Genomic DNA, 57,055 nt, shown 5'->3' on the forward strand with positions numbered 1-57,055 from the left:
TTCACAAACTCTAGCAAGAAGTGAAGTATTAAATTCTACTAATACAACAAATACTAGCAATAATACTAATTTTAGTATAAGTAGTAAGACAAATTCTCCTAATTATGATATATCAAGTGAATTTAAAAACTCTATTTATACTCTAAAATACAAACAAGCAGATATAAGTAATACTTCTACTAATACAGCCTATGGTTATAGTGTAGATAAAGATGGTTATATGGGAGAAGATTTTAACAAAGCTGCAGGACTTCCTGAAGATTTTAAGATACATAAATCTACTTTGGATGAGATATATAACTTTAATGAAGCACAATATCAAGACATAAAAGAACAGCTAGGAATTTCTCGCTATTTTACCAATATCGATATGGCTGATACCATAAAACAATACTATAATCTTTTTTCTAATGCTTTAAGCCAAAGCTTTCCAAGTGATAAAACAAGTTTTAGTGAAGCAGATATAAATTCTATGCCTAGTGGTTATGGTGTAAGTGGAACGCAATGGATGGACTTTAATGATCCAAGCAATAGAATGAATATTACAGGTTTAAAAGATTTTTCAAATTCTTTAATTTCAAATGTTTATAAAACCCCTGAACAAGCAAAAGAAGCTGATGACCTTTGGGTTGATTCAGGATATATGATTGATGGATTATTGCCTAAAACTTTAGGTTTATCCTTAGAAGAAATCAAAAATGTTTCTAAAGGTGAAGATTGGCAATTTAATCCTGATATGTCAGTTTATCCACAAAATGAAGATGGAAGTTATTCTAAAGAAGCTTTGTTTATGAGTTTTTTAAAAGCTCAAAATGGACAACCTGTTGAGAGTCCAAAAACCACACTTAATCCAACAATAGAAGCTTACAATAGAGCTATGGCTAAAGAGAGTTTTTCAACTACTAGTGTAGATATAGGTGATATTATGACAGGCAAAGTAGATTTTGCAAGTCTATTTAAATATCTAGCTAGTAAAAATGGAAAATTAGAAGGGCAACTTTATATGTATGAAAATAACATTCCTAAAGAATCTGCTATGGGTAATTGGGCTTTAGATGCTGAAATTAAACAAGCCATTGCCAATGGCTGGAAAGCAAAACCTAGCACCATTAATTCCTACGCTGATTCTATAATGGATAGACTTAATAATCTTATAGGACAAACTAGGGTTTAAAGAAGTATTAATTTTTTAAGTTTGAAATAAATTGCTAATAACAAAATAAGATAAAATTAGTATAATTTTTTTACAAAAAAATTTGAAAGGAAATTATGAAAAAAATTATTTTGATTTTTATCTCTTTTTTTGCTTTAAATTTGAGTGCAAAAGATTTGGTTGTAGGAATGGAGCTTGGATATCCGCCTTTTGAAATGAGCGATAAAACAGGCAAAGCAAGTGGAATTAGTGTGGATTTTTTAGAAGCTTTTGCAAAGAAAAACGGCTATAAACTTGTAGTAAAAAATATCGCTTGGGATGGTTTAATACCTGCTTTAAAAACAGCCAAGATAGATCTTATTATGTCCTCTATGACAATTACCGATGAGAGAAAGAAAGTGGTGGATTTTAGCATTCCTTATGCTAAGGCAAATTTGGCTATTTTAACTCCTTTGAACTCTGATATTACAAATATCAAAGATTTAGATAAAAAGGGCAAAGTTTTGGCTTTAAAGCGTGGTTCTACAGGGCATTTATATGCGGTTAAAAATTTAAAAAATGCAACTATTAATTTATTTGATAAAGAAAATGCTGCTATTTTGGAAGTGATTCAAGGCAAGGCTGATGGATTTTTTTATGATCAACTTACGATTTATCGGACTTGGCAAAAGCATCAAGATACAACCAGAGCCATTTTAGCGCCTTTTCAAGAAAATCCTGAGTTTTGGGGTATAGCTGTAAGAAAAGGTGATGAAGCTTTAAAGGACAAGCTTGATAATTTCATTGATGAGAGTAGGAAAAATGGCTTTTTAGATTTTTTGGGCAATAAGTATTTAAAAGACATTAAAGAAGTTTTTAAGCAAAATAATATCACTTTTTTCTTGTAGGCTTTTAATAAAATATTGATAATTAATATTAATTTTATAAATTTTGATATACAATATCATTATCTAAATTTTAAATAAAAGGATTTAAGATAATGAAAAAAGTTGCATTTTTTTTGTTATTTTTGTTTTTATCTTGCACTGCACTAAACGCAGCTGGGGAGTATTGCAAATATGCTTATCAAGAAGATAGAGCTATACCTTTAATTTTAAATTATGGAATAAGATTGGGGGTAGTAGGTGCTGGGGTTGCGAATGCACCTGCACCGGGCGGAAGTGCTTACAATTCAAAAATTGACATGATGGCTGCAAGATACCACTAAGCTTAGTTTTTGGGTGTATTTTACAATGCTAGAATTTATTTTTACTCTTATTTTAGATTTTACTTTTTATTCTATCAAGACCCTAGAAAAAGTCTTTCTAGGGCGAACAGCCTTAGTAATTCTTTTTGTTGTTTTTATAGCTCTTTTTTGCGTTAAAGGCTTGTTTTTGTATATACTTTTAGCTTTAGAATTATTTTTGCTTTTGTATCTTTTTCTTGGAATTTTGTTTTTAAGATTTTATAAATCTTAGGTTACAAAGCTTTCCACAAGCCTTTGCACTAGCAAATTCCATCCATCCACTAATACAAAAATTAAGAGTTTAAAAGGTAAAGAGATCATAGTAGGAGGTAGCATCATCATACCCATAGCCATTAAAACAGAGCTTACAACCATATCTATGACTAAAAAGGGCAGGTAGATTAAAAACCCTATTTCAAAAGCGGTTTTAAGCTCTGAAATCATAAAAGCAGGAACTAAAACCGTAAGGGGAACATCATCTATGGTTTTGGGATTGGGTAGATTGCGTATGCGATAAAAAAGGGCTAAATCTTTTTCTCGAGTATTTTTAAGCATAAAATCTTTAAAAGGCTTTGCTCCTTTTATAAAAGCCTCTTCATAGCCTATTTTTTCTGCTAAATAAGGTTTTATACCTTCATTATAGGATTTTGTAGCTACAGGTTCCATGATAAAAAAAGTTAAAATTAAAGCCAAGGTTACTAAAATGGTATTAGGTGGCATACTTTGCGTCCCCATAGCTTGTCGTAAAAATGAAAATACCACAATAAGACGCAAGAAAGAAGTCATAACAAAAACTATACTTGGAGCGAGCGCAAGTATGGTTAAAACAATCACTATATTTAAAGTAGTAACAAGCTGATTAGGTGTATTGGGTGCACTTAAGCTTAAATTTACTGTAGGGATAGTTGCTTCAGCAGCAAATAAGCTCATGCTTAAAAGTAAAAATAATAATATTTTTTTCAAAATTTAAAAACCTTTTTTTGTTTTTTACTAAAGAAATTTAAATTTTATCTTTTGATGACTAAAAACTAGTTTAAGGGTATTAGGATTTTAACTTTAAACTGCTAAAATAGTCTTTTAGACTTCTTAATAACAAAGGTAAAAAATGAAAACTTCTATTTTGATTTTAGCGGCAGGATTAGGCACTAGAATGAAATCACAAAAGCCAAAGGTTTTGCAAGAGCTTTGTCAAAAAAGTATGATTTTACACATTTTAAAAAAGGCTTTTGCTTTAAGTGATGATGTAAGTGTAGTTTTATCGCATCAAAAAGAACGCGTTGAAAAAGAAATTTTAGAACACTTTCCAAAAACACAAATTTTAGAGCAAGACTTGCAAAATTATCCAGGAACTGCGGGAGCTTTAAGGGGGTTTGAGCCTAAAAATGAAAGAGTGTTGATTCTTTGTGGCGATATGCCTTTGGTTGAGCAAACAAGTTTGGAAGCTTTGTTGGGTAATAATGCAAAATTAAATCTAGCAGTTTTTAAAGCAAGGGATCCTAAAAGTTATGGCAGAGTGGTGATAAAAAACGATAGCGTTGAAAAAATTGTTGAATTTAAAGATGCAAATACACAAGAAAAAGAGATAAATACTTGCAATGCTGGGGTTTATGTGATTGACTCGAGGCTTTTAAAAGAGCTTTTACCTTTGATTGATAACAATAATGCGGCAAAAGAGTATTATTTAACCGACATTGTAAAACTAGCAAAAGAAAAAGATGTGATGATTAAAGCGGTTTTTGTAGATGAAGATGAATTTATAGGGATTAATGATAAATTTGAACTCAGTATAGCTGAAAATTTCATGCAAGAAAAAATTAAAAAATACTGGATGCAACAGGGTGTGATTTTTCATTTGCCGCAAAGTAGTTTTATAGGTACAGATGTTGAATTTGTAGGTGAATGCGAAGTATATGAAAATGTAAGGATAGAGGGTAAAAGTAAGATTATAAACTCTATCATTAAAAGCTCAAGCGTGATAGAAAATTCCATTGTAGAAAACAGTGATGTAGGGCCTTTGGCGCATTTGCGTCCAAATTGTGAGTTAAAAAACACTCATATAGGAAATTTTGTAGAATGCAAAAATGCAAAGTTAAATACCGTAAAAGCAGGGCATTTGAGTTATTTAGGAGATTGTGAGATAGATAGTGGAACCAATATAGGCTGTGGGACTATCACTTGTAATTATGATGGGGTAAAAAAGCATAAAACCATCATAGGAAAAAATGTTTTTGTGGGTTCTGATACGCAATTTATCGCACCTGTAAAAATCGAAGATGAAGTGATCATAGCAGCAGGAAGCACAGTAAGTGTCAATGTAGAAAAAGGCGCTTTATTTATCAATAGAGCAGGGCATAAGATGGTAAAAGATTATTATTACAAGAAATTTCAAAAATGAAAACCATACTTTTGGCTATTAGTGGCAGTATAGCTTTTTATAAATCTTACGAGCTTATTTCTTTGTTTAAAAAAGAAGGCTTTAGGGTAAAAGTTTTGCTTTCTAATGGTTTGTTAAAATTTGCTAGCAAAATGAGTTTTGAAGCCTTGGCTGATGAGATTTTATGCGAGGAAAATGAAAGTTGGCAAAACTCAAACAATCACATAGCTTTTAGCAAGGATGTAGATCTTGTTTTGTTTGCCCCTGCAAGTGTTAATTCTATCAATAAACTTGCTTTTGGTATAGCGGATAATCTTTTTATCCAAACCTTAATTGCAGCAAATAAACCTCTTATCATAGCTCCTGCGGCAAATACAAATATGTTTCATCATTTTAGCACGCAAAATTCTTTAAAGATGCTTAAAGAAAATAAAGCTTTGATTATAGAGCCTATTTGTAAAGTTTTAGCTTGTAAAGATGAAGGCGTAGGAGCCTTAGCTGAAGTTAAGGATATTTTTAATATCACCAAAAGAGAACTTTTAAAAGAAAAGTTTTGGTGTGATAAAAGCGTAGTTATCACAGGTGGTGGAACAAAAGAAAAGATCGATGATGTGCGTTGTGTGAGTAATTTTTCAAGTGGAAAAATGGCAAAAGCTATAGCTGACGCTTTTTATTTTTTAGGAGCTAGGGTAAAACTTTTAAGCTCTGTGGAATTTGATACTCCTTATGAGCTTTGCAAATTTGAAAGTTCTAAGGATCTAAAAGAGCTTTTGGATAAAAATTCAAGTCATGACTTTTTGATTATGACGGCTGCAGTGAGTGATTTTATCCCTCAAAGTGTAAAAGGAAAAATTAAAAAAAATGAGCATTTACAGGGTTTAAACTTGCATCTATCTTTAAATGAAGATTTGCTTAAAACTTGCAAATTTCAAGGCAAAAAGATAGGTTTTAAGATGGAATTTGATTCTCAAAATGCCTTAGAAAATGCGAAAAAATCTTTAAAAGATAAGCAACTTGATATGGTTTGCCTTAATATCATTGATCAAAAAAATTATTTTGGAAGCGATCAAAATGAACTTTATTTTATCACTTTCAACAATGAAAATAAAAGCACCTTGCAAAGCAAAGAAAAATTGGCATTTGAATTAGTAAAATGGTGTGAAAAATTATGAGTATGATTAATTCTACCTTGCCTATACAAATGAAAGTTTTGGCTAAATCAGGCTATGGACATTATACGCTTTTGTTAAATCACAAAAAGATTCAAACCAAAAGCATGATAGAGCTTGAAATTGGCGCTGAATATTTAGCCGAACTTTATATGCAAAATGGTGGAGTTATACAATTTAAACATCTTTCAAAGCGTCCTAATTTCAAACCTTTTGAAGAGGGATTGGCTTTGATAATCGCTATTTTAGAGGATAAAATTTCTTATAAAAAATTCATCATACAAAATCTTTTAGATTGTAAAGATATAGAGCGTTATCAGATATTAAAAGAAATGCTTTTTGCAAGTTTTGAAAATATTTATCATATTCCTTTTATCTTTGAAAATAAATCTTGCTTGTTTCAAATGCGTAAAAGAGCAAAATATTTAGAAATTTACTTATATTTTAGTGTTTTTGGAGCTTTGAAAATTTTGATAGATTCACAAGGTGTTAGCGTTTTTACACCTTTTGCCAAGGTACAAAAATTTTTAAACGAACATTTAGATTTTAATGTATCGCAAGAAAACAAGATTGAACCTTTGTTTGTTTTCAAAAGGCTTTTTGATTTTAAAGGATGAAAAATGAATGAATTAAAACACCTTGCTGTTGTTATGGATGGTAATAGGCGCTGGGCTAGGGCTAAGGGTTTTTTGGCAAAACTTGGATACTCCCAAGGAGTCAAAACTATGCAAAAATTGATGGAAGTTTGTATGGAAGAAAATATTTCAAATTTAAGCCTTTTTGCTTTTAGTACGGAAAATTGGAAGCGTCCTAAAGATGAAATTGATTTTATTTTTGAACTTTTAGATCGTTGTTTGGATGAAGCTTTAGAAAAATTTGAAAAAAATAATGTGCGTTTAAGAGCTATAGGTGATTTATCGCGTTTGGAAGATAAAGTAAGAGAAAAAATTACCTTAGTTGAAGAAAAAACAAAGCATTGTGACGCACTTTGTGTTAATTTGGCTATAAGTTATGGTGCAAGAGATGAAATTATAAGAGCTGCTAAGCGTGTGATCGAGAAAAAACTTGAGCTAAATGAAGAAAATTTAACGCAAAATTTAGATTTACCTTTAGATGTGGATTTGATGCTTCGCGTTGGAAATGCTAAAAGACTTTCAAATTTCTTACTTTGGCAGTGTTCATATGCTGAAATTTATTTTAGTGAAACTTTATTTCCATCTCTTACCAAGAGAGAATTTAAAAGGATTATTAAAGAATTTAGAAATAGAGAAAGAACTTTTGGAAAATGATACTTTTCATAATAATTCTAGGGGCTTGTTTAGGTTCTTTTTGCGCAAGTTTGGCAAGTAGGATAATTGAAAAAAAGCCTTTTTTTATCTCGCGCTCTTTTTGTTTTTCTTGTGATACAAAATTAAAATACTATGAAATTATTCCTGTTTTTTTTTATATTTTTTTAAAGGCAAAATGTCAAACTTGCAAATGTCATTTACCTATTTCTTTATTAATCAATGAAATTTTAGGCATAATTTTGCTTATTTTGGTTTATTTTTTAAGTCAAAATTTTTATGATTTTTTATTTTTATCTCTATTTTTATTTAATCTTTTCTTGCTTTCTTTAATTGATATTAAACTCAAAGCCGTACCACAAATCTTACTTTGGAGCGCTTTTTTATTTGCTTTTTTTTACGCCTTTAGGGAAAGTGAAATTTTACATTTTTTGATTTTTAAAGAGTTTAGCAGAGGTTTTTTACTAAATGCTTTTAGTTTTGGAGGATTTGTTTTTTTATTAAAAAGTTTAGTTTTTTTTCTAATGAATTTCCGAAAAAAAGATGAAATTTTGGAAAATTTGGGCGATGCTGATATTATCATTATGTCTTGTATAGGTGGAATTTTAGGTTTTGAGTATGGATTTTTAGTATTACTTATAGCTTCTATTTTAACTTTGCCTTTTTTTATTTTTTTTAAAATTAAAGCAATAAAAGAGCAAGAACTTGCTATGATACCCTTTTTAAATATCGCTTTTGTGGCAGTTTTATTTTATAAAAACTTAGGATTATTCTAATGAAGCTTAGTTTAAGATATGTTTTAAATCAATTTTTAAGTACGAATTTGTCTATATTTTTCGTACTTTTTGCTATTGTATCTATGGTGTTTTTTATTCAACTTGCAAAACTTACTTCAAGTATAGAGATTAGTTTTTTGGATCTTTTAAAGCTTTATGGATTTATGTTGCCTAGAATTTTAATTTTTACCTTGCCTATATCTTTTTTTATTTCTTTAACTTTGGCTTTGTTTAGGCTTTCTAAGGAAAATGAAAGCATAGTACTTTTTACTTTGGGATTTTCACCAATGATTTTGGCAAAATTTTTCCTTAAAATTGCAAGCTTGATTAGTGCTTTTATGCTTGTTGTGGCTTTGGTAATGATACCTATAGTATTTGAACTTCAGGATAACTTTGTAAACTATAAAAGCACTCAAGTGAAATTTAACTACAAAACAGGAGAATTTGGACAAAAATTTTTAGACTGGATGATTTTTATAGAAAAACAAGATAGTGATAAGTATGAAAACATAATTATGTATCGCCCTAAACATAAAACAGATGATAAAGAACAACTTATCATAGCCAAAGAAGCGCATGTGCAAAGAAAAGATGATAGCTTTGCTTTTAGCTTGAATCAAGGCAAAATGTATAATTTTGAGCAAGGTCAAAGTATTTTTAGTGGAGAATTTGACACTTTAGTAGTAAATACTCAGTTTAATACAGACAATCTTCAAACAAAGAAATTTTATGAATACTGGAATGATTTAAACGAAAATCCACAAAGAGCAAGAGAATTTGTGATTTATACAACTATAGCCTTGTTTCCACTTGCTAGTACGCTTTTTGCGCTTTGTTTTGGTTTGGTTACTTATCGTTATGAAAAAGGCTATGTGTATTTAGGTATGTTTGGAGTGATTGCTATATATTTTGGACTTTTAAGTTCTTTTTCTCAACCTCCAATTTTGGCTTGCCTTGGAATTTTTTCTTTAAGTTTATTTGTTTCGGCTTATTGTTTTAAGAAAATGATTTTGAGTCGTTATTGATGAAAATAAAAATTATATTTTCTTATGATGGCTCTGCTTTTTTAGGTTCTGCTACTCAGCCTCATAAAAAAGGTGTTCAAGATGCTTTAAGTGGTGCCTTATCGCATTTGGGTATTGTTTCACCTCTTTTGATGGCTTCTCGTACAGATAAAGGAGTACATGCAAGCTATGCTGTAGCTAGTGTGGAGTGTGGAGATCATTTTGTAAATTTAGAATATCTTCAAAAACAGCTTAATAAATTTTCCCATCCTTTTATCCATATCAAAAAAATTGAAAAAGTAAAAGATGATTTTGAAGTAAGATTTGATGTAAAAAGTAGAGAATACCGCTATATATTTTCTCACTCTTCTTATAGTCCTTTTATGGCTTCTTATGTACATTTTTATCCTAAATTTGACTTAGATAAGGCTAACGAGCTTTTGGGTTTTTTTGTGGGAAAAAAGGATTTAAAGTTTTTTTGCAAAAGTGGAGGAGATAATAAAACGACTTTAAGAGAAATTTTTATTGCTAGAGCTTATGCTTATAAAGATTTTAGCATTTTTCATTTTAAAGCTAATGGTTTTTTAAGAGGGCAAATTAGATTAAGTGTAGCAAGTGTTTTAAAGGTTTTAGAAGGAAAAATGAGTGAAAAAGAACTCAAAGAACAGATTGAGGCCAAAAAGCAATACAATCACTTTTTAGCACCGCCAAATGGGCTTTATTTAAGCCGTATATGTTATTAAAAACTTTCATAGAAATTAAAGGCCTTTTGGGTTAAAATTTTTCTTATTTCTTCTTGATGTTCTTTACCTTTGGTTTCTAGGGTAATTGAAATCATCGCATCGCCATAATCAAGCTTGGTAGAAAATCTATCATAGTCGATTTTTACTATATTGGCATTGGCTATTTTTAAGCTATCTGTAAGGTGTAATAATGCCCCAGGTTTATCTACTAAAGTAACATGAATTTGCATTTTTCTGTAAGATTTAAATAAACCTTTTTCTATGATGATATTTAGCATTTGTGCATCGATATTGCCTCCGCTTAAAACTACGCCAATTTTTTTATGATTTTGTGTATTTATTTTTTGATGAAGTAGGGTGGCTACACTCGCAGCTCCTGCGCCTTCAACTATGATTTTATGTTTTTCAAGTAAAAACAATACCGCATTAGCGATTTCTTCATCATCAACTTGGATAAAATCATCTACGCATTCTAAAATAATATTAAAATTAATAGGATTTGCATCACGCACAGCAATACCATCGGCTATAGTGCGTACGCTTTTTGCATTTTTGATTTTTTTAGCATGAAAACTTTCATACATTGCAGGAGCTCCTTTGGCTCCAACTCCGATGATTTTAATGTTTGGATTGATTTGTTTAGCTGCACTTGCGATACCACTTATAAGTCCTCCACCTCCAACAGGTGCGATAATCATATCAAGATCGCTTATTTCATCAAGCATTTCAAGCATCAAAGTTCCTTGTCCTGCCATTACAAATTCATCTTCAAAAGGATGGATAAAGCTAAGATTATTTTCTTTAGCATAAGAGGTTGCAAAGGCATAAGCTTCATCAAAATTGTCCCCTTTGAGTATCACCTCTGCTCCTAAGGCTTTTGTAGCAGAAACTTTTAAGAGCGGAGTGGATTCTGGCATTACAATAACTGCTTTAATGCCAAATTTTTTTGCACTAATGGCCACGCCTTGAGCATGGTTTCCTGCACTTGCGGCAATGACTCCATGTTGTTTTTGTTCAGTACTAAGATTGGCTATTTTATTATAAGCTCCACGAATTTTATAAGCACCTGTAATTTGTAAATTTTCATTTTTAAGATAAATTTCACTTTGACAAATATCACTTAAAAAAGAAGAGTATATGAAAGGAGTTTTGTTTACAAATCCTGAAATTTGTTGTTTTGCTTTGTAAATTTTATTAAGCTCTAACACTATTTTTCCTTTGTTTTAAAATACGGATATTCTAGCATAATGCAACGATTTTGTATAAAATTTATATCTAATTTTTTACATTCTTTTTTGGCTGTTTCATTGCTAATACCAAGTTGAAGCCATAGGTTTTTAATATTTTTTTCAACAAGCTTAGGAAGAATTTCTAGTGCCACTTCGCCTTTTCTAAAAAGTATAAGTGTATCGATTTTTTCTTCTATTTGATCTAAATTTCTATAAACTTTTTCATTTAAAATAAACTCTTCTTTAGGATAAATAGGAAAAATTTTATAATTTTTTCTTTGTAAAAATTCTGCTACCCTATAAGAAGCTTTTGTCTTATCTGGACTTAAAGCAAATATGGCAATATTTTTACTTGTATTTATAATATAAGAGATAGTTTCTTTTTCGTTCATTGTTAACCTTTATTTTGGTATTTTATCTTAAATGATTAAAAAATTAACTAAAGTGAATTCAAAAAATGAAAAAAGTGTTATAATATAGCAAATTCCGAAGTTTAATAAGGAGGGAAAAATGGAAGAATTTTATCCATATACTTTAACAATCCATCTTCTTTGTGCTATTTTGTTTATAGGTTATTTGTTTGTTGATGTATTTGTTTTGGGTGTAGTTAAAAAGAAAAATCCTAATTTTGACAAAAGTCTTTTTAGTGCTACTGGAGTTAAAATAATGCCTTTTGTGGTTCTTTTGCTTTTTTTAAGCGGAGGTGCTTTGGCAGGTTTTCATTTTAAACCTTTAAATTTACTTTTTGCTGTAAAAATTATTTTGGCTTTTGGAATTTTATCTTTAGTTGTTTTTTCTTTATTTTGTCATTTTATATTAAAGAAGAAAAACCCACTTGGTGCTTTTATCCACCCTTTTGTATTTGTGCTTTGTATCGCGATAGTAATACTGGCTAAATTAATGAATTATTTTTTTATACCTTGCTAAGAAATACTCCGCATTCAAGATGTGGAGTATTGACAAATTGATCAAACAGAGCAAACTCTTCCACTCTATGTGTTAGGCTTAATTCTTTTAAATTTTCTTTTAAAGTGATAGGATTGCAAGAAATATAAATAATATTTTCATATTTTTTTATTAAGTCAATTACGCTTTTATCAAGTCCTGCACGGGGTGGATCAACTAAAACATGAGAGAAATTAAAATCATCCAATCGAATATCTTTTAAACGAAAAAATTCTCTTTCTTTTTTGATAGCAAGACTTAATTCTTCGCTTGAAAGTCTTGCAAAGTGGATATTTGTTGTATTGTTAAGCTCGCAATTTTTTAAAGCAAAATTAATATTGCTTTTTGAAATTTCAGTGGCTAAAATTTTAAAAAAGAATGGTGCTAAAGCTAAAGTAAAATTTCCATATCCACAGTAAAGCTCAAGTAAATCCATTCTTTTTTGAGTGCTTAAAATTTCACATACCCAAGTAATCATTTTTTCATTTATAGCAGTATTAGGCTGAATAAAACAATCGTTGTTAAATTCATAAAATATTTTTCTATCTTGAATATTTAAAGTTTGTCTTAGATTTTCTGTTTTAAAAATAAGTTTTTTGCCTTTACTTCTTGCTATAAGGTTGATATGAAGAATATTGCTTAAATTTTCTAAATTTGACTTTATATCTTCTATATTTTTATGATAAAGTAAAGTTACGCTAAGTTCTTGCTTTGTGGTTAAAAACTCCACGCCAAAAAGTTTTTCTTTTAATTTATTATCTTGACGCAAGCATTCTAGAAGTTTTGGCATAAAAGCGCAAATTTTTTCATCAGCAAAATCTAAATATTCTATAATATACTTTTTTTTGCTTTTTGGATCAAACATTGCATAAAAAAGCGTATCATTTTCATGATAAAATGAAAGTTCAGCTCTTGTACGATAATGTTTATCTTTTGAGGCAAAAAGTTTAAATTCCTTTGTATAAAATTCTTTAAAATATTTTTTTATGAAAGAGTGTTTTTCATCTAAAGTAAGAAAATTTCCAAAATTTTCAAGACTCATGGAACTTTCTTTCCGATGAGTCTTAGTAAAAGCGTAATAAGTATGAAATTCAAAGGCAAGACAAGCCAAACACTAAGTCCTAAAGATACAGGAATATATCCAGCGATTAAAGAAATACCACAGATAAATAAAGCATAAGGAATTTGTGTTCTTACATGCTCCATATGATCGCATTTTGCGCTCATAGATGAAAGGATTACATTATCTGAAATTGGTGAGCAATGGTTTCCAAAAATCGCACCTGTTAAAACGCAGCTTATATTAATAACCATATAATGATGCATAGCATTTGCATCCATACCATTGATTTTGGCGATTTCATGAGCTAAAGGCACAGCCAAAGGCATTAAAATCCCCATAGTTCCATAGCTTGTTCCTATGGCAAAAGAAATGGCTGAAGCAAAAGCAAAAATAGTAGCAGGCAAAATAAACTCAGGCAATTTATCTGCAAGTAAACTAGTGATAAATAAAGAAGTTCCTAGATCTTTTACTATACTTGAAAGCGACCAAGCAAATAAAAGCAATACTATGGTAAAAATCATGGTTTTCCAGCCATATATCCAAGTTTCTACCGCTTCTTTAAGATTGAAAATTTTACGACGCACCCCGATAAAAATCGCTACAATAGCAGCAAACAAAGCAGCTTGGAATAACACCACAGAAGAATCAGCATTTCCAAAAGCAGCCCTAAAAGTTTCAAAAGACAAAGGATTGGCGCTTGCTTTTGCAAGTTCTTCGCCTTCTAAAGTGCTAAGTCCATTAAAATAAAATCCTAATATAGCTAAAATGATTAAAGTAAAAATAGGAACAATAGCATCAAAAGCACGAATTTTAATACCTTCTTTTGGCGCTAAAAACTGATCTTCTAATTCAGCAGTATCTAGTATGCCTGATTTAGGTAGAGGTGCAATTTGTCCTGTGGTTCTTGCACGCACTTCAGCCTTGTACATAGAACCAAACTCACGTCCCATGATTGCAGTCATGGCTACAAAAAAAAGCATGAAGATATTATAAAAACGATAAGGTATGGTTTCGACAAAAATTCCAAAAGCACTAATATCGCTAATGCCTATGTGTTCATAAGCGGTTTTAATTAAGGAAACTTCTAAGCCTATCCAAGTAGAAATTACAGCTATTCCTGCTACGGGAGCGGCAGTAGAATCGATAATAAAGGCAAATTTTTCACGAGAAATTTTAAATTTATCCGCCAAAGGACGCATAATTGGACCTACGATCAGTAAATTAGCATAATCATCAAAAAATATTAAAAGCCCTAAAAACCAAGTGTTAACTTGAGCTGATACAGCTGATTTGGCTCTTTTGGCAAATTTTAATGCTACAGCTTTTGCACCACCCATTTTTGTGATAAGTGCTACAAGACCACCTATACAAAGAATTTGCAAAATGATTCCTGCATTTACTGGATCTGAAGTTGAGCCTAAGATGTAAGAAATAATCTTTGAAAAAGATTCTACTGCGGTATTGTAATAATTTACAAAAGCTAAATGTTGTGCTTTAAAAATATTTACAGAAAGGCTAAGTAGAAAAGTTCCGCTTAAAACCCCAGCAAAGAGTGATAAAATAACATCTTTTGTGATAAAGGCTAAAGCAATAGCAACTAAAGGTGGTATAAGCGTAAAAGCTCCAAACAAATTAGCATTTGCAGCTGCTTCTGAGGAGTTTGCAAATGCAACTAAAGGTAAAAACAATAAAACTAAAAATTTATTCATTCATCTCTTTCTATATAAAATCCATTCCAAGTTTGTGTTACCGGCATAAGCTCGATTTCATTAACATTAATATGGCTTGGTAGGTTAATGATAGACATTACTACTTTGGCAATATCATTAGCACTGATAAATTGCGTATTTTCATACACTGCATCAGCTTTTTGGATATCTCCTTTAAAACGCACTTCACTAAATTCAGTTTTGCAAAGTCCTGGAGCAATGTTTGTTACTTTGATATTGCTTCCTCTAAGATCATTTCTTAAGGCCAATGAAAATTGTCCTACAAAGGCTTTGGTTCCACAATACACATTGCCTCCAAAATAAGGATTGCGTCCCGCAACTGAACCTAAGTTAAAAATATAAGCATTTTTTTGTTTACGAAGTATAGGAATAACAGCTTTTGCAACATATAAAAACCCTTTGATGTTTGTATCTACCATAGTGTTAATATCTTCAAGGTTTAATTTATCAAATTCATCTACCCCTAAAGCCAAGCCTGCATTATTAAAAAGCACATCAATTTCTTGAAATTCTTTAGGTAAATTTTCAATAGCCCCAAAGATTTCTTTTTGATTTCTTACATCTATGCAAAGGGTGTAAATCTTATCTTTATGAGCATTTTTTAGCTCTTCTAGACGCTCTTTGCGTCTAGCAAGGGCGATTACTTTGTAGCCTTCTTGTATAAAAGCTTCAACACAAGCTCTACCAAAACCTGAACTAGCTCCTGTAATAAATGCGGTTTTCATTCTAAACTATCTCCGTAAAATAGATTTTCATTTGCTTTTAAACCCAAGCTTTTTAGATAATCAGCATTTTCTTTTTTACCTGCTGATAGTGCAAAGTCAAGCGCATTAAAACCAAGATCATCAACAGCATTAAAATTTGCTCCTTTTGAAATAAGAAGTTTTAAAATTTCAACATTTCCATAGGCTGCAGCATGCATTAAAACATTTTTTGAAGTGTGCTCTAGAGCACAAAATGTAATAAAATAAGGCGTATTTGAACCTATGTTCGCACTTAATGCTAATTTTTCATTGTTATTAATATATTTTTGATTAAAATTTGCTCCATTATCAAGAAGTAGTTTTATGATATCAAGGCGATTAAACTCTATGGCATAAAAAAGTGGGGTTTTACCAAAGGCATTGGCTTGATTAACATTCGCTCCATTTTGGATTAAAAAATTTGTATTTTCATAATTTTCCAATGCGTAAAAAATAGCACTTTCATAACCTTCGTCAATCCTAGCACCAAAACGAATCAAAAGTTCTAAAATTTCTTTTTCTCTTTGATTTAGAAGCGCTGCTTGCAAGGCTATCGTAAGATCATCTTGGCTTGGATTATTTGAAAAAATAAAATCTTGTATATAAGATACTGAATAATTTTTATTTGACATGATTTTTGCTAAAGGACTAATGTCTTTGTAAATTTTTGTTTCACCAACAGCCCAATTTAAAAATTCGTTTAAGGCATTGCTAGTATAGTAAATATTACTACCTTTGTCAAAATTAAAATTACTTTCAAAATACTTTTCTAAAGGTTCTATAGCATTGTTATATTCTTTCCAAAAAGCTTTGTAAAGTCTAAAATTTCCTATACTTTGATATGCCCAATATCTAAAATAAGATTTTAAAATATCATATTTTTTTTCTAAATTTTCGGGTGTATCTAAAGTTTTTTGATAAGCGATGGGATCGATAGCTATTTTTAATAATAAAAAATCAAATTGTTGTAATTTGGGCAAATAAGCCACACCATTACAAGAGCTACTGCTTCCGCGAATTTCATTGGAAATCGCATAGAGTTTTTTTGTAAAATCTTGATTTTTTAAAGATTCTTTACAGCTTGAAGCTATATTTAAATAATCTAAATTTGAACTTTTATTTAGCAATGTTTTATTATTTTTAATGTTGTCGCAGTTAATGGCATCGCTAGCCATTAAACTTGCAAAACAACAAAAGGAAGTGAATAATAACTTCAATATTTTTCCTTTGAAAATTTTAATTTTGTTATTTAATCCAAATAAGTATTAAATTTGAATTAATTTTCAAGTTTGAAATTTTCAATCTCATTAAAATTTAAATATCTATAGATATTTGCCTTATGCTCATCACTTAGTTTTTCGCTGACAATTTGTAAGTATTCTTCCTTGCTTGGAATTTTACCCAAAATCGCACAAACTGCCGCAAGTTCTGCACTGCCTAAATATACTTTAGCACCCATTCCCATACGGTTGTCAAAATTTCTTGTAGAAGTTGAGAAAACTACAGCTCCATCATTTACTCTAGCTTGATTACCCATACATAAAGAACAACCAGGAACTTCTATTCTAGCACCTGCTGCACCAAAGATGCTGTAATAACCTTCATTGGTAAGTTGTGCTTTATCCATTTTTGTTGGAGGCACTACCCAAAGTCTGGTTTTAAGTATGCCTTTATCTTTTAAAATTTCTCCCAAAGCTCTATAATGTCCTATATTTGTCATACAAGAACCTACAAAAACTTCATCTATATTTTTTGGACGCTTATCATCGGCTAAAATTTCACTTAAGGTTGCTACATCATCAGGGTCATTTGGACAAGCTAGGATTGGCTCTTTAATGTCATTAAGGTTAATATCTATAATATAAGCGTATTTTGCATCTTTATCTGCTCTTAAAAGAGTAGGGTTTTTAAGCCATTCTCTCATTTTTTCAGCCCTTCTAGCAAGGGTAGCTTTATTCTCATATCCTGCTTCTATCATAGCTTCAATTAAAGAAATATTGGATTTGATATATTCGCTTACACTTTCTATGCTTAAATCCACACTACAAGCAGCTGCAGATCTTTCAGCACTTGCATCACTAAGTTCAAAAGCTTGTTCGACTTTTAAGTTTGGCAAGCCTTCTATTTCTAAAATTTTTCCTGCAAAAATATTTTTCTTATTTTTCTTTTCAACGGTAAGTTGTCCTTGTTTGATTGCATAATAAGGTATAGCATTAACCAAATCTCTTAAGGTAACTCCAGCTTGTAATTCCCCGCTAAAACGCACTAAAACACTTTCAGGGATATTTAAAGGCATAGAACCAGTAACTGCAGCAAAAGCCACAAGTCCACTTCCTGCAGGGAAAGAAATTCCTATAGGAAAGCGTGTGTGAGAATCCCCACCCGTTCCTACGGTATCTGGCAATACAAAACGATTAAGCCAAGAGTGAATAACCCCATCACCTGGTTTTAAACTTACCCCACCACGACTTGTCATGAAATTGGGCAAGGTTTTATGTAAATTTGAATCGCTTACTTTTGGATAAGCAGCTGTATGGCAAAAGCTTTGCATCACAAAGTCTGCATTAAAACCTAGGCTTGCAAGTTCTTTAATTTCATCTCTAGTCATAGGACCTGTGGTATCTTGAGAGCCTACAGTTAAAGTTATAGGTTCTATATACATACCTGGACGTACGCCTTCAACTCCACAGGCACGACCTAGCATTTTTTGAGCCAAGGTATAACCACCGCTTGAAGATTTAGGTTGTTCAGGTTTGGTAAAGATATTTTCACTTTCCATTCCTAAAAATTCTCTAGCCTTAGTACAAAGCCCGCGACCTATGATAAGTGGGATTCTTCCTCCTGCTCTAACTTCATCTAAGAGAGTGTTTAGACTGAGTGTAAATTCTGCGATTGTAGAGCCATTTTTTATGATTTTTCCCTCATAAGGATGAATTTCAAACTCATCGCCCATTTCTAAGTTTGTTACATCACAGATGATAGGTAAAGCCCCGCTATCTTGAGCAGTGTTAAAGAAAATCGGTGCTATAGTTGAACCCATTACTATACCACCGCTATGCTTGTTTGGCACACCTTCTATTTCTTTTCCTAAGTGCCATTGTATAGAATTTATTGCTGATTTTCTACTTGAACCTGTTCCTACAACATCACCTACATAAACTACTTCGCGACCGCTTTTTTTAAGCTCTTTGATTTTTTCTAAGGATCCTGCTTGTCTTACTTTTAGCATGGCATTTGCATGCAAAGGAATATCGCTTCTTGTAAAAGCATCTCCTGCAGGGCTTAGATCGTCGGTATTTGTTTCGCCTGCTACTTTGAAAACTATACATTTAATCACTTGAGGTAATTTTTCTTTTTTGTTAAACCAGTCCGCATTTGCCCAGCTTTGTAAAACTTCCTTAGCGTGTGGATTGTTTTTGCTAAGTTCAGCTATGGTATGAAAATTATCATGTACAAAAATAATATTTTTCAACACTTCTGCAGAATCTTTGGCTATGTTTTCATCTTTTAAAGCATCGATTAAAACTTTAACATTATATCCGCCTAGCATAGTTCCAAGCATTCTTAAGGCTCTTTTTTTGTCTATATTTGGAGCACTGATTTTGCCTTTAAGTATAGAATCTAAAAATTCACATTTTACTAAAGCTGCATCATCAACACCAGGATTTACTCTATTTTCTAAAAGATTTGCAAGCTCTTCATTATTTTCATTTTCAAGTAGTTTACAAAGTTCTTTAGTTTGATTTGCATTTAAAGGAAGGGGTGGTATACCCAAAGCGGCTCTTTCTTCAACAAGTTTATTGTATTCTTGCATAAAAGACATTTTCTACTCCTTAAATATTTTTTATTATAATTGTAGCTCTTTGAAGGATAAAAAATGTTTAAAGTTTATTATAAAATGCCTTTATGTTACCTATCTTTACATAGTGATGGAAAATTTTTAACTAGAGTCGATTTTTGGGATAATAAAAGATCAGAAAAAAATTGTAGTTTGCTTGACTTAGCAAAATATGAACTTGATTTATATTTTACTCATAAGCTTAGAAAATTTAGCATTCCTGTTTTGATACAAGGTACAGACTTTGAATCAAAGGTTTATAGGGCTTTAATGAAAATTCCTTATGGCAAAATAGCTACTTATAAAGATATAGCAGAAAAAATCAATCATCCAAAAGCTTTTAGAGCTGTCGGAAATGCAAATTCTAAAAATCAAATTCCTATTTTTATACCTTGTCATAGAGTTATTGCAAGCAATGGTATAGGAGGATATAATGGAGGGCTTGAAATAAAAAGATTTTTGCTTGAAAATGAAGGAGTGAATTTAAAATAAGCTTGGGGTTTGATTTTCTTTGTTTTCAAATTCTTGTTCAAAAATATCATAATTTTCAAGAATTAAACAATATTTAAAATTTTTTAATTTTCTTAAATCTGAAAGCTGATTATAGGAAAAATCGCAAAATAAAGAATTTTTAGAAGCAATTTTAAAGTCTTTTATGTTTTTAAATTTTTCTTTCCAGAATTCAAAGGTATTTTGGTTGTTACTTACAATAAACGCTTGAGAGCTTGAACCAAAAGGAGTGATTTCAAATTTATCGTCAATAAAATAAATTTTAAAATCATCAATCTTATTAAAGTCAAATATTATTTTTTGATTTTTTTCTTTTAAAAAAGAAATAATTTTTGCAAAACTATTTGCGTAAAAAAAAGGCAAATTAAGATTTTTAAAATATAAATTTTCACAAATCAAAGTTGTAAAAAAAAAGCTAGATCGCGATAATAAAGTAAAATTAGCATCTTTTAGACTATGAGAATAGGCACAAAGTTTATTTAAGTAATTTTCTTCACAGCAGCAAAAAATTTCACCTTTTTTTGCTTTGATTAGTTTTTCAAAATCAGCAAAAATATTTCCTTTTAAAATGTTAAAATAAAAAGCCTTGCAAAGACTTAGTTCGTAAGATTTAAAAAGTAAAAATTCACATTCTTTATCTTCACAAAAAAAGCGTAAAAATCTTACAAGAGCTTGTTCTAGATTTTCTACTCTAAAGTAAAAAATGTCTTTATCTTCAATAGCAATGTCATTTTCTGTAATTATAGCATAAGCGCCTTTTTTTATAGCTTGGGCAATTTCTTTTTTATCGTTATTAAAGAAAGCAAAGCCTGCTTTAAGTTCGTTTAAATTTATGGCAAAACCTTCCACACTTAAAACGCTACCTTCATGAATGAGCGTTGCGTTTAAAAGTTCGCCTAAATTGCTAATTTGCATATTTTAGCCTACTAAGGAACCGTTTTGTACAAGTTGTTCAGGGGTGATTAAAACAAGTTTATCTCCGCTTTTTGCAGAAAGTATCATACCATCGCTTTCATGTCCAAAAATTTTAGCTTTTTTAAGATTACTTATAACACATACTTGTTTACCGATTAAATCACTGGCCTTATAGTATTTTGCTATGCCTGAGAGTACTTGACGGATCTCTTTATTGTCAAGTTCGAGTTGAAATTTTAAAAGTTTTTCACTCCCTTCTATATTTTGACAATCAAGTACCTTAGCAACTTTGATTTCAATTTTTGCAAAATCATCGATTTTTATTTTAGGACTTTCTTCTTTTTTGGGTTCTTCTTTAATTTCTTGTTTTAAAAGAGCTTTTTCTACTTTTGGAAATAAAGCTTCACAAGGATTTGCTTTAAAATCTAAAAGTTCATTATCAAGTATCATTTTTGCGTAATTTACAGACGAAATTTCAAAATTTAAAGCCAAAGCTACTTTTTGACAAGACTTTGGTAGAGCAGGGCTTAGCAAAAGACTTGTTTTGGCTAAAATATTTGCACAAAGTGCCACTAAAGCATTAGCTTGTTCGTGTTTGTTTTCTTTGATTAAATTCCAAGGTTCGTATTTACTAATGGCTAAATTTGCCACACTTAAGGCTTTAAAAAGTTCTTCTAAATAACGATTACACTGTAAGTTTTCTAAAAATTCTACCGCTAAATTTAAGTGTTCTTTTGCTTGATTTAGTTCGGCATTGTAAAATTTTAAAACACCTTCTTTTGAAATATTTCCTTGATCATATTTTGTACTCATGCCTATAATGCGATTAAGTAAATTTCCAAATTCATTGCTGAGTTCAGCATTGATACGATTTATCAGCATATTTTCGCTAAAATCCCCATCATTGCCAAAAGGCACTTCTCTAAGCAAGAAATATCTAAAAGCTTCGCTTCCATAGACATCAACCACTTCTTTAGGTTTTACAACATTGCCTTTAGACTTGCTCATTTTTTCACCTTCTTTAGTCCACCAGCCATGTGCACCTATAAATTTTGGCAAAGGCAAATCTACGCTCATTAAAAAAGCTGGCCAATAAATGGCATGAAAACGCAAGATATCTTTTCCTACTAAATGCACATGCGCAGGCCAAAATTTAGTATTTTCTCCCTTGCTTTGAAAATCAAGCGAACTTATATAGATAAAAAGTGCATCAAGCCATACATAAATAATATGTTTATCATCATTAATTTCTTGAGGCAGTTTAATCCCCCAATCAAAACTTGTTCTTGTAATGGAAAGATCTTTAAGGCCACTTTGGACAAAATTTATAAGTTCGTTTTTTTTGTTTTTTGGTAGGATGGGATCTTTTTCTTCATACCATTGTAAAATTTTATCTTGGTATTTTGAAAGTTTAAAAAAATAACTCTCTTCTTTTAAAATCGTAGTGTTTTTGCCACAATCTGGACAAGAACAATCATTGATAAGCTGACTTTGAGTAAAAAAGCTTTCGCAAGAAATACAATAGTGTCCTTCGTATTCATCTTTATAAATATCGCCTTTTTGCCACATTTTTAAAAACATAGTTTTAACAAATTCAATATGCCTTGTATCAGTTGTTCTTGCGTAAATATCATAGGTAATTTCAAACTCATCCCATAATTTTTTAAATTCAAAACTGATTTTATCAGCGTATTCTTGAGGAGTGGAATTTCTTAGTTTGGCAGCTTCTTCGATTTTTTGTCCATGCTCATCTGTTCCTGTTAGAAATCTTGTTTCATGTCCTTGCAAACGATAAAATCTTGCTAAAGTATCGGCTATGATGGTAGTATAAGCATGACCTAAATGAGGTACATCATTTACATAATAAATTGGTGTTGTAATATAACGCATTTTTTTCCTTTAAAAGTCAAATCCGCCTTCGGTTTTACCCTTAGACATACTATTATAGACTGCATCAACATAATTTTTTCTAGTTTGGCAGTTAAAAATTTCATTGCAATTATAACAAGAGTTTAGGTTTTTTGAGTTTTGACATGAAAGTAAAATTTCTTTCTTTTTATCCATATCTTGCTCAAATTCATCTCTAGTTTCATTCATTGTAAGCCTTTAAAAGTTTTGAAATTTCATATTCTGAGCCAAAAAAACAAGGAGTTGTCGCATGGATTTTATCAAATTCAAGTTCAAGCAAGGAGTGATTTTTTCCATTTGTAGTTTTTCCGCCTGCTTTTTCTATGATAAAGGCTAGAGGAAAGACTTCAAAAAAAGCACGAAGTTTGCCATTAGGCGCATCTTGTGTTGCAGGATAACTAAAAATCCCACCCCCTTTTAATAAAATTTGATTGATATCGCTTACCATAGCCCCAGAATATCTTAAGCGATATCCTTCATCAAAAAGACTTTTGATAAAATTAGCGTGTTTTTCTTCCCAAAATTTTTGCGTTCCGCCTGTAGCATTAATTTTGCCTTTTTCATTCATTTTAAGATCTTTTATAAAAATAAATTCATTATTTGCATTTAGGCGATAAAGTTTTGGTTGATCTTTGCAAATCACAAGTTCTAAGCGCGCTCCATACATACTATAAAGTGCAGCTCTTAAATTTTTGGCATTTGCTTTTTCTTCATAGATGGCAAAAATAGAACCTATAGCAAAATTAACATCCATTAAGCTAGAACCGTCTAAAGGATCATAAGCTACGATAAAATTTGCTTTTTTATTAAGCGTTAAAATTTCGTCTTTTTCTTCACTTATGATGGCTTTAATGCTTGAACATTGACTTAGGGTTTTTGTGATGATTTCATCGCTTAAAACATCAAATTTGAGTTGGGTATCGCCTGTAAAATTTTGATTTTGACTGTAGCTTGTATCGGGAAATTTTAAAGCGTTAGAAATTTCTAAAACAGCTTTTTGTATATAAGAAATCACTTCTTGCATTTTATAATTCTCCTTGTAAATTTTTAGCATTTTTAAGTATATATTGACAAATAGCTTGTATATCGTTTAAATCAAGCCAAGTAAGATAAGGGTGAGAAATTTTTTCATAGCTTGCAATGGCGTTTGAAAAAGTAAAATAACTTTCATCAATTTCTTTGCAAAATACGCTAATGCGTGGTAAATCAAGAGTTTTCAATCCTTCAACCAAACAAATGTCAAAATCAGGGCTTAATTTTAAAGCTTTTAAAATATCTCTATTTTCATGAGAAAAAAAAGTTGTTCTTGTAGGGCTTAAAACCATGACTTCAGCTCCGCTTTGAAAAAATTTAAAACTATCTTTACCGTTAAAATCAAATTGAGCTTTATCGGCAGGATCATGTTTAATGATTAAAACTTTTAAATTTTGTTGCAAAAAATTATCAGCTATTTTGGTGATGAGTGTAGTTTTTCCTGAATTTGAAGGCCCGCTAAAAGCTATGATAAGTTGTTTCATAAAATATACTCTTAATTTTTTTGTAAAATTATATCTTTTTAAACCAAAAAATAGGGTTAAAAGGCTACAATAATACTAAAAAATATGGAAAAAGAATGAAAATTTATAGTGTAATTTTAGGTGCTTTTTTGCTTGGAGCTTGTTCTTTAAAAGATCAGGCGATTGTGGATACAAATTTAAAATCTCAAACTTTAATGTTTACTCAAAAATACAAAATCACACAAGATAAGATTAATGCCATTGTAACCATGTCTTATTTAAACCCAATTCTAGACAAGATAATTAAAGATGATGTATTGGCCTTGTCTTTTATTCCAAATACATTAAAAATTCAAAATTTAGAAGTTTTTATCAATAATAAAAAAGCCAATATTGAAAAACTGGATGATGAGTATTTAAAATATATAATACAAAATAACTATACTGATTATTTTAAAGTATCTCTTCCTAGTGTCAAGGAAGAGACTAGGCTTGTAGCTAAGATTTGTTTAGATCATTTGCCTTGTTTTGAATTAAATTTTCAAAAATATCCGAAATCTTTATACTATCGTTCAGAAGATGTCGATACACAATATAATTAGCTAGAACTTTTTTTCCGTAAATTCGACTTTCTTGATAAGGAACTAGCTCCATAGACAAGAAAGGTTCAAATTTACCCGTCTTAAACATATCATTTCTTGCAAGCATACGGTTAGTAAATCCTATACCACCATTATAAGCATAAGCGACAAAAAGTGGAGATTTTAAACGTGATTCAAGGTAATTTAGATGATAATTTCCAAAGTAATATGCTATTTCAGGTTTAAACATAAAATCTTGATCGAAATTTGGAATTTTTAATTCTTTTTCCCCTATGTGATTGGCTAAAAATGGCATAAATTGCATCATGCCTAAAGCATAAGAAACTGAAATAGCAGTTGGAATAAAACGACTTTCTTGTCTGGCAATAGCCAAAATTAAAGCTTGTCTTGTTTTATTATAGTCTTTTATATTGTCATAATAAGGCATTATAAAATAATGTTTTTTAAAATTATTTTTGCGTTCTAATATGTAAGCATAAATAGGCAAGGTTTCTTGTGTGTCAAATTCTTTTGCCAAGACATCTAGTTGACTTGCGTTAGCATCGCGAATTTGTTTGTTTATTTTTTGCCAAGCAAAAGGATCTTGCATATTAAAATTATTTTTTTTCTTGCTTGGATTAAGGCTTTCTATCTTTGGAAAAGGTGTGTTAGTAAGTTCTTTTGCGTAAAGACTATAAATATTTAAAGAAGAACTTTGCGATAAAGTTTTTAAATCTTCTTCATTGTTTTTAATCAACCACATCCAAAATATAGCATTGTCTTTATTGCTTTGCGATTTAAAACTTTGTGCCGCCTTTTTAAAAAAGTCATAAGCAAGCTCTGTTTTATCATAAGTTAAGGCATTGACTCCTAAATAGAAAGCAGAATCTTCACTTACATTTTCAGGATTTATTTCTAGCATAGAATGTCTAAATTTTGGATTTTCTTTTTTAATAATAATATTTTGTGCAAAATCTTTAAAACCAATGTGGTTTGGTAGTTTATTGACTAAACTTGTATTTAAATCTAAGTCGTATTTTTTAGAATAATTATAAAGTTTAAAAAAACCATTAATATCTTCTTTTTGTGCTATATAGCTCATAGGATCAGAAGTATTAAAAGCTAGCAATAAATTTGTCAAATCAGGTCTTTGATTTTTAAAGGTTTGAGCTAAAGTAGTTCGGTCTTTGGAATTTAAACTTGCTATAAAAACTAATGAATTTAAGCGCACACTTTGACAAGTTAAATTTGCATCTAAGATAGTATTTGCTGTATAGGTATAGCATTTAGCATATTTTGGGTTGATATAAGGCTTTAAAGGAATGATTTTTTCAAGTTCGGATTTAATTTTTCCTATATAGCGAAAAATATGAGAATTTAAATCCTGTGCATCTTTTTTACTGATTTTATTTTTTTCTAAAAGCCTATAAATATAATAATCCTTAGCAAGTGAATTTTCTTCTTTTTTGAGTTTTTCTATGCTATATTGTGTAGCATTTAAACTTGAAAAAATAAATAAAAAAATGAGTATTTTTTTTATCACAATATACTCCTTAAGATATTCCCAAGAAAAATACCAAGAAACTGCAATGCTAAGACTATAATCAAAGGTGCAAGATCAATATTACCAATGCGTGTTGGAATTTTTCTAACTAAGGCGTAAGCAGGATAACTTAATTTATATAAAATTTGCACTATGGGATTATAAGGATCAGGGTTTACCCAGCTTAAAAGTGCTGTGATGATAATAATCCAAGTATAAATGTTAATGACAATTTGTAGTACTTGAAAAATAGAAATAATAAAAGAGTCTATAACCATAGTTAAATCCTTGCTAATTCGTGAATAAAATTTTTAATATAAGGATAAAGATCGCTAAGCTCAGGTCCGTGAATATTTCCTGTTAAAATTATCCTTAAAGGCATGAAAAATTTTTTACCTTTTAAGTCGCTTTTGCTTAAAAGTTCATTTTTAAAATCTTCATAGTTTTCAAAAAGTTCAATATCTTTTAAGAGTTCTTTTAAAATTTTACATTCTACTTCAAACTCGCCAAAGTCTTTTGTGCTAAAAATAGCTCGCATTTTTTCTTTAAGTTCTTTTATGGTGCTTGCTTCTTGAGTGTAAAATTTAGTAAGTTGTGCAAGATCTTTGTTTAAATCTAAAATTTTATTAAGCTCATCATCTTTGATCATTTTGATATGTTCACGATTGATTTGTAAGAGTTTTTTAAGATCAAATCTTGCGGGAGCTTTTGAAACTTTAGAAATATCAAACCATTTTATAGCTTCTTCTAAGGTAAAAATTTCACAAGGAGTTTTATTGCCTAGCATGATCAGATAATTTGCGATTGCACTAGGTAAAATTCCACTTTCAAGTAGCCATTTTACAGAAGAATGTGCTTCTCTTTTGCTCATTTTAACACCTTCTTCGTTTAAAATGATAGGCAAGTGCGCATAAGTTATGGCTTTATTATAGTCTAAACTTGCGCGGATATGTTCTTGTTTTGGAGTGTTTGAAACATGATCTTCTCCGCGTATAATACAAGTAACATTTTCAAGCATATCATCAACCGCACAAGCAAAATTATAAGTTGGAGTTTTATCCGTTCTCATAATCACAAAAGAGTCTATGTTTTCAGGTTTAAAACTTAATTCACCTTTGATAAAATCTGTAAATTTCATAGTGTGAGTAGGTTTTTTAAGACGGATAACAAAGGGTTTTTCACATTCTAAAACATCGATATCGGCTAGTTTTTCACAAGTGCCATCGTAGCGATAAGCTTTACCTTGTTTTTTAGCTAGCTCTTTTTTTGCTTCAAGTTCTTCTTCAGTACAAAAACAAGCAAAAGCTTTTTTTTCACTTACAAGTTTTAAAGCCATTTGGCGATGGAATTTTAAATTTTCACTTTGTATATAGTAATGCTGCCATGAAATACCAAAAAGATTTAAAATTTCTTTGATTTCTTCTTCTTTTCCTGCTATATTTCTAGCCTTATCAGTATCTTCAATACGTAAGATAAAATCCATATTTTTTTGTCTTGCACAGATATAGTTAAAAATTGCTGCGCGTAAATTTCCTATGTGCATATCACCTGTGGGAGAAGGTGCAAAACGGTACATTTTATAGCCTTTAAAATTATTTAAAAGTTTATTATAACAGAAAAATTTATACGGATATTTAATTTTACTTGGTTATAATACTTTTATGATATTTTTAATTTTTTCTTTCATTGTATTATTGATTTTTGGCTTAGCAAATGTTTATATTTATAAAAGATTAATCAAGAAAATTACTCTTTTCAAGTATTTTTATAAAATTTTTGCCTTTATTTTTATTGTGCTTTTTTTAGCCCAAGCTGTGTTTTTAATATTTCGTAGAGATGAATATTTAAGTGATACTTGGTATGAAATTTTAGCCATGCTTTATGCGCCGACTTATTGTTTGTTTTTTATGACTTTAGCTTGGGATTTTATTAAATTGATTTTAGCTCTTATGGGTAAAAGAGATAAAAAATATAATCTTATTTTGCGTTTGATTTTTGAGCTTTCTCTTATAGTTTTAAGTGTGTTTTTAATTTATATAAGTATAAATAATGCTCTAAAAACACCTGAAGTAAAGAGTGTTGATGTTGAAATACCAAATCTTAAACAAGATTTAAAAATTGTCATGCTTACTGATATACATTTGGGTAAAAATTTGCATGAAAATTTTTTAGATAAGCTCATCACTAAAGTGAATTTGCAAAGTCCTGATATGGTTGTAATAGTAGGAGATCTGATTGATACTAATCCTAAAGATTTAAAAAATTACATCTCAAAACTTAATGATTTTAATTCCACTTATGGAACTTTTTATGCCTTGGGAAATCATGAGTATTATCATGGTATCAATAAAGTTTTGGATTTACTTAGAAAACATACTAATATGAAAATTTTAGTCAATCAAAATTTAGATTTAGGTTTTATAAATATTGCTGGACTTGGAGATTTAGCCGGACTTGATAAGGGTTTATATGCTCCTGATTTAGCAAGAATAAAAGTGGATTTAAATACAAGTAAAGCTAGTATTTTACTCACACATCAACCCAAAACAGCTTTGCTTTATGATTTAAGTGATTTTGACCTTGTTTTAAGTGGGCATACGCATGGAGGGCAAATTTTCCCTTTTATGTTTTTAGTTAAACTTCAGCAAGGTTTTGTTCATGGGCTTTATGATTTAGGAGAAAAAACTAAGCTTTATGTGAGTAGTGGAGCAGGATTTTGGGGGCCAAGTCTTAGAGTTTTTGCTCCGAGTGAAATAGTGATTTTAAATTTAAAAGGAAAAAAATGAGTTTTTCAAAAGAAAGTTCGAGGCTTTTTGGTTTTGTAGCGGGGATTAAATTTCCCAAAATGATACAAAAAGTTATTAATGAAAATTATGTTAAGTATTTTAATATCGATATGAGTGAATTTAAAGCTCCTTGTGAATACGAGAGTTTAAATGCTCTTTTTACAAGAACTTTTCACATTCCAAGGAAACTTGAAGAAGGTTTTATCAGTCCAAGTGATGGTAAAATTTTAGAGTGTGGAAGTACTTTTTTGGCAAATGAAGAACATTTTGCTTTTTCTATAAAAGGGCATACTTATAGCGTTGAGGAGCTTTTAAAAGATAGCTTTGAAAAAGATGAGCTTAAAAATGGGCTTGATTATGTCAATATCTATCTTTCTCCAAAAGATTATCATCGTTATCACAGCCCTTGTGATATGCAAATTTTGAGTGCAACTTACACAAGTGGCGCCCTTTATAGTGTAAATGAAAAGCATTTAGAACGCATTAGTAATTTGTATGTAAAAAATGAAAGAGTGAGTTTAAAATGTCAAAATGAAAAAGGTATTTTTTGGCTTGTTTTTGTAGGAGCGCAAAATGTAGGAAAAATGCGTTTTAATTTTGATATAAGCATACAAACCAATGCTAAAATTTCTCATAATTTTACTAGAAAATATGAAAATTTAAATCTAAAAAAAGGCGAAGAACTAGGAAATTTTGAACTGGGTTCTACTATAGTTTTAATCTCTCAAAAAGGACTTTTAACTTTTAATTTAAAAGCAGGGCAGGGTATTAAATTTGGAGAAAAAATAGCGGATTAGTTTTTAGGAGTTTTATTTGCCATTTGATAGATAAAGGCAAAAACTTCAGCTACAGCTTTATACATATTAGGTGGAATTTCATCACCTAAGTCAAGCTTGCTTAAAATTTCTATTAAATCTTCATCTTCTTTAATGGGAACTCCGTGTTCCTTGGCTAAAGAAATAATTTTAGCAGCACTTTCACCTTTGCCACTTGCAAGCACTTTTGGGGCAGAGTTTTTTTCTTTTTGATAGCCTAGAGCTACAGCTTTTTTAATCGATCTTTTGATTTTGCTCATACTTTTTTATCCATACCCATTTCAAGATCTAAATTTTTCATATTTCTAGTATCAAATTTACTTCTTATGATATCACCTACAAAGAAATTTGCACTTAAAAGTCCTGCTTTATTGATATTTCTTTTAAGCTCATGGGCATTTTCATAGATGGTTTTTCTAAATTCAATATTTTCTGCCATAATATTAATATCTATATATTTTTCATTATTTAAAGAAATAAGAATTTCCAAATCCCCAAGTTTTGCAAATTCGAGTTTAATTTGAGCAAAAAATTTATCCTTTTTTCCGCGTCTAAACATAATTTTAGAATCATTTAAATCATCCCAAGAAAAAGGCAGATAAGTATTGATAGAATCATTAGCTAAAGACATAAGCTGATTGATTTCAATTTGCGCTAAAAGACGATTAGCTTGATTATATATAGCTTCATTGCCTTCATTTTTAGCTAAATTTGAAATTTGCAAAAGTGTTGATTTTACATCATGATGTAAAGATTCAGCTATATCTTGTTCTGTTTTTGGTTTAATTTGCGCTAGATCTTTGGTAGAAAGATTGAGTTTGTGTTCGAGATTTTTAAGTTCTGCTTGATTCAGTTTGGCATTTTGAGTATAAGGTTCAAGTTCTTTTAAGCTTTCATTAAGTCTACGAGAAAGATTGCTTAAATTTTTACTTAAATCTTGCACTTGTTCTAGATCTAAATTTTCTACATTAAATGCTAAATTTTTTACAATATTTTGTTTTATAAATTCCTGATTTTTAAAAATATTTTGCATAGTTTGGTTATTGTTAGATTGAATATTTTGAGAATTATTTAAATTTTGCATATTGTTTGTGTTAGGATTATTTGTATTGATTGAAGTTTTGTTTTCTGTTTTTGTTTCATAAAATTTTGGATTTTCTTTGATATTTTCTTTTGATTTTTCTTGTTTTTCATCTTTAATTTTTTCTTGGTTTGGAGTAGAATTTTTTATATCATTGTCTGGATTATTTTCTGTTTCATTGTTTTGAATATCATTTTTTGTATCTTGGGTATCTTCTTCGTGGGTTTTTATATCAGAATCTAATTTTGAATCTTGCTTGGTATCATCTGTGAGATTTTCTTCTTTTGATGCTTTTATATGTTTTTCTTCATCTTGGTTTTTTGTGTTATGATTAAGTTTTTCTTCTTTGATATTTTCTTTGTTACTTAAAAGATTTTCTAAAATATTTTCTTTATCTTGTATTTTAGAAGCTTGATTGCCTAGTATATTTTTTAAAGTATTTTCAAGTTTTTCAAAGGCGGTAGCAGTTTGCTTAAGGATGTTTGGATCTTTTATCATTAAATTTTCTGGCTTATTAAGAGCTTTGAAAAAATCATTTTTGATGGAATTTAATTCTTTTAAAATTTTATTAGCCATAGGGGTGATTTTTTCTTGAGCATGACTGGGATTTTTACTTATATAATTTTTAAAATTTTCCAATTTAGAACTTAAATTTAAAAGTGCTTTAAAAGAACTTTGATTTAAAATTTGCTTATTTTCATTTTTGCTAGAATTAATAATATTTTTTAATTCTTTTAAAGTGTCTTTTGGGTTTAAATTTGCATTTGCAAGTTGGGCTATCTGAATACTTAGTTTTTCACTACTAAGACCTTTGATTGTACTTAAAAGAGAGTGAAAACTTTTGGGCAGCAATTCTTCGTTTAGGGCATCTTTTAATTTAGCTTCTAAAAATACGCCTGAATTTTTAAACAAAGGAGCTAAGTTGTTGTTTTTTATTTCACTGGCAGGTTTTAAAATTTGATTTAATCTGTCTAAAACTTGTGTAAAAGTATCGCTTTTTGCAAGTTCTGTGCTTAAAGTTTTTAATTCATTAGCAAAATTAGGAGCTAAATTTAAATTTTTTCCTTGTTTAAGCACAGGGGAATCGGGGTTTTTTTGAGCATTGATTTGATCTAAAAGTTTATTAACAAGTTCTTTTAATTTGGTGCCTGTTTCATTTTGAACAAATTTTGCTAGTATTTCTTCACTGCTAGCGTCCTTGCTTAAACCTAAATTTTGCTTTAAAGCTTGCGCAAGTGCTTCTTTTGGATTGTCCTTTAAATTTGTTTTATCTTTTGAAGTAGAGTTATCTACTTTTAAATCATTTTTTTGCGTATTGGCAATTTGACTTGCTAGTTGAGTATTAATCATCAAATATCACCATATTTCCAGGCTTTTTCTTAAATTTTTTATTTAAAATATTTGGTTTATTGATAGCAAAAAGAATTAAAAATGCTAAAGAAACTATATAAAACCATATAAAACCTTTGATTTCAAAGTATTGCATTAAAAAACCTAAAATTAAAGGGCCAAACAAAGAGCCCAAAGAATAGCAAAAAAGAACCCCACGACCTAACTCTACGCCTTTATTTTTGCTTACTAAAACATCATTTGCTCTAGCAAGTGCTAAAGCATATAAACAAAATATTCCTATACCAAGAGTAATTCCTAAAAAATATTGCATATACAAATGAAGTTTAAAAAAGATAAATATAAGCATAGTGATAAATCCTATGCTTGCGCAAGTGATAATGGCAAATTTGCGACCAAGTTTATCTGAAATAGTTCCTATGATGGTTTGTGCAATAAAACCACCTAAAACCCCACAAAATATAAAATAAGAAACCGCTTTTGTATCAAAACCTTGCAAAAGTATAAATAAAGATGCCATAGAAAAAAAGCCATTTATAAGCATTCCGGCTATAAAGCTTGTGACGATAGCTAAAGGAGCTATATCAAAAATTTTAGGTATAGAAATAGGACTTGATGCGGGCAAAACAGGTTCTTTGATTTTAATTAGATTTAAAGGTAAAGATGAAAGTAAAATTAAAGTTGCACTGAGGATAAATACACTATGTTTGCTTAAATTTAACGCTATGATTAAAACTCCAATACCAAATGCAAGATAAAAAACAATTTCATAAAAACCTAAAATTCTAGATCGAATGGCATTTTTGCTTTTTTCATTAAGCCATGATTCTATGACCATTAAAAGACCATAGTAGCAAATTCCTATGAAAAATCTTAAAACAGCCCAAAAAATAAGATTTTCGCTTACTGTATGAAGCATAGCTGAAATTCCAAAAATAGCCCCAAATAGCCCAAAAGAGCGTATATGACCTATACGAGAAATAATTTTATGAGCACTGATGGTTCCAACAAGAGCGCCTATAAAAAAACAAGAACTTACTACTCCAACAGCTAAAGAACTTTCTCCGTTTTCTTTTAATATAACACCTATAGAGCTTACTATCAAGGCATTACCTGCAAATAAAAATGCCATACCAGCAAAAAGTGCTGTCATTGATTTAATAATTTTTTTTGGACTCATACTTTTTTATATATAAAATAAAAATAAACACACAAACTAGCAAGGATGAAATTCCACAAATATAAGCAAAGATATCTAATTTATCTTGGCGATGTAAAAATAAAAATCCAGCAACCAATATTACATAAGCCATCAATTTAAAGAGAGTAAAAAACATAGTAAAAAAATGGATTTTCTCTTTAATATTTGGCTTTAAATCGTCTTTTAGAACTTTAAAATGAATAATTTTTGATAAATTTTGTTTTTTTTTGATAAAAAGCGATGAAATGAAATTAAAATCTTTTTCATAATTTTTTGATTTTTTTATAATGACTTTTTTATAATTTAAATAAGAAGCAAAAATAATCAATAAAACACTAAAAAAAGCTATTTCATAACTTAAAAATGTATCTAATTTAAAATGATTTAATAATGAAAATATGATCCAAAAAAATAAATGAATAATGGCAAAAATACAAAATAGAGCTTTTTTATGTTCCATTATTTATTCTTTTCTTTTTGAATTTTTTCTTTGATCAACTCATCTCTTTCTTTAAATTCTTCATAGCTTTTTACTTGAACTTTATAAGCTTTGTAAACATTAAGTATGGCAGCACTGATCCCCCAAAAAACTCCAAGCCAAAAAAGCCAAGGATAAGGAGTAAATTTTTTAAGTAAATATCCTATTCCCACACCTATAAATACAGCAACAACCATAGAGATGCCAAGACTTAAACCATCCGCAGCTTCAAGAGTTTTGCGAATGATTTTTTGTCTTTTGCTGTTGGAATTTTCTAAGTGATTTTTTTCTTCTTTTAAAATATTGCTCATATTCTTTTAAAGCTTTCCCTAACAGCTTCTAATGTTGTATCTACAATTTTATCATCCATTTTTGAACATATAAAGCCTGTTTCAAATTGAGAAGGCGCTAAATAAATTCCATTTTCAAGCATATTTTTGTGAAATTTTGAAAATAATGCTAGATCAGATTTTAATGCATCTTGGTAGTTTGATACAGGATTTTTGGTGAAAAAGTATCCGAACATAGAACCTACATGACAAACTTGCAGCGGAAGTCCTTTTTCATCTGCTAATTTTTTCATTCCTTGAGTAAGTTTTTTTGCTAATTTTCCAAGCTTGTCATAAAGCTTGGTTTTCTTTTTGGCTTTTGTAAGACTTGCTATGCCTGCAGCCATTGCTAAAGGATTTCCACTTAAAGTTCCTGCTTGATAAACTCCACCCAAAGGACTTAAAATATCCATAATTTCAGCTCTAGAAGCAAACGCTGCTGCAGGTAGACCACCTCCTATTACTTTACCAAAAGTAATTATATCTGCTTGAATATGATTGATTCCATAGGAACCAAGGTAAGATGCTCTATATCCACTCATTACTTCATCAAAAATCAGCAGAGTTTGATTGTTTTTGCAGATCTTAGCAAGTTCTTCTAAAAAATCTTGTTTAGCTGGAACTAACCCCATATTTCCAGCAATAGGCTCAATGATAACACATGCAATATCTTTATTTTTTTCAAAAAGCTCTTTGACGCTATTTATATCATTATATTTTGCTACTAAAGTGTGTTTAGCTACATCTTCTAAAACACCTAAGGAGCTAGGAGAGTTAAAAGTAGCAGCACCACTTCCTGCGCTCACCAATAATGAATCAGAATGCCCGTGATAACATCCTTCAAATTTTAAAATTTTATCTTTTTTAGTAAAGCCACGGGCAAGACGAATAGCACTCATGGTTGCTTCTGTTCCGCTACTTACAAAACGGATTTTTTCTAAATGAGGAAAATCAGATAAAACAAGTTTGGCAAGTTCAGTTTCTAATAAAGTCGGAGCTCCAAAACTTGAACCTTTGTGAAGTGCTTTTTGGCAAGCTTTTTGTATATCTTTATCGCAATGTCCGAAAAGTAAAGGTCCCCAGCTTTGAACATAGTCTATATAAGAATTTCCATCTATATCGAAAATATAAGCACCTTTTCCATGGGAAATAAATTTTGGCTCACTTTGAACATTTGCAAAAGCACGAACTGGAGAATTTACACCACCTGCGATGAATTTACACGCTTCTTTAAAAGCTTTTTTGTTTGTCATTTTTCTTCCTTGCTAAATTGCTTGATGTAATTATATAAAGTTACAATTTCATCATTTGTTAAAGAGTAATTTGGCATGATTGATTTTGCGTCTTTACTCTGATTAAGAGAATTTTTAAAATTCTCAAAACTAAGATTTTGTATACTTGGAACTTTATAAGCTGTTTTAATACCATTTTTCATAAAATATCCTAAAATTTGCTCGCTTCCATCTGTTCCATGACATTCTTTACAACTAATACCCCTTGGATTTTCATAAAGCATTTTAGAGTATTCTTTAAGAGTGATAAAATCAGCACCAAAAAGACTGATACTGAATAAAAAAAACATTAAAACAATTTTCAAAGTTTCACCTTGTTAATGAAGTTTTAATATGATACAATTTTTACTTTAAAAAAGTAATTAAATTTATAGAAGGAAAATAATGACTTTGCTTGATGGTAAAGCTTTAAGCGCAAAAATCAAAGAAGAATTAAAAGAAAAAAATCAATTTTTGAAAAGCAAAGGGATTGAAAGCTGTTTAGCTGTTATCTTGGTTGGAGATAATCCTGCAAGTCAAACTTATGTAAAATCTAAGGCTAAAGCCTGTGAAGAATGTGAAATTAAATCTTTAGTTTATCATCTTAATAAAAATACTACACAAAATGAACTTTTGGCATTGATTAATACCTTAAATCACGATGATAGTGTTCATGGAATTTTGGTTCAGCTTCCTTTACCTGATCATATTTGTAAAGATTTAATACTTGAAAGCATTATAAGCAGTAAAGATGTTGATGGTTTTCATCCTATTAATGTAGGATATTTAAATTTAGGCTTAGAAAGTGGGTTTTTGCCTTGTACTCCACTTGGAGTTATGAAGCTTTTACGGGCTTATGAAATTGATTTAGAAGGAAAAGACGCTGTTATTATAGGTGCTTCAAATATAGTAGGTCGTCCTATGGCTACTATGCTTTTAAATGCTGGAGCTACAGTAAGCGTTTGTCATATCAAAACCAAAGATTTGAGCCTTTATACTAGACAGGCTGATTTGATTATAGTAGCAGCAGGTTGTGTGAATTTGCTTCGATCGGATATGGTAAAAGAAGGAGTGATTGTTATTGATGTTGGAATCAATCGTCTTGAAAATGGAAAGATAGTTGGAGACGTGGATTTTGAAGAGGTATCTAAAAAATCTAGTTATATAACTCCTGTTCCAGGTGGAGTAGGTCCTATGACTATAGCCATGCTTTTAGAAAACACAGTTAAATCTGCTAAAAATAGACTTAATTAGGGAAAATCTATGGAAATTTTAAAGAAATTATATAAATTTTCACAGTCTTGGACTGGAACTGTAGTTATTGTTCTTTTGGTGATTTTTTTCTTTATACAAGCTTTTGTTATTCCTTCTGGTTCCATGAAAAACACCTTATTGGTAGGGGATTTTTTATTTGTTAAAAAATTTAGCTATGGCATCTCAACTCCTCATATTCCTTGGTTGGAAATTCCTGTTTTGCCGGATTTTAATAAAGATGGGCATTTGATAAAAGCACAAGGGCCACAAAGAGGAGATATAGTTGTTTTTAGAAATCCTAGAAATGAAAAAGAACACTTTGTAAAGCGTTGTGTAGGTACAGGAGGAGATAGGATGGTTTACGCAAATAAAACACTTTATGTGAGAATGCATGAAGGTGATGATTTTATGAAAGAACATTATCCAAATGATCTTGTTACTCTTGGAGGGCAAATTTATGTAAAAGAACCTTATAAACAAAAAGGTATTCATTATGATCCAAAAAAAGATATAGAAAGTGATATCTTGCGCTTTCTTAGCATAGGTGATTTTGCTATGTCTCCAACTTATATTAAAGAACTTGGAAATCATATAGGTTTTAGCGGCGGAAATGCTTATGTTTTTGATGTACCTGAAAATGAGTATTTCATGATGGGTGATAATCGTGATTATTCTTATGATAGTCGTTTTTGGGGTTCTGTTCCTTATAGGTTGATAGTAGGTAAACCTTGGTTTGTATATTTCTCTTGGGATAAAGATAAAAATGTTCGCTGGGAAAGGATAGGGCGTTTTGTTGACACCTTGGAAAATGATGAACAATATATCCATGATCATGACGATGAGGATAAATTAAGCTAATGTTTGTGAAAAACACAAACATTATATTTTTAAAAGCGTGATTTCATCACCTTTTTTTAATTCGCTTGTATTTTCTTCGCTTATAAGTAAAAACTCACTTTTAATAAGTGGAAGTATCATACCAGAGCCAAATTTGTTTTCATTAAATGGTGTAAAAATATCTTTTTCTAAATTTCCTAAGATGAGATTATTTCTTCCACTTTTAAGCTTTAAATCCATACCCATTTTGGCGTAAAATGTTAAAGGATTATCTAGGTTTCCACTTAATAAATCAATGATTTTTTTAGCAAAAATAAAACAAGAAAGATAAGCTGCCATAGGATTTCCTGGTAAAATCAATACGAAATTTTTACCCTTTTGATAAAGCTTAGTAGGCCTTGCAGGGCGTGCTTTTAGTCCTTTAAAAAGCGGAGTAAAGCCTAATTCATCTAAAGCTTTTTCCATAAAATCGGCCTCACCAACACTTGCGCCCCCTGAAGTGATTAAAAGATCAAAATTTGTATTTTTTAAAGCCTTTTTAGTGCTTTTAAAATTATCTTTGATAATACCTAAATAAGAAGCATTTTGAAGCATGGTTAGTAAAGGCAAAGCATTGGCATTATAAATACTTTCTTCATCGCATTCTTGCCAAGGTTCTTTTAGCTCATTTCCACTTGAAAAAATACCTATGCGAATTTTTCTTATGACTTCTATTTTATAAAGCCCTTGAGAAGCAAGCAGGGCGATATGTTTATCATTAAGTTTGGTGCCTTTTTGAAGTAAAATTTCACCTTTTTTTAATTCTTCGCCTTTATAGCGATAGGCATTGTATTGTTTAGGGGCTTTTTTAATGATGAGTTTATTTTCTTCTATATACTCATCTTCTAACATTAAGATAGTATCAGCATTTTTGGGCATTTTAGCCCCTGTCATGATTTTATAGCATTCATTTTTAGCAACTGTATAAAAATTTTTATCTCCTGCAAAAATAGTCCCTTTAATCTCCAAAGCCTCATTGATATCAGCATAATTAAAAGCATAGCCATCAAGAGCAGCATTGTCAAAACTGGGTAGATTTTTTCTAGCGTATAAATCTTTAGCTAAAATTCTATCTTTTGCTTTTTCAAGGCTAATAAGCTCACTTTCATCTAAGCATGAAATTTGATCTTCTAAGTCTTTTAAGGTTTCAAAGATATTTTTCATTCTTCAAGCCTTGTGATTTTTACACCCAAACCTTTAAATTTTTCTTCCAAATTTTCATAACCCCTATCAAGATGGTAAATTCTATGGACTTTGCTTGCGCCTTTGGCTGCAAGAGCCGCTAAGATAAGGGCTGAGGAAGCACGCAAATCTGTAGCCATGACATCAGCAGCGTTAAGTTCTTTTCCGCCTACTATAGTAGCAATATGACCATTGAGTTTAATATCTGCGCCCATTCTTAAAAGTTCGCTTACATGCATGAAACGATTTTCAAATAGTCTTTCATCGATAATACTAGTTCCATTAGCTTTTAAGGCTAATGCCATAAACTGCGCTTGCATATCGGTTGGAAAGCCTGGATATTCACTTGTCATGATTTCTACAGGTTTAATTTCTTTAGCAGGAAGTAGGGTGATACTATCTTCTGTAATCAAAGTTTCAAAACCCATTTGATGAAGTTTTGCTAAAACTGCACTAAGATGAGTGGCGTTAACTTTATCTAAAGTAATTTTAGAATTTGTAATAGCCCCTGCACAAAGATAAGTTCCTGCTTCAATTCTATCAGGTATAACGTTAAATTCTTTAAATTCTAAAAGTTCTCCATCGCTACCATAAATTTCAAGCTCATCTGTACCTATGCCTTTGATTTCAAGTCCTGCGTCTTTTAAAACTTCGCAAAGTTGAACTACTTCGGGTTCTTTTGCAACATTTAAGAGTTTGGTTTTACCTTTAGCTAAAGCTGCCGCCATGATGATGTTTTCGCTACCTGTAACCGTGATTTTATCAAAAAGAATTTCATTACCTTTTAAATTTCCACTAGCTACGACATAGCCTTGTTTGATTTGTATATTTGCCCCCATTTTTTCCAAGGCTAAAAGATGCAAGTCAATAGGTCTTTGTCCTATAGCGCATCCTCCAGGTAAAGATACTTCACAATGTCCAAAACGAGCAAGTAAAGGTCCTAGAGTAAGTATGGAAGCACGCATTTTGCGCACAATGTCATATTTGGCTATGGTTTGATTAAGAGTGTTTGTGTTTAATAAAGCACTATTATTTTGAAAATTGACCTTAGCTCCTAAATTTTCTAGCAAAGATATAAGAGTTTTTATATCAGCAACATTAGGAACATTGTTGATTTTTACTTCGTTTTTGGCAAGTATGCTTGAAACAATCAAGGGTAGGGCGGCATTTTTTGCTCCGCTTATTGTAACATTTCCGCTTAGATGATTTGTGCCTTCGATTTCTAGATAAGTCATATTTTTCCTTGAAAAAGTTTAAAAATGCATCATTATAGCATTCTTAAACTTTTGAAAAAATATAATCAAGCTTGTTGGCTTTGGAGTTCTTGAATTTGAGCTTGAATTACATCTGCTTGAGATTTTAGCACATCAATTTGTTTTTGAAATGTCGTTTTCATTTGTTCGTTAGCGTTTGTCATTTTTTGAGTAAGTTCTGCAATTTTAGCTAAAATTTCAGCTAATTTTGCTATTAAAGCCTCTAATGCGGGATTTACGCCACCTTTGCTACTTTGGATGGAATTTTGGTCTTTGTGGTTTTCTATTTTTTCTTGACTTACTTTGATTTCATATTCTTTTTCATTTTTTGAATTTGTTTGACTTAAACTTCTTGCTTCATCTGAAATTTGAATTTTAACCACATTGTCACTATGAACATTACTTACCAAATCATTGTCTTTGTTTATTTGTGTTTGATAATTGCTAAAATTTTTTGTCAAAGTATCTATTTTCATCTTAAATCTTTTTAAATTAATTTATATTGTTATCGGTTTTTTTATTTATAAATTTATATTAATGATAATTATTTTAAGGATATTTTATTTTAGATTTTCATATTTATATTTTAAATGCAAAAAAGACTAAAGCTTCATAAAGTTTTTAAGTATTTTTTTACCTTTTTGAGTTAAAACCGCTTCGGGGTGAAATTGCAATCCATAAATAGGATATTTTTTATGTTTAATTGCCATAATAATATTTTCTGAATTATGAGCTAAAATTTTGCATTTTTTAGGCATAGAACTAATATACAAAGAATGATATAAGCAAATTTCAATTTCTTTTTTAATACCCTTAAAAATAGGATCTTTTTTAAAATAAAGTTTAGAAATTTTACCATGCATGGGATTTTGTATTTTAGAAACCCTGCCGCCAAAAACTTCAGCTATACACTGATGTCCTAAACATATACCTAAAATTTTTTTATTTTTTTTAAAATATTTGATTGCTTTTAAGCTTAATTTAGATTCCTTGGGAGAATGAGGGCCAGGAGAGATGATAAGATGAGTGAAATCAAATTTTTCTAATTCTTTAGCTTTTTTAAAGGCATCATTTTTTATCACTTTACATGCAAAACCAAGTTCTTTAAGATAATAGATGATGGTGTAACTAAAAGAATCATAATTATCTATAAATAAAATTTTCTTCATTGTAATTTTACCTTTTTTAAACCACGCACGGAATTAATGCAATAAATATTTTCTGCTTCAAATAAATCTTGCTTAAATAATGCTTTTTCTTTTATCAAACCAAGATTGATTAAGAAATTTCTATATACTCCATTTAACATACCGCTTTGAATTTGTGGAGTATAAAACTGAGCGTTTTTTTCTAAGATGAGATTGGTTCTTGAGCCTTCACAAAGTTCATCTTTTTCGTTAAAAAAAGCTATGTCGTAACACAAGTTTTGATGCCATTTGTATGAGTGTTGATTATAAAAAGTACGCAAAGAGCTTTTGTGATAGAGATTGTCACTTTTTGAGTTAATTTTATCATCACTTAAAAGCAAAATATCGTTTGAATTTTGTTTTAAGGCGCTTTGTTGGAATTCATATCTTCCGTCTTTATATAAAATCAGTTTTAAAATTCCTTCTTTGTGTGGATTTTTAAAGGGTAGGGGAAAATGATAAAATAAAGAGTGTTTTTTGTGAAAAATTTTTTCATCGAGTTTAAAAAGTGTAAAATTTTGATATTCTTTATAAGAACTTTTTTGATTTAAAATATTATAAAAATCTTTAAAGATGTTGTGAGTATTAAAATTAAATTTAAGAGCTGAATTTATAAGCCTTAATAAATGTTCTTTTAAAAATAAAATTTGAGAATTTTTAAAATACATGGTTTCAAAAAGATGAAAATCACAAGGATTTAAGAACGCGCTTTTAAGTTTTAATTCTTCAAATTCATCTTTGAATTTTGAGTCCCAAACCAAGCCACTACCGGTGCTATAAGTATAAATTTCATCTTGTTTTTCTAAGGTGCGTATGGCTACGCTAAATTTATTTTTATTTTTGTGTATTAAACCTATAGTTCCGCAGTAAATACCACGATCTCTTTGTTCTAATTCTTCAATAAATTTAATGCTTTCAAGCTTTGGAGCACCTGTAATAGAACCGCAAGGAAAGAGAGCTTTAAAAATTTGATATAAAGAAATATTTTTTTTAAGTTTTCCTTGTACGCTTGAAGTCATTTGATGTAAAGTAGGATGACTTTGAATTTCAAAAAGTTTGGTTTTTAAGCTTTTTTTTGTGATGATTTTTGAAAGATCGTTGCGTAAAAGATCGCAAATCATAACATTTTCACTTAGATTTTTTGTATCATTTTGCAAGAAGGTTTTATTTTCTTCATCTTTTATAGGATCTTTATCACGCTTAATTGTGCCTTTCATAGGTTTTGTAAATATTTTTCTTTTTTTGGTCTTGAAGAAAAGTTCAGGTGAGAAGGACAAAATTTCTCTTGTTTCATCTTTTATAAAAGCTTTAAATTCAGTATTTTGTCTAGAAAGCAAAAGTTTAAAAAGTTCAAAAGAATCCATTTTGCTATGAAATTTAAAATTTTGAGTGAGGTTGATTTGATAAACTCTTCCTTTGGAGATTGCCTCTTTAACCTTGATGAAATTTTCTTTGTAATTATCTTGATCTAAAAAATTTATAAATTCAGGAATAAATTTTTCTTCATCAATATCTTCTTTTTGAATTTTTTTTCTTTTTTTAAAAGCAAATATAGATAAATAAGCTTTTTTACTTGTGAAATTTTTATCTTGAAAATATCTATATAGCTCATAATCAGCAAGCATTAAAATATAAAAATCATTTTTATATTTTTCTATAAATTTAAAGCACTTTTTACTTTCTTTGTGGTTAAAGGCTTTTAAAGTGTGTTTTAAATCATAGTAAAAATATCCACCAAAAACAGCATGGTTTTCAAGAGTCACTTAATTCCTTTGCAACCTGTGCGGCAAGTTTTAATTTATCATTATCAAAATGAGTATAAATTCTTGAAGTATTTAAACTCGCATGCCCTAAAGCTTCTTGAACTAAAACTAAATCTTTTTGCTTTTTATAAAGTAGGGTGGCAAAAGTATGACGCAACATGTGAGCACCATTTTTTTGTTTGCGAATTCCTGCACGAAATAAAAGCTGTTCTACTATGCGACTGACATAAGATTGAGTCAGTGGAGTGCCTTTTTTATTGACAAAAAGTAGGGCGTCTTTGCTCATATAATTAATACTTACATTTTTAAGCAAATCGTAAATAAGTTCTTTTTTTATCATTACAACACGATATTTATTGCCTTTAGCTCTTATTCTTATGATATAAAGATCGTTTTCTTCGCTAATATCACCCATTTTGATATTGATAGCTTCGCTTACCCGTATGCCTGTAAAAATGATGATTTTAATAATAAGTTTATTGCGTATGGCATTGTTTTTAAAATCTGCATTTTCAATAGCATCAAGAAATTTTTTAAGCTCTTCTTCACTCATAAATTCAGGTAATTTCACCCCTTTAGAACCTGCTATACCTGCCCAGTTTTTAAGATTGATATCGAAAATATGTGCTTTTTCATCTTCTTCGTTTTGCTTGTCTAAAAAATCAAAAAAATTAATCACAGCAATACGGTAATTTTTTTTGCTCGCATCTGATAAAGCACCTGTTATACTTGCTAAAACTTCTACAATGAGTTCTTCATCAATCTGTTTTAAAGAGTAAAGCTTATAAAAATTTAAATATTCAAATACTTTTTTTAAAGGATTAAAATAAGTATTAACTCCACTTAAACCAGCATTTCTTGCTTTTTTTGCTAGAGCGTCAAGTTCTTCAATATTTTTTACACCTTGTGTAAGAGCAAAATTAACTTCTGCTAAAGCTTGTGGATTTTTTAACTCTTTATTAGATAGTGAGTTGAGTTTAAATTTTATATATTTTGCTAGCCAAAATAAGAATGATTTTTCAAAATTTTCTTCACAATCTAAAGGGTATTTCATAGAAACTTTTCCTAAAATCTAAAATTTTTAGCTTTTTAACTATAAAAGGTATTTTAGTATTAACTTAGTAAAAAAAAGCTTTTTTAGGAAAAAGTTTGTTTTTATATGCAAGGCAAAAAGATTGAAATATTTTTATTAAATAAATCTTATATCAATCATAAAAAGATATGATAAAAGGTAAAAATATGTAAAATTTATAATTTTGTATTGAAAACTATAATTTTCAAACTTTTTTATATATACCTAGATTATTCTACTTTGATATAGATTAAGCTACTATTTTTACATACTTTTATGATTTTACCTTTTGAGTGAAATAAACTTATCCACAAAATATAATGTAAAAAATTGATAATTTTATTTTGTAAATTAAAATTATATTTTACTTTTCTTGAAAACTATAAAGAATATTTAAAAATTAAATTATTTTATATTATTATCAAAATATATATAAAAATGATAACTTGTGCATTCAATTTTTTAATCCCCTATTCTTGATTTTTAGTTAAAGCAAATATTCTTAGTTATAAAATTTTTAAGAATATTTTTATTTTAATAGTTTTATAATATTTATTATATAAAAACTTAATAAAAAGTTTTATCAAAACCAAATTTCAAGGAGAAGGTAATGAAATTTCCAGTAAAATTAGCTAGATCTATTGTCGTATGTGCTTTTTTAGCAGGTATAAGTGCTAGTGCATTAAGTGAAGGTAAAGAATATGTAATTCTTAAAAATCCTATTGCTAACGCTGATAATTCATTGATTGAAATTTTTTCTTATCGCTGTACTCATTGCTATGATCATCACAAATTTAACACCATGGGTAAAATTAAAGAAAAATTACCTAATTTAACTTATAAATTTTATCCTGTAAGTTCTATGGGAGATTATGGAAAGCAAGCTAATGAAATTTTTGCTTTTGCGACATTTAAGGATGGTGTAAATAAAATTGATCCTACGGATAAAAATAGTTTAACTCATAAAGTTGCTGAAGCTTATTTTAATGCATATTTTAAGAAAAAACAAAGATGGGAAAATGGTAAAAATCCTGAAGCTTTTTATAGTGTCGGTTTAAAAGCAATGAATGTGAGTAAAGCTGACTTGGAAAATTTCTTAAAAACTCCAGAGGCTGCCGAGCTTTTAAAAAGTTATGAAATTGCCAATCCTATTTCGCAAAATTATGGCACCCCTGCTTTTGTTGTTAATGGAAAATATCAAATCATTCCAAGTGCAATCAACTCTCCAGAGGCTTTGATTGAGATTACTAAAGAACTTAGCAAGCAAAAATAATGAGTTGCATAAAAATGAAAGATAATTACAGAAATTTTTCAATTTCTAAATGGCAAGATACGCGAAAACCTTGGTTGATTTTGATCATGGTTACTATAGGACTTACTTGTATAGCACATTTTTTATTTCAAGAATATCTTTTTATGGAACCTTGCGAACAATGTGTGTATATAAGATTTGATATGCTTGTTATGGCTATAGGTGGTATGATTGCACTAATCAATCCTACAAATAATATTATAAAAATTTTTTCTTATAGCTTAGCTTTTTATGGAATTTGGCTTGGCTTGGAGCATTGTCTAACTTTAAATCATATCCATGAAGTGGTTCATTCTGAAAATCCTTTTGCAGGTGTAGACGGATGTCGTGAAATTCCTATTTATCCATTTAATTTACCTTTACATGAATGGGCTCCTAGTTGGTTTTTGCCAGCAGGAGAATGTGGGATGGATGCCCCCGTAGTTCCAGAAAATGCTTATAATCATCTTAATACTTTTCAAAAATTTTTTATAGGAACTCCACCTGATTTTGAAAATGGGCTTTATAGTAATGGTTGGTATTTGATACCTAGTTTAAAGTTTATGAATATGGCAATTTGCTGTCTTATAGCATTTTTATGTTGTTTTATTGTGCTTTTTACAATGTTTATAGCCTATGTTTTAGATAAAAATAAACCTAATGCTAAAATTTTTGCATTGGCGATTGTTATTTTGGTTTTGGTGCTTAAATTTATAGGCGAACCAAAAAATCCAAATCAAAGTATAGCTAGTTTAAATCATTTAAATCAAGTCGTTTTAAGATGCTTTTAAAATACGCAACACATTATTTTTGTTGCGTATTATTAAAATTTTATTAAGCTATTTTAGGATGGCTTAAATAATTTTAAAGGATTTATCATGAGACTTAGCAAAACTATTTGCATGGCATTTTTGACGGGTTCTACCCTACTTACACCTAATGCTTTAATGGCCATGGGTGGTCCCAGTGGAGCGAAAATAGATTGGAAAATTCAAGGACAAATAGGTGCGATTAAAATGAATCCTTATGGATTGTCTCCTTTGACCGCTATTATTATGGATAATGGTTACGTCTTAAGCGATATAAAAGTAACTATTGTTCCTAAACCAAATGGTCAAACTATTTCTTATAATGTGAATTCTAAAATGGCTAAGACTTATGGTGGAATTCCTATTTTTGGACTTTATCCTTCTTATTTAAATACAGTAAAGGTAAGTTATACTAAGACTGCAAATGGTAAAAGTCAAAAAGTTGTTGATGAGATTTATAAAATTACAACTCCAGGGGTTAGCATGGAACCAAGTGGAAGCACTGATCAAAGAGGAACTCCTTTTGAAAATGTGAAAGTATTAAAAATGGATCCAAAATTTTCAGATAGGCTATATTTAGTAAATAATGCTCCTGGAAAACAATCTGGCAAAGGCTCACAATCTGTATGGAATAATCCTGTAGGTGGTGCTATGGAATGGGATGAAAATTCAAATGTCTTTATCATAGATACCAAGGGTGAAATCAGATGGTATTTTGATAACGATAAATTAATGAACTGGGACAATATTTACAATCGTGGAATTATGATGGGTTTTCATCAAAACAAAGATGGAGCTTTAACTTGGGGATTTGGTCAAAGATATGTAAAATACGATATCTTAGGAAGAGAAATTTTCAATCGTAAATTACCTGTTGCCTATATAGATTTTTCTCATGCTATGGACAATATGCAAAATGGGCATTATTTATTAAGAGTAGCTTCAGCAAATACTTTGCGTCCAAATGGTAAGCATGTACGCACAGTGCGTGATGCTATTATAGAAGTAGATGAGAATGGTAATGTTGTTGATGATTGGAGATTGTATGAGATTTTAGATCCTTATAGAAGTACTATTATCAAAGCTTTAGATCAAGGTGCAGTGTGTTTAAATATAGATGCAAGCAAAGCGGGTAAAACTTTAAGCGATGAAGAGCTTGCCAAAATGGATGAAAGCGAAAAATTTGGAGATATAGCAGGTACAGGTATAGGTAGGAATTGGGCTCATGTAAATAGCGTTGATTATGATCCAAGTGATGATAGTATTATTATTTCTAGTCGCCATCAAAGTGCTGTTGTTAAAATTGGTCGTGATAAAAAAATAAAATGGATTTTAGGGGCACATAAAGGATGGAATAAAGAATTTCAAAAATATTTATTACAACCTGTAGATAAAAATGGCAAAAAAATTGTTTGCGATGATGATTACAGCAAATGCCCAGGTTATGAAAATGAAAATGGTGGATTTGATTTCACTTGGACACAGCATACAGGCTGGAGAATTGATAGTAAATCAAACAAGCGTTATATTTATATAAGTGTTTTTGATAATGGTGATGCAAGAGGAGCTGAACAACCTGCGTTTGCAAGTCAAAAATATTCTCGTGCTGTAATTTATAAAATCGATCAGCAAAATAAAACTGTGGAACAAATTTGGGAATATGGTAAAAATCGTGGAAATGAATGGTTTTCTCCTGTAACTTCTTTAACTCAATATGAACCAGATAAAGATTCTATTATGGTTTATAGCGCAACAGCTGGAATGGCTTTTGATCTTAGCAAAGGTGTAAGTCTTGGAGAGCCAAAACCTGAAATTGATGAATTTAACTGGGGTGCTAAGGAGCCTTCGGTTCAAATTCAATTTAGCGGTTCAGGCACGGGTTATCAAGCAATGCCTTTTAGCGTTGATCAAGCATTCAATCCTAAAAAATAAAACAATAAGCCCAAAAATAAATTTGGGCTTATTTATTTTTTTTAAATAAAATTATCTCTGAAAATTTTATTTAATCAAGGATATAGTATGCGTAATTTTTTTTGCAAATTTGTTTTAGCGCTTGTATTTTGCTCAAGTTTTGCGTTAGCAAATAATAGTTTTATTACTCTTAATCCAAATTTACCCAACTCCGAAAATAGTGTAATAGAAGCATTTTCTTATAAATGTATACATTGTTATAATCATCATAAATTTGGAACCCTTGAAAAACTAAGAGAAGCTTTTCCAAATTTACATTTTAAACTCTATCCTGTAAGTTTAATGAATGGAGATTTTTCCAAAGAAATGAATGATCTTTTTGCCTTTGCTCAATACAAAGATGAGCAAAATGGTAAAGACGCGAGTTATTCTGATAGTTTATCTCATAAACTTGCTGATGTTTATTTTGTTTCTTATTTTTTAAACAAGCAAAGAAATTTTTCGAATTTAGATGAATTTTACGACATAGGTTTAAAGGCTATGAATGTAAATAAAAATGAAGTATTAAATTTTTTAAATACCCCAAAAGCTAAAGAAATTTTAAGCGAGTTTCAAAGAGCTAATGATATAGCTAAAACCTATGGCACCCCTGCTTTTGTTGTTAATGGAAAATATCAAATTAACCCAAGTGCAATCAATTCGATGCAAGATTTAGAAGATCTAGTTAAAAAATTAAGTAATATGAAATAATAAATTTTTTAAGGCAATAAAAATTGCCTTAAAATTATTTTTTGATCATATTTGTATAAGGTCCATAGCGATGTTGGGTTGTAGAAAAGCTATCATCATAAGGTCCTACATCCATATCCAAAGGCTTAACCTTTCTATCTGGAAAGTCTTTATCTCTATTTGCTTTAATAGGACGGGCTTGTGAATTCATGTAAGCTGCTACATCATAAGCATCTTCAAGACTTAAGTCAGGCGCACCTTGAGGCATATTTTCTTTAATATAAGAAGCAGCTTTGATAAGACGATACATTCCAGCTCCTGTATTATAACTATCATTGCCCCAAAGTGGTGGATAAAGATAATACGCGCCTGCGCTATCCTCATTTTTAAGCCCTAATCCATTTTCTTGATGACAAACGGCACATTTATCCATATAAATTGCTTTACCTTTTTTAGGATCAGCTGCTCTCGAGATGAAATCTATCTTCTTAAGCCCCTGCCCTTCTATCTTAGCTCCTACTGGAACTCCTTGAGATAACCATTGCATATAAGTTAGCATGGCTTTCATTTCAGGCGCATCACTAGGCATTCTTTTGCCATTCATAGAGCGTTCAAAACAGCCATTGATCCTATCTGCTAAGGTAATTACTTTATCTCCTCTGGCATTATATTGTGGAAATCTTGCCCAAATTCCTACAAAACCTGATTGATTTTGTACACTTCCACCATTAGCATGGCAACTTGAACAAGAAAGATTATTTCCCGCAAATCTTTTTTTAGGATCTTTGGCCTGTGGACCTACATATTTGCTTGTTTCATTAAGAATTTTATTTCCCAAAATAACCATTTTGCTATATTCTGAATTTTTTGGCATTTTAGTTTCATCTATGGTACCATCTTCATTTAAAGCCTTAGGTAAATTCCATTTGGCAGTAGGTAGATCAATACCTGTTGCACTCTTAGTTTTTTCCAAATTTGGATCTAAGGCTAAAGCACAACTTCCACATAACAACAAAGTTAAAACTATAGAAAATTTATTCATCATTTTTCCTCCTTAAATTTGTCTAATTCGAATTCAGTATATAACTTTGCTTCAAAAAAGTCAATAAAAGTTAATAATATTTCAATAAAAAACTTCAAATTCTTAAAACAATATTTATTTGCCTTATAATTAAAACTTTAAAATAAAAATAAAGTTTTTTTGATAAAATTGAAGTTTGCAATATTTTTAGAGGTTGGTTTAATGAAAAATTTAAGCATTCAAGAAAAAAAAGACTTAGATAACTGCGTTTTTCAAAATCTTGGAAGGCAAGATACTTTTACTTTAAGTGCGATTTTTAAAAATTTTTATTTAAAAATTAAAGCATTTATTTATTCTAAATAATACCACTTAAAATCTTTTTTTGTGCAAGAAAGATCTTTAAAAGAAGGCGATTGGATAAATAGTTTGCACTCTTTATCCAAATTTTCTATTCCGTATATTTTCATAGCCATTCTTGAGTCATGTCTTGTAAGTTCTATTCCAACGCAAGCTTGATTGTTGATTTTATAAAGCAAAGTACCACCATCTTTTTCATCTATATTTAAAACATCCAAATTCTTATTTTTACTCATATCTTTTATATCTTTACTAAAAGAATATCGGAGTTTATAATATATCATAATATCCTGCATGGTATTTTTCAAATTTTGTAAATTTTCATTAATCAAGTATCCATTATTTTTATAAAGTTTTAAAAAATCTTCATTAAGAAATTTTTGAAAACTTTCATCTTTAGATAATTTTTGACAAGAGTTATAGCTATTTAAAATTCTAACTTGACCAGCTTCTATTAAAAGCTCAAGGCAATCTTTATTTTCTTGTGAAAATTGTACTAATTTAACTTCTTGAATCTTAAAATCTTTGTTCGGTTTTTTTTCATAAGCAAAATCATTTAATTTTTCGTAAATATTAGCAAAACTTAAAGAATATAAACTAAAAAAAATTAAAATACACTTTTTCATTGAAAAAAATCTTTGTATTTATTTTTTAGAAATTCCACCACTTCTAAAATTTCATCAACCCCTTCTTTGTTGGAATTTTCGAGCACATTATCTATATTATCAATATAAGCTTCTATTGCATTTTCTAATTTTTCTCTTTTAACTCCAGCGTATAAAAGCATAGCTTCTAAAACTATGCTAAGCTCATATTGTAAATCTTCTAGTTCATTTTTTAAGGTTTTATTATTGTTTTGATTCATTGTTTTCCTTTTTAAGTTTTTTGCTTTTAATTAAATCAATAATTTGAGCCTTAATATGATTATAATTTGCTCCATCTTTAAATGTCGCAAAAAGTCCACCACTAGCATTTTTATGTCCACCACCACCTACTAAATTTTTAGCCATTAAACTTACATCTATTTTTCCATTTGCACGAAAACTTAAGGTTTTTCTAGAACTAACATCAATAAAAAAGTCATAATCAGGATTTTTTACTAAAAAATCATTTCCAATAACAGAAGTATTGCCTATATTTGAAGTTAAGATGCCTTTATGGCCTTCATATTCTATACTGAAATTTTCTTTTAGCTCACTTAGTTTTTCAACTACAAAACAAGAAATTAAATTAGAAAGAGTATCATCATTTTTTCTGGCAAAATAATCCTTTTTTATAAAATGAGTAGCATTATCGAGTAAAATATTCGCATTTTCTTTTCCTATAAATTTCCAAGCCTTATCAAGCAAGAAAAACATATAATCGATTTGAGATTCTTTAAACATCACGCGATTTATTTCTTTTGCATTGGCAATCAAGCCTAAAAAAACCTTTCCAAGTTCAAAATTTTCATCCTCGCTTAGCCAAATATCAACAGCATTAACCACATCAACAAATTTTGAAAGTTCTAAAACAGGAGTGCAGATTTTAGAGAAAAAATCATAAACGATTTTAGTTGCACATCTTTTAGAATCAAGTAAATACCAAGAATATTTTTGAGCGCATTCTTCACCACTCTGATGATGATCAAGAAGAAAAATTTTAATATTTTTCTCTTTACAAATTTTTTCAAATTCTTCACATTGATTTAAATTTAAATTTAAATCTGTTATTAGAATAATAGCTTTCCCGAAATTTTCATCTTTTTCTATATCGCCTATAATAGAGTTAAAATTTTCATTAATTTCTTTACCATAATTAGAATTATAAAATTTCACATTTTTAAAATAAAAATTTACTACAAATTGACAAGCATAACCATCAAGATCTGTGTGCGAAAGATGATAAATTTTCATTATATTCCTTAAAGTTCTATCCTAATAATACCCTCGGTATTAAAATTTGTATTTTCTGCAATTTCTGCAAAACTTAACACTACTATATTAATGCTAAAATTATAACAAATATCAGCAATGAATTTTCTAAGTTGCGGTTCAACGCAAAGTATAAAAGGCTTGATACGACCATTTGCTACCGCGGCAACTTCAGCCCTTAGAGTATCTACTAAAGTGCCTGTTTGAGCTACACTTAAAGGCAAGTGATAACTTCCATCTCTAAATTGTACATTTTCCATTAACACTGCAGAGCTAGCAGAGTCTAAGATAAAAATATCCAAATTTCCTTTATCATCTAAATACATATTTGTAATCATCCTAGCTAAAGACGCTCTTACATGTTCAATAATCATATCAAAACTCTTGCTTACTTCTGCTATATCGCTTACAGATTCTAAAATAGTAAGCATATCTTTAATTGGTATGTGATGCTTAAGCAAGTCTTTGAGAATTTTTTGAATAAGACTTACAGGTGCAACACCTAAAGCACCTTCTACAATGATTGGATAATCATTTTTAACCTTATCAAGAAGATTTTGCACCTCTTGGCGTGTAAGAAGTTCGCTTGCGTGTGCTTTGATAAGTTCGCTCATATGTGTTGAAATAACACTTGCAGGATCTATTACTATATAGCCATTTAATGTTGCTTCATCTTTTAAATTCGCATCAATCCAAAGTGCATCAGAGTTAAAAGCAGGTTCTTTTGTAGCAATCCCTTCTATCTCTTCTGTGATAAAACCACTATCCATGGCTAAATATTTATCCGGATAAATTTCAGCACTTGCTATAGACACGCCCTTGAGTTTAAAACTATACTCATTTGGTTTAAGTCTTAAATTATCTCTTATTCTTATTTTTGGCATTAAAAATCCTAAACTTTCAGCAATACTTCTTCTCATTGAGCGAATTCTTTCTGTAAGTTCGTTTTCAGCAAGCTTAATAAGTCCGTATCCAAGTTCAAGTTCTAAAATTTCAACTTTGAGTATGTCGTTAATCTTGTGCTCTTCTTCTTTGAGAATTTCCTCTTCGCTTTTCTTAGCAGGTGCTGCCGTTGTCCCACCTGCTCCACTTTGAGATGCAGCTGCGGCACTTGGTTTGCTTTTTTTAACTGTGGTTATATCAATTTTACCTTCCTTAACCTGCTTGGTAAGATAGCCAAGACTTAAAAAAACTAAAGCCATAAAGCCCAAGGATAAAGTTGGCAAACCAGGTACTAACGCAAAGATAAAAAGTACAAAACCTACTATTAAAAGTGTGCGATATTCACTTAAAAGTTGAGTTAAAGTTCCTTCTGCAAAATTTTCCTCATCTTTGCTTGCACGAGTGATAATTATAGCGGTTGCAGTAGAAGTAATAAGCCCTGGAATTTGCGATACAAGTCCATCGCCTATGGTTAAAATAGTATAAGTAGATGCAGCATCGCTTAAAGCCATATCGTGCTGAAAAGATCCTATTAAAAAACCACCTATGATATTTATAATAGTTATGATAATTCCTGCAACAGCATCTCCTTTGATAAATTTAGAAGAACCATCCATTGCACCATAGAAGTTTGCTTCAGCAATAACTTCTTGACGTCTTGCTCTAGCGGTTTGTTCATCGATAAGTCCTGCATTTAAATCCGCGTCAATAGCCATTTGTTTACCCGGCATTGCATCAAGTGTAAATCTTGCTTGTACTTCAGAAACCCTTGTACTACCTTTTGTTACAACCATGAAATTAATTAATACTAAGATACAAAATACAATCACACCAATGACCATATTTCCACCAACAACAAATTCTCCAAATGCTGCTATAATCTCACTCACAGCTTCAGGGCCGTTTTGCCCTTCGCTTAAAATCATCCTCGTAGTAGCTATATTTAAAGAAAGTCTAAATAAAGTAATAATCAAGATTAAAGTTGGAAAAGTTGTTAAATCTGTCGGTTTAGGTATATAAATAGAAATTAAAATAATTAATACTGATAAAGCTATACTTAAAGCTAAGAAAAAGTCCAAAATAGGACTTGGTAAAGGAACTATGATAATAGCTAAAATGCAAACTAAAAAACCAACAATAGTTAAGCTTTTAGCTTTTAAAACAGGAGCAATTAAAGGCCCCAAAAAAGGAAAAACTAAATCGACTATTTTATTTTTTGCCATTATTTTTCATAATATCTTCTAAAGTAATAGAATCTAAAAATTCATCTACTTTATTTTGTAAATTTACTAACATAGGCATTAAGGTGCAATTTTTTTCTTTATTATTTGGACAAGTACCACCACTGCATTCAAATACACTGATATCCTTTTTTTCAGCACTATTAACAATTTCTTTTATAGTATATTGATTTGGTTCTTTGATTAATGCAAAACCACCTTTTGCCCCTTTAAAGGATTTTAACAAACCATCTTTAGCTAAAGTTTGTAAAATTTTAGCTAAAAAACTTTTGGGAATATCAAGCTCTAAAGCTAAAGAATCTACATCTTGAGGTGTTTCTTTTTGAGAAATATAAATTAAAGAAAGTAAAGCGTATTCGCTAGCTTTGGTAAATAGCACAGATTCTCCTTATTATAACTATAGAAATAGCTGTAATTATAATAAATAATTCTTAGAAAAAGACTTAAATTTTGACAAAACCTTCTAAAAAGGATAAATTCAGTTTATTTTTTGCTTTTTAAGATAAAATTACAGTTCTTTAATTTTATTATTTTACCAATCAGGAGGTCTATCATGGCTTTGGATTCGGCCAAAAAAGCAGAAATAGTTGCGAAATTCGCTAAAAAACCAGGTGATACTGGTTCAACAGAAGTTCAAGTAGCTCTTTTAACTGCAAGAATTGCAGAACTTACAGAACATTTAAAAATCTACAAAAAAGACTTTTCATCAAGACTAGGACTTCTAAAACTTGTAGGTCAAAGAAAAAGACTTTTATCTTATCTTAAAAGAAAAGATTATAATTCTTATAGTAAGTTAATTACTGAATTAAATCTTAGAGATAAATAATTTTTAAGCCCTTTTTACGGGGCTTTTTCTTTTTAAATTTCTTCTTTTGTAATCAGTTTTATATATCAAAAATACAAGAAAAATCTTACAAGATTTCCCTTTGTCCTTTGGCATCAGGTTCGCTTAAAATCCCGTTTTGCGTAAGTTGTTCAATAATATTTGCAGAGCGGTTATAGCCGATTTTTAAACGGCGTTGTAGATAAGAAATGCTTGTTTTTCCATCTTCTAAGATTACTCTTTTAGCTTCTTCATAAAGCTCATCTACTTCCCCATCAAAGCTTTCATTTGTTGTAACCCCCATGCTTTGTTGATCTTTTAAAAAGCTTTCATCATATTCTACACTTTGTTGATCCTTTAGAAAATCCACGATTTTTTCTATTTCAAATTCGCTTGCAAAAGGCGCATGCAAACGCACTATAGAGCTTGTTCCAGGAGGAGTAAATAAACAATCCCCTCTTCCAAGTAAACTCTCGGCACCCATAGCATCTAAAATAACTTTAGAGTCAATTTTTTGCCCTACTTTATAAGAAATTCTACTTGGTAAATTCGCTTTAATCAGTCCTGTTACAACATCAACAGAAGGTCGTTGTGTAGCTACAATCAAGTGAATTCCACTTGCTCTTGCCATTTGTGCAAGTCTTCCTATGTAAAATTCTACATCTTTACCCGCAGTCATCATCAAATCAGCAAGTTCATCAATAATTACTACAATAAAAGGAAGTTCTTCACCACCTAATTCTTTCATTTTTTCATTGTAATTTTCTATATTTTTGGTTTTTGCATCAGCCATTAAACGATAGCGTCTTTCCATTTCAGCCACCATATTTGAAAGTGCATTGACTGCTTTTTTTGGATCTGTGATAACAGGAGTTAAAAGATGAGGAATATCATTATAAATGCTAAATTCAAGCATCTTAGGATCTATCATCATCAAACGCAAGGTTTTAGGAGAGTTACGATATAAAAGACTTAAAAGCATAGAATTTATCCCCACACTTTTACCGCTACCTGTAGTTCCTGCGATGAGTAAATGCGGAAGTTTTTTAAGATCGGTTACAAAAGCATTGCCTACTATATCTTTGCCCAAAGCTATAGTTAAAGGACTTTTAGCATTTTTAAAAACTTCGCTTTGTAAAATTTCTCTTAGATAAATAGTTTGAATTTCATCATTTGGGACTTCTATACCTACAACATCTTTTCCTGGTATTGGAGCTTGAATACGGATTGATTTTGCCATTAAAGCCATAGTTAAATCATCTTGTAAATTTAAAATACGACTTACTTTCACATCTGCGCTAGGACGAAATTCAAAAGTAGTTACCACAGGACCAACATAAGTACTTATAACATCGCCACCTATTTTAAAACGACGCAACTTTTCAAGAAGATTATAAATTTTTTTATCTATTTCACTTTCATTGATTTCTTGTCTATGCTCTTTTGGATTAGCTAAAAAATCTAATGGTGGCAAGATGAAATCTTTTGGTTTTTCTATCTCACCCTGCTCTATTTCACGCAATAAAGCTTGGTTAATAGCAATTTCTTTGGCTAAAACTGCTTTTTGAAGTTTAATTTCTTGATCATTTGTTTTTTCATTATCGATTTTAATTTCTGTATTTTGGATAAAATCGAGTGTATTTTTTTCTTCTATAACTATTTCATTTATATTTTTTATAGGAGTAGGTTCTATATAAGGATGATTTAACTCTTCTACAATAGGAGTAAATTCGAAGATATTGTCTGCTTTATCTGGATTTTTATTTTCATTTATTTTGTTTGATTCTTCTGTTTCTGTTTTGATTGTCTTTGAGTTATTAAAACTGTATTTATTCCCTTCTATAATATCGCTTGAATTTATCGCATCATATTCTTCTAATTTTTTAATT

The 57,055-nt window shown here is 30.0% G+C and carries 60 protein-coding genes (1 of these 60 cut by a window edge); 24 read left to right on the forward strand and 36 right to left on the reverse strand.

The window, feature by feature from the left end:
* The 4 genes from AJ887_RS09835 to AJ887_RS01690 all read left to right on the forward strand — a co-directional run.
* A partial coding sequence (locus tag AJ887_RS09835) for a Cj0814 family flagellar-dependent secreted protein (RefSeq protein ID WP_083262105.1) occupies positions 1-1,174 on the forward strand: 1,174 nt, incomplete at its 5' end.
* Between the two features lie 95 nt (positions 1,175-1,269).
* Positions 1,270-2,040 carry a transporter substrate-binding domain-containing protein gene (locus AJ887_RS01680; protein ID WP_002776733.1) on the forward strand — a complete coding sequence of 257 codons (771 nt, stop codon included), beginning with the start codon at positions 1,270-1,272 and terminating at the stop codon, positions 2,038-2,040.
* A 92-nt stretch (positions 2,041-2,132) separates the two neighbouring features.
* Positions 2,133-2,360 carry a hypothetical protein gene (locus AJ887_RS01685; protein ID WP_070280665.1) on the forward strand — a complete coding sequence of 76 codons (228 nt, stop codon included), beginning with the start codon at positions 2,133-2,135 and terminating at the stop codon, positions 2,358-2,360.
* Between the two features lie 25 nt (positions 2,361-2,385).
* Positions 2,386-2,610 (forward strand): hypothetical protein, encoded by a 225-nt coding sequence (locus AJ887_RS01690; protein ID WP_002780361.1) that lies wholly within the window; start codon positions 2,386-2,388, stop codon positions 2,608-2,610.
* On the opposite strand, the gene fliP is transcribed toward AJ887_RS01690, so the two are convergent.
* A complete protein-coding gene (gene fliP / locus AJ887_RS01695) occupies positions 2,607-3,341 on the reverse strand; it encodes a flagellar type III secretion system pore protein FliP (RefSeq protein ID WP_002852529.1) in 735 nt (244 codons plus the stop codon). The two genes, AJ887_RS01690 and fliP, sit on opposite strands and share 4 nt — an antisense overlap.
* 142 nt (positions 3,342-3,483) lie before the next feature.
* On the opposite strand from fliP, the gene glmU reads away from it, so the two are divergent.
* The 7 genes from glmU to truA are packed head-to-tail and all read left to right on the forward strand — an operon-like array spanning position 3,484 to position 9,730.
* Positions 3,484-4,773, forward strand: coding sequence for a bifunctional UDP-N-acetylglucosamine diphosphorylase/glucosamine-1-phosphate N-acetyltransferase GlmU (glmU, locus tag AJ887_RS01700; protein ID WP_070284741.1), 1,290 nt, complete (start codon positions 3,484-3,486; stop codon positions 4,771-4,773).
* Positions 4,770-5,924, forward strand: a complete 1,155-nt coding sequence (gene coaBC, locus AJ887_RS01705) for a bifunctional phosphopantothenoylcysteine decarboxylase/phosphopantothenate--cysteine ligase CoaBC (RefSeq protein WP_070284743.1) — start codon at positions 4,770-4,772, stop codon at positions 5,922-5,924. The genes glmU and coaBC overlap by 4 nt, the downstream gene beginning before the upstream one ends.
* Positions 5,921-6,538 carry a hypothetical protein gene (locus tag AJ887_RS01710; protein ID WP_002892499.1) on the forward strand — a complete coding sequence of 206 codons (618 nt, stop codon included), beginning with the start codon at positions 5,921-5,923 and terminating at the stop codon, positions 6,536-6,538. The genes coaBC and AJ887_RS01710 overlap by 4 nt, the downstream gene beginning before the upstream one ends.
* 3 nt (positions 6,539-6,541) lie before the next feature.
* Positions 6,542-7,210: a polyprenyl diphosphate synthase gene (gene uppS / locus AJ887_RS01715; RefSeq protein ID WP_002852565.1), complete on the forward strand. Its 669-nt coding sequence runs from the start codon at positions 6,542-6,544 to the stop codon at positions 7,208-7,210.
* The gene (locus tag AJ887_RS01720) at positions 7,207-7,983 is read left to right on the forward strand and encodes a prepilin peptidase (protein ID WP_070284745.1); all 777 of its coding nucleotides are present in this window, start codon (positions 7,207-7,209) and stop codon (positions 7,981-7,983) included. Before uppS ends, AJ887_RS01720 begins: the two co-directional genes overlap by 4 nt.
* Positions 7,983-9,008: an LptF/LptG family permease gene (locus tag AJ887_RS01725; protein WP_002861467.1), complete on the forward strand. Its 1,026-nt coding sequence runs from the start codon at positions 7,983-7,985 to the stop codon at positions 9,006-9,008. The genes AJ887_RS01720 and AJ887_RS01725 overlap by 1 nt, the downstream gene beginning before the upstream one ends.
* On the forward strand, positions 9,005-9,730 hold the full coding sequence (gene truA, locus AJ887_RS01730; protein ID WP_072225843.1) for a tRNA pseudouridine(38-40) synthase TruA: 726 nt from the start codon (positions 9,005-9,007) through the stop codon (positions 9,728-9,730). Before AJ887_RS01725 ends, truA begins: the two co-directional genes overlap by 4 nt.
* Here the strand turns inward: truA and ilvA are convergent.
* Positions 9,727-10,938: a threonine ammonia-lyase gene (gene ilvA / locus AJ887_RS01735; RefSeq protein ID WP_002865608.1), complete on the reverse strand. Its 1,212-nt coding sequence runs from the start codon at positions 10,936-10,938 to the stop codon at positions 9,727-9,729. The two genes, truA and ilvA, sit on opposite strands and share 4 nt — an antisense overlap.
* Positions 10,938-11,351 carry a CoA-binding protein gene (locus AJ887_RS01740; RefSeq protein ID WP_002856772.1) on the reverse strand — a complete coding sequence of 138 codons (414 nt, stop codon included), beginning with the start codon at positions 11,349-11,351 and terminating at the stop codon, positions 10,938-10,940. Before AJ887_RS01740 ends, ilvA begins: the two co-directional genes overlap by 1 nt.
* Before the next feature lie 118 nt (positions 11,352-11,469).
* On the opposite strand from AJ887_RS01740, the gene AJ887_RS01745 reads away from it, so the two are divergent.
* Complete coding sequence (locus tag AJ887_RS01745; RefSeq protein WP_002856751.1) at positions 11,470-11,886, forward strand: membrane protein; 417 nt, start codon at positions 11,470-11,472, stop codon at positions 11,884-11,886.
* On the opposite strand, the gene trmA is transcribed toward AJ887_RS01745, so the two are convergent.
* From trmA to AJ887_RS01770, 5 genes are read right to left on the reverse strand one after another with little or no spacing between them, the layout of a single operon-like run.
* Complete coding sequence (gene trmA / locus AJ887_RS01750) at positions 11,873-12,946, reverse strand: tRNA (uridine(54)-C5)-methyltransferase TrmA (protein WP_070239603.1); 1,074 nt, start codon at positions 12,944-12,946, stop codon at positions 11,873-11,875. The genes AJ887_RS01745 and trmA overlap by 14 nt on opposite strands.
* A complete protein-coding gene (locus tag AJ887_RS01755) occupies positions 12,943-14,676 on the reverse strand; it encodes a Na+/H+ antiporter NhaC family protein (protein WP_053872916.1) in 1,734 nt (577 codons plus the stop codon). Before AJ887_RS01755 ends, trmA begins: the two co-directional genes overlap by 4 nt.
* Positions 14,673-15,422 carry an SDR family NAD(P)-dependent oxidoreductase gene (locus AJ887_RS01760; RefSeq protein ID WP_053872917.1) on the reverse strand — a complete coding sequence of 250 codons (750 nt, stop codon included), beginning with the start codon at positions 15,420-15,422 and terminating at the stop codon, positions 14,673-14,675. Before AJ887_RS01760 ends, AJ887_RS01755 begins: the two co-directional genes overlap by 4 nt.
* Entirely contained in the window at positions 15,419-16,657 is a 1,239-nt protein-coding gene (locus AJ887_RS01765; protein ID WP_070239604.1) for an ankyrin repeat domain-containing protein, read from the reverse strand. The genes AJ887_RS01760 and AJ887_RS01765 overlap by 4 nt, the downstream gene beginning before the upstream one ends.
* A gap of 59 nt (positions 16,658-16,716) precedes the next feature.
* Positions 16,717-19,263, reverse strand: a complete 2,547-nt coding sequence (locus tag AJ887_RS01770) for a bifunctional aconitate hydratase 2/2-methylisocitrate dehydratase (protein WP_070284747.1) — start codon at positions 19,261-19,263, stop codon at positions 16,717-16,719.
* A 54-nt stretch (positions 19,264-19,317) separates the two neighbouring features.
* Between AJ887_RS01770 and AJ887_RS01775 the strand changes: the two genes are divergently transcribed.
* Positions 19,318-19,770, forward strand: coding sequence for a methylated-DNA--[protein]-cysteine S-methyltransferase (locus AJ887_RS01775; RefSeq protein WP_070239605.1), 453 nt, complete (start codon positions 19,318-19,320; stop codon positions 19,768-19,770).
* Here AJ887_RS01775 and AJ887_RS01780 read toward each other — a convergent pair.
* From AJ887_RS01780 to mobB, 5 genes are read right to left on the reverse strand one after another with little or no spacing between them, the layout of a single operon-like run.
* Complete coding sequence (locus AJ887_RS01780; protein ID WP_070239608.1) at positions 19,762-20,703, reverse strand: hypothetical protein; 942 nt, start codon at positions 20,701-20,703, stop codon at positions 19,762-19,764. The genes AJ887_RS01775 and AJ887_RS01780 overlap by 9 nt on opposite strands.
* Before the next feature lie 3 nt (positions 20,704-20,706).
* Entirely contained in the window at positions 20,707-22,593 is a 1,887-nt protein-coding gene (metG, locus tag AJ887_RS01785; RefSeq protein WP_070239611.1) for a methionine--tRNA ligase, read from the reverse strand.
* A gap of 9 nt (positions 22,594-22,602) precedes the next feature.
* On the reverse strand, positions 22,603-22,800 hold the full coding sequence (locus tag AJ887_RS01790) for a hypothetical protein (protein WP_002861479.1): 198 nt from the start codon (positions 22,798-22,800) through the stop codon (positions 22,603-22,605).
* Positions 22,793-23,635: a class 1 fructose-bisphosphatase gene (locus AJ887_RS01795; protein WP_070239614.1), complete on the reverse strand. Its 843-nt coding sequence runs from the start codon at positions 23,633-23,635 to the stop codon at positions 22,793-22,795. Before AJ887_RS01795 ends, AJ887_RS01790 begins: the two co-directional genes overlap by 8 nt.
* A 1-nt stretch (position 23,636) precedes the next feature.
* Positions 23,637-24,128 carry a molybdopterin-guanine dinucleotide biosynthesis protein B gene (mobB, locus tag AJ887_RS01800; RefSeq protein ID WP_002861481.1) on the reverse strand — a complete coding sequence of 164 codons (492 nt, stop codon included), beginning with the start codon at positions 24,126-24,128 and terminating at the stop codon, positions 23,637-23,639.
* A gap of 95 nt (positions 24,129-24,223) precedes the next feature.
* Here mobB and AJ887_RS01805 point away from each other — a divergent pair, with 95 nt between their 5' ends.
* Complete coding sequence (locus AJ887_RS01805) at positions 24,224-24,709, forward strand: hypothetical protein (protein WP_070239616.1); 486 nt, start codon at positions 24,224-24,226, stop codon at positions 24,707-24,709.
* On the opposite strand, the gene AJ887_RS01810 is transcribed toward AJ887_RS01805, so the two are convergent.
* Genes AJ887_RS01810 through gltX form a run of 3 tightly spaced genes read right to left on the reverse strand, consistent with a single transcriptional unit; the run spans position 24,606 to position 27,807 of the window.
* Positions 24,606-26,231: a lytic transglycosylase domain-containing protein gene (locus AJ887_RS01810; RefSeq protein WP_079860508.1), complete on the reverse strand. Its 1,626-nt coding sequence runs from the start codon at positions 26,229-26,231 to the stop codon at positions 24,606-24,608. The two genes, AJ887_RS01805 and AJ887_RS01810, sit on opposite strands and share 104 nt — an antisense overlap.
* Positions 26,228-26,509 carry a YggT family protein gene (locus tag AJ887_RS01815; protein ID WP_002852501.1) on the reverse strand — a complete coding sequence of 94 codons (282 nt, stop codon included), beginning with the start codon at positions 26,507-26,509 and terminating at the stop codon, positions 26,228-26,230. The genes AJ887_RS01810 and AJ887_RS01815 overlap by 4 nt, the downstream gene beginning before the upstream one ends.
* 2 nt (positions 26,510-26,511) lie before the next feature.
* Positions 26,512-27,807: a glutamate--tRNA ligase gene (gene gltX, locus AJ887_RS01820; protein WP_070239618.1), complete on the reverse strand. Its 1,296-nt coding sequence runs from the start codon at positions 27,805-27,807 to the stop codon at positions 26,512-26,514.
* 85 nt (positions 27,808-27,892) lie between these two features.
* Here gltX and AJ887_RS01825 point away from each other — a divergent pair, with 85 nt between their 5' ends.
* Positions 27,893-29,017: a metallophosphoesterase gene (locus tag AJ887_RS01825; protein WP_070233334.1), complete on the forward strand. Its 1,125-nt coding sequence runs from the start codon at positions 27,893-27,895 to the stop codon at positions 29,015-29,017.
* Complete coding sequence (locus AJ887_RS01830) at positions 29,014-29,814, forward strand: phosphatidylserine decarboxylase (protein WP_070239620.1); 801 nt, start codon at positions 29,014-29,016, stop codon at positions 29,812-29,814. Before AJ887_RS01825 ends, AJ887_RS01830 begins: the two co-directional genes overlap by 4 nt.
* Here the strand turns inward: AJ887_RS01830 and AJ887_RS01835 are convergent.
* The 7 genes from AJ887_RS01835 to AJ887_RS01865 are packed head-to-tail and all read right to left on the reverse strand — an operon-like array spanning position 29,811 to position 35,868.
* Positions 29,811-30,092 (reverse strand): FlhB-like flagellar biosynthesis protein, encoded by a 282-nt coding sequence (locus AJ887_RS01835; RefSeq protein ID WP_002852641.1) that lies wholly within the window; start codon positions 30,090-30,092, stop codon positions 29,811-29,813. The two genes, AJ887_RS01830 and AJ887_RS01835, sit on opposite strands and share 4 nt — an antisense overlap.
* Positions 30,089-32,263 carry a flagellar hook-length control protein FliK gene (locus AJ887_RS01840; protein WP_070239623.1) on the reverse strand — a complete coding sequence of 725 codons (2,175 nt, stop codon included), beginning with the start codon at positions 32,261-32,263 and terminating at the stop codon, positions 30,089-30,091. Before AJ887_RS01840 ends, AJ887_RS01835 begins: the two co-directional genes overlap by 4 nt.
* Positions 32,256-33,443: an MFS transporter gene (locus AJ887_RS01845; RefSeq protein WP_070233337.1), complete on the reverse strand. Its 1,188-nt coding sequence runs from the start codon at positions 33,441-33,443 to the stop codon at positions 32,256-32,258. Before AJ887_RS01845 ends, AJ887_RS01840 begins: the two co-directional genes overlap by 8 nt.
* Positions 33,421-33,924, reverse strand: a complete 504-nt coding sequence (locus tag AJ887_RS01850; protein ID WP_070210087.1) for a hypothetical protein — start codon at positions 33,922-33,924, stop codon at positions 33,421-33,423. Before AJ887_RS01850 ends, AJ887_RS01845 begins: the two co-directional genes overlap by 23 nt.
* On the reverse strand, positions 33,924-34,253 hold the full coding sequence (locus AJ887_RS01855) for an AtpZ/AtpI family protein (RefSeq protein WP_002852414.1): 330 nt from the start codon (positions 34,251-34,253) through the stop codon (positions 33,924-33,926). The genes AJ887_RS01850 and AJ887_RS01855 overlap by 1 nt, the downstream gene beginning before the upstream one ends.
* Positions 34,250-35,524: a glutamate-1-semialdehyde 2,1-aminomutase gene (gene hemL, locus AJ887_RS01860; RefSeq protein ID WP_002861491.1), complete on the reverse strand. Its 1,275-nt coding sequence runs from the start codon at positions 35,522-35,524 to the stop codon at positions 34,250-34,252. Before hemL ends, AJ887_RS01855 begins: the two co-directional genes overlap by 4 nt.
* Positions 35,521-35,868 carry a hypothetical protein gene (locus AJ887_RS01865; protein WP_070239626.1) on the reverse strand — a complete coding sequence of 116 codons (348 nt, stop codon included), beginning with the start codon at positions 35,866-35,868 and terminating at the stop codon, positions 35,521-35,523. Before AJ887_RS01865 ends, hemL begins: the two co-directional genes overlap by 4 nt.
* 79 nt (positions 35,869-35,947) lie before the next feature.
* Here AJ887_RS01865 and folD point away from each other — a divergent pair, with 79 nt between their 5' ends.
* Positions 35,948-36,796, forward strand: coding sequence for a bifunctional methylenetetrahydrofolate dehydrogenase/methenyltetrahydrofolate cyclohydrolase FolD (gene folD / locus AJ887_RS01870; RefSeq protein WP_070239628.1), 849 nt, complete (start codon positions 35,948-35,950; stop codon positions 36,794-36,796).
* 9 nt (positions 36,797-36,805) lie between these two features.
* Positions 36,806-37,654, forward strand: coding sequence for a signal peptidase I (gene lepB, locus AJ887_RS01875; RefSeq protein WP_070239630.1), 849 nt, complete (start codon positions 36,806-36,808; stop codon positions 37,652-37,654).
* Positions 37,655-37,675: 21 nt separating this feature from the next.
* Here the strand turns inward: lepB and AJ887_RS01880 are convergent, their stop codons facing one another.
* From AJ887_RS01880 to AJ887_RS01905, 6 genes are all read right to left on the reverse strand, one after another.
* Positions 37,676-38,836, reverse strand: coding sequence for a molybdopterin molybdotransferase MoeA (locus AJ887_RS01880; protein ID WP_070239632.1), 1,161 nt, complete (start codon positions 38,834-38,836; stop codon positions 37,676-37,678).
* The gene (murA, locus tag AJ887_RS01885; RefSeq protein ID WP_070239634.1) at positions 38,833-40,089 is read right to left on the reverse strand and encodes a UDP-N-acetylglucosamine 1-carboxyvinyltransferase; all 1,257 of its coding nucleotides are present in this window, start codon (positions 40,087-40,089) and stop codon (positions 38,833-38,835) included. Before murA ends, AJ887_RS01880 begins: the two co-directional genes overlap by 4 nt.
* Before the next feature lie 65 nt (positions 40,090-40,154).
* Complete coding sequence (gene fspA2, locus AJ887_RS01890) at positions 40,155-40,583, reverse strand: flagellum-secreted nonflagellar protein FspA2 (RefSeq protein ID WP_070233343.1); 429 nt, start codon at positions 40,581-40,583, stop codon at positions 40,155-40,157.
* Positions 40,584-40,709: 126 nt separating this feature from the next.
* Positions 40,710-41,276, reverse strand: a complete 567-nt coding sequence (locus tag AJ887_RS01895; protein ID WP_070239636.1) for an anthranilate synthase component II — start codon at positions 41,274-41,276, stop codon at positions 40,710-40,712.
* On the reverse strand, positions 41,273-43,057 hold the full coding sequence (locus AJ887_RS01900) for a bifunctional chorismate-binding protein/class IV aminotransferase (RefSeq protein WP_070284749.1): 1,785 nt from the start codon (positions 43,055-43,057) through the stop codon (positions 41,273-41,275). Before AJ887_RS01900 ends, AJ887_RS01895 begins: the two co-directional genes overlap by 4 nt.
* Positions 43,047-44,111, reverse strand: a complete 1,065-nt coding sequence (locus AJ887_RS01905; RefSeq protein WP_070239640.1) for a tyrosine-type recombinase/integrase — start codon at positions 44,109-44,111, stop codon at positions 43,047-43,049. Before AJ887_RS01905 ends, AJ887_RS01900 begins: the two co-directional genes overlap by 11 nt.
* Before the next feature lie 628 nt (positions 44,112-44,739).
* Here AJ887_RS01905 and AJ887_RS01910 point away from each other — a divergent pair.
* From AJ887_RS01910 to AJ887_RS01925, 4 genes are all read left to right on the forward strand, one after another.
* The gene (locus AJ887_RS01910) at positions 44,740-45,402 is read left to right on the forward strand and encodes a thiol:disulfide interchange protein DsbA/DsbL (protein ID WP_070239642.1); all 663 of its coding nucleotides are present in this window, start codon (positions 44,740-44,742) and stop codon (positions 45,400-45,402) included.
* On the forward strand, positions 45,402-46,211 hold the full coding sequence (dsbI, locus tag AJ887_RS01915) for a protein-disulfide oxidoreductase DsbI (RefSeq protein ID WP_070239644.1): 810 nt from the start codon (positions 45,402-45,404) through the stop codon (positions 46,209-46,211). The genes AJ887_RS01910 and dsbI overlap by 1 nt, the downstream gene beginning before the upstream one ends.
* A gap of 87 nt (positions 46,212-46,298) precedes the next feature.
* A complete protein-coding gene (locus AJ887_RS01920) occupies positions 46,299-48,161 on the forward strand; it encodes an aryl-sulfate sulfotransferase (RefSeq protein WP_070239647.1) in 1,863 nt (620 codons plus the stop codon).
* An 87-nt stretch (positions 48,162-48,248) separates the two neighbouring features.
* Complete coding sequence (locus tag AJ887_RS01925) at positions 48,249-48,890, forward strand: thiol:disulfide interchange protein DsbA/DsbL (protein WP_044779244.1); 642 nt, start codon at positions 48,249-48,251, stop codon at positions 48,888-48,890.
* A gap of 34 nt (positions 48,891-48,924) precedes the next feature.
* On the opposite strand, the gene AJ887_RS01930 is transcribed toward AJ887_RS01925, so the two are convergent.
* A complete protein-coding gene (locus tag AJ887_RS01930) occupies positions 48,925-49,911 on the reverse strand; it encodes a c-type cytochrome (RefSeq protein ID WP_044779283.1) in 987 nt (328 codons plus the stop codon).
* 201 nt (positions 49,912-50,112) lie between these two features.
* Between AJ887_RS01930 and AJ887_RS10145 the strand changes: the two genes are divergently transcribed.
* Positions 50,113-50,253, forward strand: a complete 141-nt coding sequence (locus AJ887_RS10145) for a hypothetical protein (protein ID WP_002861506.1) — start codon at positions 50,113-50,115, stop codon at positions 50,251-50,253.
* Here the strand turns inward: AJ887_RS10145 and AJ887_RS01940 are convergent.
* Genes AJ887_RS01940 through AJ887_RS01960 form a run of 5 tightly spaced genes read right to left on the reverse strand, consistent with a single transcriptional unit; the run spans position 50,241 to position 54,722 of the window.
* Positions 50,241-50,873, reverse strand: coding sequence for a hypothetical protein (locus AJ887_RS01940; RefSeq protein ID WP_070210077.1), 633 nt, complete (start codon positions 50,871-50,873; stop codon positions 50,241-50,243). The genes AJ887_RS10145 and AJ887_RS01940 overlap by 13 nt on opposite strands.
* Positions 50,870-51,112: a hypothetical protein gene (locus AJ887_RS01945; protein ID WP_002852415.1), complete on the reverse strand. Its 243-nt coding sequence runs from the start codon at positions 51,110-51,112 to the stop codon at positions 50,870-50,872. Before AJ887_RS01945 ends, AJ887_RS01940 begins: the two co-directional genes overlap by 4 nt.
* Positions 51,096-52,142 carry a DHH family phosphoesterase gene (locus tag AJ887_RS01950; protein WP_070239649.1) on the reverse strand — a complete coding sequence of 349 codons (1,047 nt, stop codon included), beginning with the start codon at positions 52,140-52,142 and terminating at the stop codon, positions 51,096-51,098. The genes AJ887_RS01945 and AJ887_RS01950 overlap by 17 nt, the downstream gene beginning before the upstream one ends.
* 8 nt (positions 52,143-52,150) lie before the next feature.
* Positions 52,151-54,325, reverse strand: coding sequence for a flagellar biosynthesis protein FlhA (flhA, locus tag AJ887_RS01955; RefSeq protein ID WP_002852599.1), 2,175 nt, complete (start codon positions 54,323-54,325; stop codon positions 52,151-52,153).
* The gene (locus AJ887_RS01960) at positions 54,312-54,722 is read right to left on the reverse strand and encodes an Rrf2 family transcriptional regulator (protein WP_002861509.1); all 411 of its coding nucleotides are present in this window, start codon (positions 54,720-54,722) and stop codon (positions 54,312-54,314) included. The genes flhA and AJ887_RS01960 overlap by 14 nt, the downstream gene beginning before the upstream one ends.
* Before the next feature lie 174 nt (positions 54,723-54,896).
* On the opposite strand from AJ887_RS01960, the gene rpsO reads away from it, so the two are divergent.
* Positions 54,897-55,169 (forward strand): 30S ribosomal protein S15, encoded by a 273-nt coding sequence (gene rpsO, locus AJ887_RS01965; RefSeq protein WP_002852579.1) that lies wholly within the window; start codon positions 54,897-54,899, stop codon positions 55,167-55,169.
* A gap of 85 nt (positions 55,170-55,254) precedes the next feature.
* On the opposite strand, the gene AJ887_RS01970 is transcribed toward rpsO, so the two are convergent.
* Positions 55,255-57,055: the 3' portion of an FtsK/SpoIIIE family DNA translocase gene (locus tag AJ887_RS01970; protein WP_070284751.1), read on the reverse strand. Its footprint extends 1,040 nt past the window's final position; 1,801 of the gene's 2,841 nt are visible here — the last part of the coding sequence; its start codon lies off the right edge, out of view — the gene reads right to left on this strand; its stop codon occupies positions 55,255-55,257.

The organism is Campylobacter sp. BCW_6466 (genome assembly GCF_001762835.1).
Classification (GTDB): Bacteria; Campylobacterota; Campylobacteria; order Campylobacterales; family Campylobacteraceae; genus Campylobacter_D; species Campylobacter_D jejuni.

What these genes read in the sequence shown, in the direction of transcription:
- AJ887_RS01680 (WP_002776733.1), top strand. Translation starts at nt 1,270, where the DNA reads ATGAAAAAAATTATTTTGATTTTTATCTCTTTTTTTGCTTTAAATTTG.
- AJ887_RS01685 (WP_070280665.1), top strand. Translation starts at nt 2,133, where the DNA reads ATGAAAAAAGTTGCATTTTTTTTGTTATTTTTGTTTTTATCTTGCACT.
- AJ887_RS01690 (WP_002780361.1), top strand. Translation starts at nt 2,386, where the DNA reads ATGCTAGAATTTATTTTTACTCTTATTTTAGATTTTACTTTTTATTCT.
- glmU (WP_070284741.1), top strand. Translation starts at nt 3,484, where the DNA reads ATGAAAACTTCTATTTTGATTTTAGCGGCAGGATTAGGCACTAGAATG.
- coaBC (WP_070284743.1), top strand. Translation starts at nt 4,770, where the DNA reads ATGAAAACCATACTTTTGGCTATTAGTGGCAGTATAGCTTTTTATAAA.
- AJ887_RS01710 (WP_002892499.1), top strand. Translation starts at nt 5,921, where the DNA reads ATGAGTATGATTAATTCTACCTTGCCTATACAAATGAAAGTTTTGGCT.
- uppS (WP_002852565.1), top strand. Translation starts at nt 6,542, where the DNA reads ATGAATGAATTAAAACACCTTGCTGTTGTTATGGATGGTAATAGGCGC.
- AJ887_RS01720 (WP_070284745.1), top strand. Translation starts at nt 7,207, where the DNA reads ATGATACTTTTCATAATAATTCTAGGGGCTTGTTTAGGTTCTTTTTGC.
- AJ887_RS01725 (WP_002861467.1), top strand. Translation starts at nt 7,983, where the DNA reads ATGAAGCTTAGTTTAAGATATGTTTTAAATCAATTTTTAAGTACGAAT.
- AJ887_RS01740 (WP_002856772.1), bottom strand. Translation starts at nt 11,351, where the DNA reads ATGAACGAAAAAGAAACTATCTCTTATATTATAAATACAAGTAAAAAT.
- AJ887_RS01745 (WP_002856751.1), top strand. Translation starts at nt 11,470, where the DNA reads ATGGAAGAATTTTATCCATATACTTTAACAATCCATCTTCTTTGTGCT.
- trmA (WP_070239603.1), bottom strand. Translation starts at nt 12,946, where the DNA reads ATGAGTCTTGAAAATTTTGGAAATTTTCTTACTTTAGATGAAAAACAC.
- AJ887_RS01755 (WP_053872916.1), bottom strand. Translation starts at nt 14,676, where the DNA reads ATGAATAAATTTTTAGTTTTATTGTTTTTACCTTTAGTTGCATTTGCA.
- AJ887_RS01760 (WP_053872917.1), bottom strand. Translation starts at nt 15,422, where the DNA reads ATGAAAACCGCATTTATTACAGGAGCTAGTTCAGGTTTTGGTAGAGCT.
- AJ887_RS01770 (WP_070284747.1), bottom strand. Translation starts at nt 19,263, where the DNA reads ATGTCTTTTATGCAAGAATACAATAAACTTGTTGAAGAAAGAGCCGCT.
- AJ887_RS01775 (WP_070239605.1), top strand. Translation starts at nt 19,318, where the DNA reads ATGTTTAAAGTTTATTATAAAATGCCTTTATGTTACCTATCTTTACAT.
- AJ887_RS01780 (WP_070239608.1), bottom strand. Translation starts at nt 20,703, where the DNA reads ATGCAAATTAGCAATTTAGGCGAACTTTTAAACGCAACGCTCATTCAT.
- metG (WP_070239611.1), bottom strand. Translation starts at nt 22,593, where the DNA reads ATGCGTTATATTACAACACCAATTTATTATGTAAATGATGTACCTCAT.
- AJ887_RS01790 (WP_002861479.1), bottom strand. Translation starts at nt 22,800, where the DNA reads ATGAATGAAACTAGAGATGAATTTGAGCAAGATATGGATAAAAAGAAA.
- AJ887_RS01795 (WP_070239614.1), bottom strand. Translation starts at nt 23,635, where the DNA reads ATGCAAGAAGTGATTTCTTATATACAAAAAGCTGTTTTAGAAATTTCT.
- mobB (WP_002861481.1), bottom strand. Translation starts at nt 24,128, where the DNA reads ATGAAACAACTTATCATAGCTTTTAGCGGGCCTTCAAATTCAGGAAAA.
- AJ887_RS01805 (WP_070239616.1), top strand. Translation starts at nt 24,224, where the DNA reads ATGAAAATTTATAGTGTAATTTTAGGTGCTTTTTTGCTTGGAGCTTGT.
- AJ887_RS01815 (WP_002852501.1), bottom strand. Translation starts at nt 26,509, where the DNA reads ATGGTTATAGACTCTTTTATTATTTCTATTTTTCAAGTACTACAAATT.
- gltX (WP_070239618.1), bottom strand. Translation starts at nt 27,807, where the DNA reads ATGTACCGTTTTGCACCTTCTCCCACAGGTGATATGCACATAGGAAAT.
- AJ887_RS01825 (WP_070233334.1), top strand. Translation starts at nt 27,893, where the DNA reads ATGATATTTTTAATTTTTTCTTTCATTGTATTATTGATTTTTGGCTTA.
- AJ887_RS01830 (WP_070239620.1), top strand. Translation starts at nt 29,014, where the DNA reads ATGAGTTTTTCAAAAGAAAGTTCGAGGCTTTTTGGTTTTGTAGCGGGG.
- AJ887_RS01835 (WP_002852641.1), bottom strand. Translation starts at nt 30,092, where the DNA reads ATGAGCAAAATCAAAAGATCGATTAAAAAAGCTGTAGCTCTAGGCTAT.
- AJ887_RS01840 (WP_070239623.1), bottom strand. Translation starts at nt 32,263, where the DNA reads ATGATTAATACTCAACTAGCAAGTCAAATTGCCAATACGCAAAAAAAT.
- AJ887_RS01845 (WP_070233337.1), bottom strand. Translation starts at nt 33,443, where the DNA reads ATGAGTCCAAAAAAAATTATTAAATCAATGACAGCACTTTTTGCTGGT.
- AJ887_RS01850 (WP_070210087.1), bottom strand. Translation starts at nt 33,924, where the DNA reads ATGGAACATAAAAAAGCTCTATTTTGTATTTTTGCCATTATTCATTTA.
- AJ887_RS01855 (WP_002852414.1), bottom strand. Translation starts at nt 34,253, where the DNA reads ATGAGCAATATTTTAAAAGAAGAAAAAAATCACTTAGAAAATTCCAAC.
- hemL (WP_002861491.1), bottom strand. Translation starts at nt 35,524, where the DNA reads ATGACAAACAAAAAAGCTTTTAAAGAAGCGTGTAAATTCATCGCAGGT.
- folD (WP_070239628.1), top strand. Translation starts at nt 35,948, where the DNA reads ATGACTTTGCTTGATGGTAAAGCTTTAAGCGCAAAAATCAAAGAAGAA.
- lepB (WP_070239630.1), top strand. Translation starts at nt 36,806, where the DNA reads ATGGAAATTTTAAAGAAATTATATAAATTTTCACAGTCTTGGACTGGA.
- AJ887_RS01880 (WP_070239632.1), bottom strand. Translation starts at nt 38,836, where the DNA reads ATGAAAAATATCTTTGAAACCTTAAAAGACTTAGAAGATCAAATTTCA.
- murA (WP_070239634.1), bottom strand. Translation starts at nt 40,089, where the DNA reads ATGACTTATCTAGAAATCGAAGGCACAAATCATCTAAGCGGAAATGTT.
- fspA2 (WP_070233343.1), bottom strand. Translation starts at nt 40,583, where the DNA reads ATGAAAATAGATACTTTGACAAAAAATTTTAGCAATTATCAAACACAA.
- AJ887_RS01895 (WP_070239636.1), bottom strand. Translation starts at nt 41,276, where the DNA reads ATGAAGAAAATTTTATTTATAGATAATTATGATTCTTTTAGTTACACC.
- AJ887_RS01905 (WP_070239640.1), bottom strand. Translation starts at nt 44,111, where the DNA reads ATGAAATACCCTTTAGATTGTGAAGAAAATTTTGAAAAATCATTCTTA.
- AJ887_RS01910 (WP_070239642.1), top strand. Translation starts at nt 44,740, where the DNA reads ATGAAATTTCCAGTAAAATTAGCTAGATCTATTGTCGTATGTGCTTTT.
- dsbI (WP_070239644.1), top strand. Translation starts at nt 45,402, where the DNA reads ATGAGTTGCATAAAAATGAAAGATAATTACAGAAATTTTTCAATTTCT.
- AJ887_RS01920 (WP_070239647.1), top strand. Translation starts at nt 46,299, where the DNA reads ATGAGACTTAGCAAAACTATTTGCATGGCATTTTTGACGGGTTCTACC.
- AJ887_RS01925 (WP_044779244.1), top strand. Translation starts at nt 48,249, where the DNA reads ATGCGTAATTTTTTTTGCAAATTTGTTTTAGCGCTTGTATTTTGCTCA.
- AJ887_RS01930 (WP_044779283.1), bottom strand. Translation starts at nt 49,911, where the DNA reads ATGAATAAATTTTCTATAGTTTTAACTTTGTTGTTATGTGGAAGTTGT.
- AJ887_RS10145 (WP_002861506.1), top strand. Translation starts at nt 50,113, where the DNA reads ATGAAAAATTTAAGCATTCAAGAAAAAAAAGACTTAGATAACTGCGTT.
- AJ887_RS01940 (WP_070210077.1), bottom strand. Translation starts at nt 50,873, where the DNA reads ATGAAAAAGTGTATTTTAATTTTTTTTAGTTTATATTCTTTAAGTTTT.
- AJ887_RS01945 (WP_002852415.1), bottom strand. Translation starts at nt 51,112, where the DNA reads ATGAATCAAAACAATAATAAAACCTTAAAAAATGAACTAGAAGATTTA.
- AJ887_RS01950 (WP_070239649.1), bottom strand. Translation starts at nt 52,142, where the DNA reads ATGAAAATTTATCATCTTTCGCACACAGATCTTGATGGTTATGCTTGT.
- flhA (WP_002852599.1), bottom strand. Translation starts at nt 54,325, where the DNA reads ATGGCAAAAAATAAAATAGTCGATTTAGTTTTTCCTTTTTTGGGGCCT.
- rpsO (WP_002852579.1), top strand. Translation starts at nt 54,897, where the DNA reads ATGGCTTTGGATTCGGCCAAAAAAGCAGAAATAGTTGCGAAATTCGCT.